Source organism: Nitrospira sp. (genome assembly GCA_024760545.1).
Taxonomy (GTDB): Bacteria; Nitrospirota; Nitrospiria; order Nitrospirales; family Nitrospiraceae; genus Nitrospira_D.
Map to the genome: position 1 here is coordinate 746,513 of CP060501.1, position 57,671 is coordinate 804,183.

Here is a 57,671-nt window from a genome sequence, read left to right on the forward strand (position 1 = left end):
TGGACGGCGTTGCGCCAGTTCTTTTCCTTCTCCTCAACGTGAGCAAAGAGGACATAGGCATCCGCATCCTTGGGGTCTATTTTCAGGACATTTCTCAGGGCGACGCGAGCCTTGGGATAGTTGGCCGCTTCAATGTACTCATTGGCACGAGCAAAGTACTTTGCCTTTCTCTCCTCGGGACCACCACAAGCAGTCCATGCGAGTACCGACAGAAGAACAATCCCGATTTTTACACACATGCCGAGAGTCCATCCCCATCTGTGCTGTATGAAAGGCGTTGTCATGGACCTAGGTTATTACGTAACCGGGTTCGCTACAACAAAATCCGAATTCCGAGTCCGAAGAGGATCCAGAGCGAAACCAGTCCCAATTGACGGACGCGATGAGAAAAGGCGTGGAGGAGCAGTTCAAAGGAAAAGAACAGCACGAGTAGCTTGGCCGCAAAGACTCCCAGATGAGATATATCTGCATTCACTTCCGGGAGCAGCGGGAAGGTGATCGCCAAGAACACCATCAGATAATCGAGCGGGGTGGTCTGAAACCGGTTCTGTTCGTTAAACCGAAGACTCAACAGCACCATGACCGCGACCACAACGAAAAATGCATTGTGGGCCATCGCGACGGCAGATACGGACGAGGATCGCGATCCCTCACAGACATAGAGCAGAAACGTCGTTCCCACATAGAGTCCGCCACGCACAAAATATGGTGCGACCTGTGTCGAAATGCCAAGCAAAACCACAACAAAGAGAGCGATCGAGAGATAGCCCACATCACTTGGCACGTTCGAGGGAATAAAGACGAGTGCGATCAAAAACAACGGAACGGCGGCAGCCAGGAACTGGATCGGCATATCCGTCAACAGCGGCCCATTCACAAAGCGCGTCACGGCGACATTCGACATGAACAATCCCTCTCGTGATGTCGGAGTGGGAAGAAGACCGCGTCCAGCCGCTATAAAAAGCAACAGCACTGAAATCGCCAGGGCGAGATAGAGCGGCAGAATCAACGTGTCGGACTGCCATCTGAGGAGATAGGCCACCCCCAGCATGCTTGCCTGGATCAAGTAGATCACGGTCACAGCCTCATAGTGAGTCAGTCCAGTCCGCAGCAACTTATGGTGGATATGCGCCCGGTCGCCGACGAATGGAGAGCGCCCTTCAGCCAATCGCTGACCTGTCACACCGAGTGTGTCTAGAAACGGCAGCCCCAATAGGAAAAGCGCGAGACTCGGACTGAATGGCCCACGTGACGAATCGGTCAACAGGATGGCGAGCACACCCATCATGAAACCTAACAGTTGACTGCCGCCATCACCCATAAATATTCGTGCCGGATACGTGTTGTACCGCAAGAAACCCAAGAGCGCCCCAAGAAAGGGAACCGTGAGCGTGAGCACCACCGAGTCATTCGCGAGAAAGGCTAGATAGGCGATTCCCGACAGCGTCAAGAACGATAAGCCGCCGGCCAGTCCGTCCAAGCCATCGGTCAGATTCACCGCATTCGAGACTCCGACAAGAAAGACAATGGTCACGAGAGCGCCGACCCATGCCGGCACTTCAACGTCAGGCAAGAAGGGAAGCGTCGTAAACCAAATGTCACCGCCGATGACAACCGCCATGGCCGCGAGTATCTGCCCCACCAGTTTGGTCCGATAACTCAGGTCGACACGATCGTCCCAGACTCCGAATGCCACTATAATCACGCACCCGACCAGAACCGAGAACGTAGTCGCATCTCTCGCACCCCACCAGGCAATTGAAGCGCAGGCCCCCACGGCAAAGGCAAGCCCGCCGACGCGTGGGATCGGGTGCTCGTGGACTTTGCGTCCTCCCGGTAGATCCATGACCTGAAATCGTTCTGCCGCCAGCCGTAAGGGAGGGATCAGTGCCATGCACAGAAGTAACGCCGTCATGGAACTGAAAAACAATTCGTTCATCATAGATACGCTCGCATGCCTTGGCTGCCGCCGGTCAATCCGGCACAAACCGGTTCAGCTCTTGGCCGATCTCAACCGCAAATGCTTGGAGACGTTGGTCGACGGCCGCCTCAGATTCACCAGGACTCACAAGCGACGCCAATCTGATCAGCGCCCCGTCGGTTCGATGGCGAATAAAGGCATCCCACAACAGATACAACTTGACCTGGTACTCGTCCGCGATCTGTCGATCGCGCTGTTTAAACCAGTAGAGGACGATCTGCTTCTGATCACCCTTCTGAATCACGGCGCGATTGACTATGACCGGCTGCCCCATCGTCGGTGACGACGGCAACTCCGTGCGTGACAAGGACGCAATCTCCCATCCCCCTCCAGGCAGACAACTTTGAGGCGAATGTGCCGATTGTCCTTTCCTTTGTGACCGATAGTAGGCGGCATAGAAATTCATCTGAGGTCCCTTGTCCGAATGGTAGTCGGCAAGGACGTAATCATCGAACCGAAGGGCATCGATATATTGCTTTTCCAGAGCGAAGCGGGCTCCTCGCCACGGACCAACCTGCATCGGGAACTCGATAAAGGGCGCCCGAGCTGGAGCAACCTCTTCCCGATCACCGAAGGCCGTCGACAGCAGAGTGAATGGCGCAAGCAGAGCAACACTGCATAGATAGGCGCGCCCTGGCGCGAATAGGAGACGGATCGGCTGGTTGAGGCTGGGCTCGTGGCCGTCAGTTTTCGCCTGATCTCTCCAGGTAAACTGTTCACGAAATGATCTCTGGGGTATCACCGCCGCGACTCGTCCTAGTAGTCTCATTTCAGCAATCAGCAGCCCAAAACTCGCCATGAAAATGACCCATCCCTCGAACAGGTGATAAAACCCTTCGGCAGCTCCTTGCCCATAGAGTTCGACCAGAACTCCGATCATGCCGATACGAAAACCATTGATGAGGATCGAGATCGGAATCGCGGAAAGCACCAGGACCACTCGCTTCCACATCTTGTCCTTGAACAGGTAGGCACAGAGCAGCGCCAGAGAAGTCAGAGGCAGCAGGTAGCGAATACCGCTACAAGCTTCGACCACTTGAAGCTGTACCGGTCCCAAGTCAATGACATTGCCTTCGCGAAACGCCATGACTCCGATCAGTTGTAGACACCCGACTCCCAAGGATGAAGACCACAGCTGAAGCTGGCTCGATAAACTCGCGTAGAAAAATACGGGCAAGGGAATCGCGGTCAAGAGATAGCCGAGTGGAAATGCGATCGCCTTCGCGCCGCTCATCCCGATGAGCGCAATCGCCAAACCAACGATCACCATCCACAAGGAGAGATGGAGGACAACATAGAGCGTGGACAACTCACCAACTACATAGAGAACAAGACCCGCTGCGATGACCGCAAGACCCCACCATGAGGATTCTCTCGGCATTTGCAAGAGACGATGTCGGGATTGCCATATTAAGAACCCACTGATCACCGGGACAAAGATTCCATGACTATAATCGTCACTGCCTAACCAGTGGTTGAACAAATAGATGAGGCTCTCCTCATACATGTAGCCCAACAACACTGCGATCAGGACTGAGGTGAAGAGAAGGACCCGCGTACTAGTCATAAGAGAGAGCCCTTCAAACAATGATTGGGAATGAGCCGAGCGAGCAACGTTTAGCCTGAAGCGGGGGGCGCAAGCTTCTATCTACGGCAATTTCTACCTATCGCTCCATCCAAGAGAAAGAACGGGCTTGATACCTCCTTGAGGTATCAAGCCCTCGCGATCACAAACACCGTCGCACTTATGCCTGCGAGCTTCGAAGATTTCGCAGACCTCCCGCACCCAAACCAACCAAGGAGACGAGACCCGCACCGAACAGAAGGACCGCCGCCGGCAACGGCACGGCCGTCAAGCTCGTGATCGATCCGAGAAAAACGGCTGGATTACCTTCTGAATCCTCAAAAAAGAGCCGCCATCTCGCTGCAGTCAGACCGCTCAAACTATATACGCCATTCAATGAACTAAAACTTGGAGGGCCTTCTAGATCCGTGCTGGTAAACAATGCCCCCCCCTTACTGTCGAGACGAAGATCCAAATTAAACGGCGAGTAGCCGGAATTCATAAAGTTGGGACCGCTAACTGCAGACGCCAATGCCCAACGATTGCCACTACCACCGCCCATAGGAATATTCTGCGAAATCGTCACAGCGTTGGCGCCAGGCGCCAAAGATGACGTGTAGTTGAACCCGCCAAAATGCAGAGAGAAGCCCGTTACTGCACCATTATAAGCGCCACTGTTTACGGCAGTGTCACTGTTGAATTGAAACGCACCGGTAACCGGGACAATCATTGTGGACATACCATCGATGCTACCGGTAAACGAATAATTCACCAGAGCAGCATGTGCCGCGTTCAAAGGAACCATCAATGAACACAGCGCAATCGCCGGCAACAGAGCTCTCCTGAGAAACAATCGCGTCATCATCGGCATAACACTACTCCTGCTAGAGGTTGGTACATTAGGGACACGTATGAATTGGCGTATTGGTGAGCAAATCCTGGGCCATCGAAGAATGTTTCTATACTCCTGATATCTCAACACGCAGGAAGGCCTTCCGGGCTCCACAATGTGTGCACTTTCCTACGAGGGCGTTCAAATATGTAGATATCACGCATATTCAAGGGGAAAAACCTTCCTCGTGACACTACCTATGTTTGGCAAAAACGTTCCTATCGATGAACGGTCCTTCAGCACACATACTTACTGCATCTATGACCTAATTTGGCGGCTTGTGCATCGTCCGTTCTTTGGGCAATACACTCATGCAGCTTGTTCATAAGAATCATCTGCGGTTTCGATAGACGGCTTGTGAGAAACAGATTCGAGAACAGACGCAAGCTTTCTGGCAAGTTCAATGCGATCGAAATGACGGAGAACGAATTTTCGCCCGTTTCTTCCCAGCTGCTGACACAATTCGGGGCGTTGAGACAGTTTCAATACACCGGCCGCCAATTCATCGGCCTGCTCGGGCTCGATGCACAGGCCGGCCTGGGCCGTTTGCAGAAGATCAGCGGTTTCTCCCTCTACCCCGAGAATAATCGGCTTTTCCATCGCGAGACTTTCAAAGATCTTCGAGGGGATGACCGTCTTGAACAAATCGGACTTTTTGAGTAACACGAGGCTGACGTCGGACAGCGCCCAGAATTCGCGCATACGCTGTTTTGGTTGCTGATCCAGCATCATGACATTGTCGAGCTCCATCTCGTCTCGCATCCGGACGAGCGCCTTCCGTTCAGCTCCGTCTCCGACCATCAAGAAGATAATGTTTGTTGTACTGCTCAATTGGCGTGCCGCGTGGAGAATCGTCTCAAGATGATGAGCCATTCCATGAGTGCCGAAATACGAAACGACAAACCGCCCCTTGATCCCAAGCTCTTGTGCAACGGAACTTGGCCCATCGAGTGGAGCATATTGGGCCAGATCGACTCCGTTCTTGACGACGACGACTTTCCCCGCCTCAATTCCCTTGCTGAGGATATAGGTCTTGAAGGAGTCCGTTACCGGCACAATCCGATCGGCTTTTCGGTATGCGAATCTCTCCGCCCATTCCAGGATCCTGATGATTGCAGGATTTTTGATGGCTCCTACGGCGACGATCGACTCCGGCCATAGGTCGCGAATCTCCAGCACCCACGGAATTCCCATCACCTTGCTAACAAAGTACCCCGCGAGCCCATTGAAGAATTGAGGAGAGGTCGAAAGGACAACATCTGCTTTCGGCAGAAAGAGAGACACAATAACCGCTGCGTACATGTACGAGATGTAATTCAACGTCCTTTTTAAGAAGCCTTCATTCGCTGTGACGAATGTCCAAACCCGAACAACTGTGATCCCGTCCTTGGTTTCTTGTTGATACAATCGATTGCGATACCCGTCATAAACCTTTCCCTGCGGATGATTGGGCGCGCAGGTCACGACCGTGACCGTATGCCCATCCTTCACCCACTGCCGACAATGTTCATATGTTCTGGTTGCAGGAGCATTCACTTCGGGAGGGAAATAATGTGACAAGAAGAGGATTCGCATGGGCTTGGGGGATCGGGTTGCCGGGATGTCGCTCTCTGGATTCGATAACTCAGTTGGAGCGGGATTTCTCCGGAACAAGAAAAGGCTATCACAAGGTTCTCCTGCCTCAAACCAAACTCAGAAAAATAGCATCCCTGCTCAATCTCCACCCGACAGGCGCTCATCGCTTCGATCGTGGCCACGACTTCCCCGTCTCGCTCTATCCTGAAACAGCCAGTCTCCGATTTGGCGATTGTGAAATCAGGATGAATATGAACAAAACTTTCCATTCGATGTGTTCCCTGACCTTCAACCTTGTCTGTAACGATCCAACTCCCCCGTCCATCACAAGCAATTCGTCTTGTATGGATGGGCTTTCCACTCAATCTCCTATATCCGTCATGACCGCCTTCGAACAAGGCCGACTCGTGTCCGGTTGCCGCGATATGAGCGCGAAGCGGCTTAGCCCGCCGTGCCACACGAAATACTCCCCATACCTCGGATTGTTCCTCTCCGTCGACCATTACCGTGTTATGAGCTCTCGTACTTCTCGCATACGCCCGTTCAAGACTCGGCTCATAGTCATACACCCCGCTATCGACAATAACCCGTCGCCCATCTATCGCTAACTCATAACTGAGCGTGTCGCTATGGGCATGCCCGGGCTGATAGTCGGGGCCGATCGGCCCACAGTCAATAATAAGCATATCGTTCCCCTGACGGCAGACGTAGTAGCCAGTCGCCGGAAATGCATGTAACGTCATATCTGCTGTCGAACTTGAGGCCTTGTACCCGATTATCCTGTCAGCATAGTCGAAAATCTGGTCAGGAGTTGGAGCGATACCGAACGCCGAATCATTGAAGAGAGGAGTATCCCCGTCTGGCATGCGGATGCCACTCAGGAAATCAAGCGCAGCAGTGACCTTGCTTGTGAATGTGTCCGTTACGTCATGTGAAATCACCGCACGTGAGTTCCGGGCAAGATTCAACACGTCGAGATAATCGACCAGACAAATGGAGTGATACATAGGGCTTCGCTCAAAATGCCCGCCATCGGGGAGAAATTGTTCATCCAATTCTTCTTGCAATATCTGTTGGCCCTTCTGAATCCATCTGTCTGCATCCGCTCCTTCGAAATATATGCCGGCGAAGAACAGCGCCACACCATTTTTGAGGTAATGATTCGCCAAGAGGTGATACTCAATGTTCTGTTCCAACCACAGCGCCTGTCGATACAGACTTTCCATCCACTCGAGCCTGAATACCTGTCCAGGGATATGATCAGGACTGGTCTTGCCAGCCTCCATGCGAGAACGGGGCGCGTCACTCGATAGGAAGAATTTTATCCAGTTCACGACCCTGAGCGAGACCGTATAGGGTTCCCACGCATCTTCAGTCCCGAGCGGATTGTGCCGGATCCAGTCCGTAACGAGAAGACGCTTATTTTCAGAAGAGCGCTGCGAATCATGCAAGTAGTCAAAATAGTGAAGGTTATAGCGCCACAGTTTTGGCATCTCCTTGGAGGCCCAATTTCCCGTTCCCGGATCAAACGGTTTCGATCTCCCAAGAAAACACAAATGTGAATCACCCTCTCTATGGGCAGAGGCAAAGACTCCAGGGAGCATCGCAATCCCTGGGCGAAGACTGACATCAACAGTCTTGCTTATTGACTGAAACCGAGGAAAGATTCGCCGCTGAAGAAGGTACCCAACCTGTGAAGGGCGGAGATGAACCAGCGTCCTGGCGTAGAAAGACAGTCGATTCATGCGAGACAACGCTTATCTCAGCGAATCCATGATGTCGAAGGTAACTTGAGTCACTTCAACAAGTTCATGCCAGGGAATCGGCGAGCATTCGCCACGGCGAATCGCGCTCACGAATGCGTCGACGCATGAGGTATTTCCTTTGTCTTGACTCCAGAGATCCATTTTTCGAAAACCGGACCACCCATAGCCGCGAAGCTTTCGGAAATTATCCAATTGCAGCACTTTACCTGCGCAAAACACTTCCAATCGCTCTTTGGGGAACGATTTATGCCCATTCCCGAAATAGTGTATGGTTCCAATTGATCCATCTCTGAACTCTAAAGTGACAGTAACGTTGTCTTCTCTGGCAGGAGCTCCTGACGATTTGCCCATTAGCATAGCCTGGACCGCAATAATCGGTGAACCTGCCAGAAAACGAAGAAGATCCACAAAATGACACCCTTCACCGATAATCCGCCCCCCTCCGATCATTCGATCCTGAGTCCAGTGTTCATCGGAAATGTGGCCGGCATTGACCGTCATGACAAACGTCTTGGGCTCCGTAATTCCGACAACCAACTCTTTCACCCGTCGAACCTGCGGAGCAAAACGACGATTGAACCCAACCATCAAGAGTGGTGGAGAATCCCGCTTCTCGATGCATTCCTCATAGAGATCAGCGACCGCTTTCAGCTCTTCCCTGGTGATGGCCAACGGCTTTTCAACAAACACATGTTTGCCAGCTTTCAGAGCTTCAGCGGTAAGCGTTGCATGACTGTCATGCCGGGTTGCGATTATGACGGTGTTGATATCGGATGATTCGATCACATTCTTACTGTCGCTCGTGATCTCCGAAAAGCCGAACTTGCGCCCTGCGTGGGCGGCAGTCACACCAGTGCTACTGGCAACAACCTTAAAAATGATCCCGGCGCGTTTAAACGCCGGCAGAAGCACTTGCGTCGCATAGTTACCGGCACCAATACAGCCCATGACCGGTGAGGTGGCTGGATGACCCACCTCGATTGACTCCTCCGAACACCTTATCGTCCTGCTCAGCAATCTCTTATGGGCAAAGACATCTGGTTTCGGATATTGCAAGACAATTCCGAGTGACGGGACTCGGCTGGAAATAATGTCATAGGCGGTTGTAGCCTGCTCAAACGGAATACGATGCGATATGAGCAAGTCTGTCTGGAGACGGCCGTCTGCCAACATATCGAGAACCGCCTCAAAATTACGTTGCTCCGTCCATCGGACGAAGCCAAGGGGATAATCGTGGCCGTGATCCTCGTATGAGCTATCGTAGCGTCCCGGCCCATAGGAGCAGGATACCTGGAACGTCAATTCCTTTTCATAGAAGTCGGCACGGGAAAGTTCTAACCCCGTCACACCGACGAGCACGATCCGTCCGCGCTTCCGGCACATGTGCGCTGCTTGATGAACAGGCTCGTTACTCTTCGTAGACGCAGTGATGATGACTGCATCCACACCTCGGCCGCGGGAGAAGGCCATGGCTGCCCCCACGGGATCGGGGTTCTGACTGAGATCAACCGTTTCCGCTCCAAGTTTCTGCGCGAGTGCGATTTTACTTCCGTCATAGTCTAACCCCAGGACCCGACACCCATGAGACCTCAACAGTTGAACCGCCATCAATCCGATCAATCCAAGTCCAGTAACCACGACAGCCTCGCCCAGGCTGGGCTGAATGAGGCGGATCCCCTGCAACCCAATCGCACCGATCACGGTGAACGAAGCAGCATCGTCGCTCACGGAGTCCGGAACTCTCGCACAGAGGTTTTTCGGGACACAGACAATTTCCGCATGCTTGCCATTCGACGCCACTCTGTCTCCAACTGAAAAGCCGGTCACTCCCTGCCCGATCTCAAGCACCATCCCCACGTTGCAATACCCCATCGGGAGCGGTTGATCCAGCTTATTCCGGACCGCCTCGAGCGTGGGCAGCACTCCGTCTGTCTTGACCTTATCCAATACCATTCGAACCTTTTCCGGTTGCTGGCGAGCTTTTTCGAACACATTTGCCTTACCGAATTCGACCAGCATGCGCTCCGTTCCCACCGAAACAAGCGAGTGAGTCGTCCTGATCAGCAGGTGGTTCTCTCTGACCTTCGGGCTCGGAATATCGGCGAGACTGGTTTCACCCGATGAAAGATTCTGCAATATTTGTTTCATTTACACCTTACTCACAACAAATCGAAGCTTTCCCGTCTTGCCGCGTTCCAGATGGGACACATGATCAACTTTGATTGTTACATCGCGGCCTACACGCTTCTGCGCTTCATCCAGAAGGCGCCGTTCGTCAGCACCGCTATAGCCTTCGCGTTTGACGATTCTAAAGACGAGCGTCTCACGATCCGGTTGATAGATTTGAGCCTCTCTGATCTGAGTCAAATCTTTGAAAATATGATCGAGCCTGCCTAACCGGGCACCCGACGGCAACACAACATAATCTTCCTTCCTGCCGTCGACGGACTCGACAACACGGCCGGTCATAGGACATGTCGGACGTTCTGCAGAAAGACGCGCAAAGTCCCCCGTGTCATAACGAAACAATGGAAAAGCTGGATTACTCCAATTGGTTCCCACAATTCTGTATACATCCGGTTGATCTTCCAGTGGGACAAATTCTACCCAAGAGAAGTCTTCGTCGACATGTAAGTGACCACTTGGACATTCTGAAATGTTCGCCACTGATTCTGCTTGACCATAGTGCTGGCGGACGGGACACCCGAAAGCCTTCTGCATGAGATCCTTTTGCTGCGGGAGCAAACTCTCAGCGCCCGTTGTCACCACGTTCGGAGCCTTGCGCAATGATTTTCCTCTTTCCAAAAGATAGCCGGCGATGAGCGCCAGTAGTGACGGGTAGCCGTGAAGCCAAGATGGTAAATACTCGTCAAGGCCGGCGAGATAGTCTTGTGCAGTCGTCGGAGATAGATGGTATCCACTGAATAGGATCTGCCGGCCTGGACGGTTGAGTCTCCAAAACGGCGGAACTGACTGTATCAAAGGAACAACCGACCGACCGCCAAAATACCCGCACCACATATTGTGGGAGATTCGGTGCCAGGCGCGATACCGCCACCATACGGCCCATCGTTCTTTTTCTGCAGCTTGAGTTTCCCAAAACACCAGTCCCGAACCTGTTGTTCCGCTGGTATGGCTTGAAAGAAGTCCGTCCATTCCGATGGTTGGATTACGAATGGTTTTCGCCTCATCCTGAACCTCTGCCTTGGTTAGGATGGGGAGTTTCTTGAGTTCCTCCTCTAAGTTCTTGGCGGAGGGGTTTACCTCGTACTGCCTGAATCGCTTTTTCCAAAATGGACACTGGAGCGCAGTCTCGACATGAGTGCGAAGACGGGATTTTGTGACCCCTTCCGCTTCTGCCAGGGAAGAGATTGGCCGTTCAATCAACGCTCCACTGATCGCCCAAAACTCTTCGTTGTATCTCCTCTTCGAAAGCCTCCAGCCTTCAATAGAACACGCAACGTTTTGAAGCGTGATCGGAAGGTGTTTGTACACATCCTCGGCATTCATGGATCGATCTATTTTGTTACGAGCGCGCAAAGCCAGATGCTATCCGCTGAGACAGGAGTCACAAAGGAAAAGTCTTCATGGCGGTACTGTTGACCACCGCCTAGCCATCGATGAACCGGTTCTAGTCGCAAGGTTTTCCACGCCAGCCGAATTGGATCGGCCCAATACCACTCGCCAAGAAATCTGTAGTCCTTGATATTCCGCGCCACAATTCCCTGCTGCATCTCAAACAGCCGGTGATTGATGAATCGTTGCCCCCAAATTTGGACGTTGGTAAACCGCTGCTCAAGCATCGCGCGAAATTCTGGGAGGTTGTACTCCTTCAGATGTGTATGATTTACGGGAGACGGCTCAACATCTAAGGAAAACACTGGACGGTTGGGCGTAGAAATCAACGCCACACCGGTGGTCCGAAGATGTCTGTAGATGGTTTCCAGCAGATGTTCAGGCCTGTTGACATGTTCGATGACTTCGCAGCATAGGACTACATCCCAGGCTTCCGATCCACAATCCAGATGCTCACTGCAGACATCGCCCTGCATAAACGATCCGTTCGGATTGGCGCGCTTCGCGTAAGCAACAGACGCTTCAGATATGTCCACCCCAAGCACCTTACCGGATCCCAGTTTGTTCTTGGCGTAGGTATAATTAAAGCCTGTTCCACACCCGAGATCTAAAATCGATTTGTTTACGAGGTCGACCGTTTCTGCGAAGAATCGTATCCGAGATATTTGTTCCTGAACCATCATCGACGGATCATCGTCTAAGTCACCCCCAGCCGCATGAGGAACTGCCCGCCCGGAACCCACACGTTCATCAAATCCCTGTCTAGAATCACTCATGTTTTCTCACAATCATATCCAGAGGCAGTCCCATCAGCGCAATTCAGCCTTCCAGTTGGCCGCCAATGCAGCGCTAATCAAGAGGTGTCGGCCTTTCACCCATAAGTCTTTGAGCCGATTGATCCGGCGCGATCGGCAGTCTTTGTAGATTGGAAGAAGAAGTTTCTTGCGGCGATGTAGCTTAAACCATTGCACATACTCCCGATGGCCCATTCCGACAAATGGAGTCAACTTCGCCACGGACCGAGAGTCTTGCAACGCTTCTGACTGCTCGAAGTCGAGCGATCGTGTCCCACGATTGTAGGAGAACCAATGGCACCTCATTTCTTGAGTGGAAGGAATCCATTCAAATGCCAGTTGCCGCAGGGCAAAATCAGGGAACCGTAAATTTCTCCCAAAGATCATCCCTTCGGGTAAAAACCAGTTCCCCAGGCCATACACGATCGGACATCCTTTGTAGAGTTCAATTCCCTGAACACAGTGGCTATGGCAACCCACCACGGCAGAGACTCCCCGATCTACAGCCATTTGGGCGATTTGGCGATGCATCGGCTGGGGATAAATTTCGAGTTCATAGTTCCAATGCATGAGTAATACGATAGGCTTGCCAGGGAAATTCTCCTTCGCCTTCTTGATCCCATCAAGGACAGAATCCAAGGCGAATGGATTCACACCGGCTCTGTCTGCAGACGCGATTCGACATCCAATGGTGTCCCACCCAAACCCGATAAACGCGACAGCCCCCTCTCGCTCTTCCAACAATACTGGACGCGACGCTTCATCCAACGAATCCCCGGCCCCACAAGTGAGGATTCCGTGTTCTCGCAGAACACGAATCGTAGCTCGAGGTGAACCATCAATGTCGACAATATGGTTATTTGCAAGGGACAGCAAACGAAAATTGTTTTCCCGAAGGTATTCAATTACGGCGTGATCGTTGTACAAGCTCGTACCTTGAGGTTCGACCGATCTATCCAGAATCGCACCCTCAAGGTTGGCGATGACGGAGCTAGTTCCAAAATAGCCAGCGGTCGATGGCAGCGATGCACGAGCCTCCCTCGGAACAGCAATGTCTCCTACAAACACCATCTCCCTACTCCTGCAGCCTCGCTGACCCCATGAAAGTGGGTCGCTGCTTCACGCCTGTCATAAACAAAGTCTCTATCTACTTCGGCCGAAATTACCGCCTCTCAATTTATGAATGCAGTTCGTATAAAGCTCGTACTTTTCTTCCTGGGTCGGCAAGGCTTGCAGAATGCCTTTCCCATGGTTCACGAGAGATTTCCAGAACACCTCATCCTTGCAGACGTCCGCAATCGCACGGGCCGCGTCACGTGCATTCATCGGCTCGAAATAGGAAGCTGCTTCCCTGCAGACTTCTCGTGCAAATGCCAGATCCGTGGTAACAATCGGCATACCCATAGCCATAGCCTCGGGGTAGTTCGCCGAGAACGTTTCCAACACAGACGGCAGAAACAGGATATGAGATGTGCGGTAGACCTCAGGTCCTCGACTGACCGGAACAGGGCCCATATTTACGATCCGATCTTCTACACCCAGCGCAGCGGCCTTTGAGAGAATCCGCTTGAGCCCAAGACTATCTTCCGGCAAGGTTATGGTAAACTCTACATACCGGTTGGGGAGTATTCCTTGAAGTTCTTTTGCCACAGCCGGAATAATCTCCAGGTTCTTGTGTCTATAGTAGGCAGATAGACACAGAACCCTGAGAGGGACTTGAGGCGACGGAATTTTCGCCGTAGCCTCAACGCGTAAGTAATGACTTGCACAATTATTGGGGACGACAACGATTCTGGATTCTGATACCCGCAATCTTCTCACCAAGCCCTCTTTTGCTGTCTCTGATTCCGTGACCCAAGCGTCAGCTTTTCTGAACATCACGGCCTTGTAGAAGATCGCTCCACACAGCCTAGCCGCGTCTATTGGGCTATGGACTGTCCGCCATGCCCATCGATCTCCGTGGGTGACCCAGCCGTCGGCAACGCCACAGAGATGCGGAACCTTGAACTCGACATAGGCCGGACCAAAAAATGTGAATACAAGATCCGGTTGAAGTTCTCTCGCCAGCGTTCGAATTGCTTGTCTGCTTCGACTGCTTCGGGCCGGTGATTCTTCAATCACTGAAACCTGTGGCCCCTCTGGCAAACGACCCGCTTCGCGCAACTCATCGCATACACTCGCGGAAATCATGTAATGCCATTGGATGTCGTCGGCCTTCCTCATGGCAGTCTCGATGAATGACACCGCTGCCTGCAACGCCCCGCCTTTGACCAACGTCGTACAATTAAGCAACACGCGCACGATCCGTTTTCCCTTCGGTTGAGGTATCCCAGGACCACAACGCCTTGAAAGACAAGATGTCAAAAGCGCCAGGGGACCATAACCACATTCCAAGCCTCACCTTGTGAATCGAAACCGCATTCTGCAAAACACCTTCGCTCCTGACGTCGTTTTCCTTAAGTCACTAGAAGTGCGGACGAGTTGCCTACATCGTGGTCGGACGTGCGTTCGTCTCGTGGCTCCAGCTGCAACCTGCACAATGTTGCCCCGCTTAGACCAAACCCCAATGTCATCACTATTGAATTGGCGAACACATCTGCCGTGTTTGACCACAGAAGAAGACAGACCATCCAGACGCAAAAAAACAGAGCACCAGACCCGACAGGCGTACCTCTTTGTGTCCTGCATAAATACCAGGCTCGAACAACTACGGTGAGGTAGGCCAGAACCATAGTCATAGCAACCAGCAGGCCTACTTCTCCGCAAAATCGGATCAGAGAGCTCTCACCCAAACCCTCCATCTTGATCCCTTCGTAGACGAGCGTACCTCCAAAGCTGCGTGAGCCAAAGGTGAAGTACCCAAGTCCTTTCCCATCGACGAGGTGGTCCTCCAGTATCGTCTGAATGGGAAGCCAAAGATTTCCCTCTAATCTGATCGGAATCGCAGTGATAACACTTGCAAAACGGTCATAAACCGCCGTGGCAATGCCCGGTTTAGCGATCCACACACCGGCGAGTCCGGCCGTAATGAGCAGCCCCGGAGCAAGAACTCTTCGAAAAAGAACACCCTGCTGTCTGGAATAAAAGACGGCGATACTGATGGATAACACGAGAAACATGAGAGCCGCCCTCTGGCCCGAAATCAGGATCACGGCCAAGTCGAACAACATCAGAACGTACGGCCAGATAGATCGTCTGATATTCGAAAACCACAGGTAGCACCATTTGAAGAGAACTAAAGTGAAAATGACCTGCCCGAACTTGCCCGTATGAGTAAAAATTGATGTGGGACGAAACATTCCTGGGATCAGAACTCCTTTATCCGTGGTCGCAAAGTCACCGACCCCCAATGCCGTTGTTCCCCACACCGCGTTGATCGGATGGCTCTTGCCAAGAATGACCTGCACGACTGCCATGATCCCGATAAGCAGAATCCACACATTAGCGCACAGAAAGATTCTCTCGTAGCCGTTCGTCACTACCGACACGTACCGAGCCGACACGAGCATGTAGATCAACGGCAGGAACGTTGCTCGCAACCCAACTCCGTAGACCCCTATGTGATTGCCGCTCACGGCATGATTGACTGCCGTTGCAGCGACAAACACGCCGCTCAGTAAGAGGAAGGCAGGCGGTATATTTCTAAGATGCAATCGACCTTGAAAACCGATAGCCACTGCCGTGGTCAGTGCTACGCCATCTCCCATCAGGAAAACGAAATCCGAATGGATCGAATACTTCCTGACGGCCTCCTGCAGAAGCGGCACGTTGAGTACGAACAGTAACCACCAATGGTTCATGTCAGACAGTTGGGAACGTCTTGGGCTATCCTTGGTTAAACTTCAATGACCAGCCGGACCATGCCTTCGCCCCGAGCACATACCGTGAGGACGCGTAGGAGTACCCGACGAGCAACGTCAATTCAGTCACAATTCTGCTGATAATGGCTCCATGCAACCCGTACTGAACGATAAGAATGTAGGCGGAAGAGACACCGATGATGGTTGACACGACTTGGCAATACAATCTGTGTTTTCTGTAGTCCCCTGACATTAAGGCGCTTTCAAAACTGCTGGAAACGAATCGGAGCACGATACACACGGACAGAAGCGAGAGGATTTCACCCGACTCTTTGTATTTCTCGCCAAAAAACAGATTCACAAGCGGCTGCCCCCATAAGTAAGTAGCTCCAGTACATGCAATGCCCAATAGGGTCATGACCGCGCAACCTAATCGGTACACCGACAGGAACTTCTGCCAGTCGCTGTAGAACCACCGATGAATTTTGGGCAAGAGAAACTTCTGATACATCGCCTGAGGCACGAGGAACGCCACCAAGAGAAACGCCGCCGCGACGGAAAATTGACCTGCAGCCGTGGGGCTTACGATACTTCCCAACAACACGATATCAACACGACCATAGAGCATGACCAATGCCGCAGTGCCTGCATACGGCCATGCGAGATTGAATAGCTCCCGATAACTGGGACTCTGGCTTGGCCTTTCACTGCGGTAAGGATTATCCGTCGTATGACCGGACAGCTGCATCTTCGAAGGAGTCAGTGAAAGTAAGCCGATCCCAGAGGCGACAATGAGTGCCAGTGAAATAGCACAATAGCCTTGGGCGACCAGATCGACGCTCGATGCGGCCGAACAATATACGGTCGCTGCGACAATCAAACGACCCAGGTGAGGCAATATTTGCCAGATGGAAAGTGCCAGATATCTTGCCTCTAGTTGCAATTTGGCTGTCAGCAGCTCCACCATCACCTGCATGACAACCATCGCCTGTAACCATCCGATGGTGTTCAATAGACGCGCATCGTCGAAGAGCCAGAGGAGTCCGATCCAGGAAAGTGCTAACACGATCGGTCCCCAGACCATCAGAAACGTCAGCGATCGCCACACCCAAGGAAAGGCCTCCCACCCCTTCTGGCCGAAGATCAGCAGCCAGACACTCGGCATGCCAAATCCGATGGCGGCGGCCATAATGACTCCGACCGAGACTGCGGTGCTGACGATGCCAAACTCCTCGACCGTGAGACTGTGTCCGAGCAGTATTTGAGTGAGAAACGCCAGGAAGCCTGAGCCTGCCAGACTGACGAAGATTGGCAACACAGTCTTGATTCCTGCCTTAATGTCTAATGGAGCCAACTGGGCCCGTCCTTTGCCACAACAATCCGCTCTGCGCACTCCGGTAATAGAGAGGACAGACGACGGCCGTTACCTTCAAAAACTTCGCGGAACAGCGAAGGTTCCTGCGCTATCTGCCGAAGACAGCCGAAGGATGTGATGCGCAATTGCAGAACGCACTTCTCCCAGATTCGAGGGAAGATCTCCTCGCAAGTCTTCCAAATATTGGAGAGCCTCGAGGGCAGAAGGGGTGTATGGTTTAGGAAGCGCTTCGAGGATATCTTCCAAGGTTGTCACGTAGCGAACATCGTCAATTCCTTCTCGAAATCCTTCCCACGCCAACGTATCAATCACACCGTCAACGGTCGGATATGTGAAGTTGTGGTCGCGATAACGGACATGATCGAAATCATTCCAGATGAATCCCATCGAATCCTGATAGGCATATGGCATGGCCCCATCATAGTCGTTTCTCCACAGTTCAAGCCCGTAATTGCGCCTGAATATCTCTGGGTTTTCCGGCCCAGTCTGCGGATTCGCGTACGAGAAGATCTTGTGACCTGCACGATGAAAATTCTCCGCCTGCGATTTCTGCAGCTTACCCGCCATCACAAGCAGGTCCAGCAGATCCCCAACCACTGGAAAGGCTTCTGCATATCCTGCAGTAAACACTTTGACTCCTTCATTCCTGGCCATTTGCCACGCTTTCCTTTGAGCGATAAGCTTTTCCCCTTTGGCTTCATCGATGCCATACAGATAGAGTTTCTCGATTCTCTGCTCACCGGCTATTTCTTTGATGACCTTCAACCGACGTCTCAGCTCAGCGAGTTGCTCGTGGGTCTGAGGATTTCCCGTACCCGTACCAAGATAAAACAGGGTTGCGGAATCCATGCCGGCTTGTTTTCTGACTTCCAATGTCTTGTTCAGCTCTGCCTTGTTCAAACGATGATACACGGTCGGATTCGTGACGCCGTGCGCAAACATATCGTTCAACTCGGCGGCAAATTGTGCTGAGTCTTTTCGTTCCGAGGAGATGCTTGGTGTATCCGAAAGGGTTCCGCGATAGTAGATACTGTATTGTATTTTGGGGAGATGAAGATCGATAGGAAGTACTTGAAGGATGAATTCCAAGCTGCCCAACGAACCTTGGTCATCAGTAAGAGTGATGCCCCCCTTATAGTTTCCTCCTTTGGCATCGGGCGGAATGTGAATCGTGATCCAGAGCTGCTTCGCTTCACCACGATGAATGCTTACTGGCTGAACATCAGCGGTGTCGTGAATTGGGAATTCGGCAACTGAAGCAACAATCCGGCTTCTTAAGGCAGCTGGCTCGCTGATTGACACAAGCCTAGTCCTTGACGAGTACTTCAACCTGAGAAAATTGGTCTTCGACTCCTCGTTTGCCTGAACCAAGCCGTCATCTTTTAGTAGAAGCTCCGGCACCAAAACTTTGGTCCTCCCCATATGAGACAAACCGATGGTATTCCACCCTCCTCCCGCCTGAAACCATACCTTCACGAACCGAAGATCAATGTGGGAACTTGAAATCATCTCGCCATCACTGACGAGATCGCTCATGGAAACCCGCAAATTGTCAATATCACGAGCCATAGGCCGAATAACGAAACTCGCAGGTTCGTATTCACCACGAGAGCCTACAATTTTTATGGTCGTAGACGGCTTTCCTGGCAGAGGAAAAGTTCTCGGGAGAATTTGTTCCCCGCTGATGGGATTCACGACATGCACGAGCAGAGGGCCCAGATTCGACGTCTCAGCATGTCCAGGCAAACTGAAGTAGAACGCTGCACCGCCTCCCAGTAAAAGCACACCTGCTATCTGGGACAGAGCTTTGAAGACACTAGCTGAAATTTGCACGTTCCACCTTTCTGTTGCCCTTGTCACTTATACAGTTCCATAGAAAGCAGTCGTATTCGTCGACTATTTCAGCAGCGTTTTGCTCGTCCATTCGTAAAAGAATGGCATCCCATTTCTCTCCCACCATTCGAGGTCAAAACAGCATACGAGTTTGCTTGGGTCAGTTCGTTCGTTCCACTGATAGCGATTCCGAGCCGATCCGTATTTCACGCAGATCGAGACAAGAGGCGCCCCGGACAGCGGTTTCCTCCAATTTAGTTAGGAAGACTGCTGTGATGATATGAGCTGTACACGCATGTGACAAACTAAAACGGTTTTATAACAGCAAGAGTTGGTCCATACGGAGGACTCAAGATCGCGTGATGAATCAGTAGATTGGGGCAATGATCGGGAACGTAGCCCGGAGCGAATGGAGGTAGGACGATACAGATGCGTTCGAATTGGAACGGACAGGGATGCGGAGCTGTTTTGCACTACGCGTCCGTATTCAATTGACGGACTATCATCAGCTCGGCGTGACTGACCAACGACAGCGCTCCAGAACATGGATGACAGTTACTCATCGCATAACACTCTCTCCAAACACTCGACGATCCGTTCGGCTGTCTTACCGTCCCATTTCGGTGGGATTGCCCCTTTCTTCCACTGTCCGGCCATCAATCGAGCCAGGGCCGGAGCAAGTTTGCTTGGATCGGTCCCGATCAGTTCGTTCGTCCCAATCGTGATGGTTTCAGGCCGCTCGGTGTTGTCACGGAGCGTCAGGCACGGCACCCCGAGTACCGTCGTTTCTTCGGTAATCCCGCCGGAATCGGTAATCACACCTTTGGCGTGCTTTACTAAGTAATTGAATTCCAGGTAGCCGAGCGGGTCGACATAGTGAAGTTGAGGTATCTTGTCGTCAAGATCTCGAAGACTTTTAGCGGTTCGTGGATGGACCGGAAATACCACGGGCAATCCTTTCGTGCCTTCAACAATGGCGCGGAGGAGAGAGACCAATTGATGCTCTCCATCAACATTGGCCGGCCGATGAAGCGTGACGACAAAATACTGTCCAGGTTCGAGGTGGAGCGATTGCCAACAGGTAGGAGGTCGCAACCGCGACAAGTGCTTGAGCAGCGTGTCGATCATGGTATTGCCGACAAAAAAGATTCGCTCATCGATCACGCCGGCACGCCGAAGATTTTCGTTGGCCGTCTCACTTGTCGTAAAAAACCAATTGGTGATGGCGTCGGTCACTACCCGGTTGATTTCTTCCGGCATCGTCCAATCGCCGGACCGAATCCCGCCTTCCACATGGGCCACCGGCACGCCAAGTTTTCGCGCCGCGATCGAGCAAGCCATGGTGGACGTCACGTCGCCGACCACGAGACAGAGGTCGCTCTTTTCCTTGAGTAGAACCTTCTCGTACGCGACCATGATACCGGCCGTTTGTTCGGCTTGAGTGCCAGAACCCACTTCTAAATTGATATCCGGTTTGGGAATTCCGAGTTCTTCGAAGAAACTGCCAGACATGGCACGATCATAATGCTGGCCTGTATGGATCAATCGATACCGCAGAGGACCACCTCGCTCCGCAGCCTCTTGTAGCGCGTCGATGATCGGCGCGATCTTCATAAAATTGGGGCGCGCTCCGGCAATGATATCGATATGCTTCACCCAACACCTCAACGACGCGAGTAGATCCCTCGCATCAGACTGGATCGTCGCCTACTCAAAGCATCCTTCAATGACTCGAGCTTCTGACAAGCCGCTGACCAGTGATGCGATCAAGGCGCTGCCCCGACTCATACAAATTTAGTTAGGAAGACGATTGTGATGGTATTGGGTCTAAGCGTACCTGGCAAACCAAAACCGTTTTTATGACAGCAAGACTCGGTCCACGGATAACAATCTGAATGGTATGACGAATCAATGAATTAAGAGATTAAGATGACAAGTCTTCCCGCATGAATGGATGAAACACCGTACAGACGCGTTCCAATTGGAACGGACAGAGAGAATATCTAGAAGTGCACTTCGCGGATCGATTCGCGGTTGGTTCGAAACCATTGGACGGTTTTCTTTAGCCCTTCGCGCAGGTTATGTCGCGATTGAAACCCGAAGAGCTGCTTGGCCCGGCTCACGTCAAGACATCTCCTGGGCTGGCCGTTCGGTTTCGAGGCATCCCACAGAATCTGACCGGTAAATCCCACCTCGGAGGCAATCAACCTAGCCAGATCGCGAATGGCAACCTCTTCTCCGGTTCCCAAATTGATGGGCAGATCGCCCTGATACTCTTCCGCAGCAAGAAGAATCCCCTCGGCCGCATCCTCAACGTACAAAAACTCTCGCGTGGGCGACCCATCTCCCCAGAGGGTAATCGACGCGTGCCCTGCATCTTTTGCCGTCGCACATTTCCGTACGAGCGCCGGAATGACGTGAGAGGTCTCCAGATCGAAGTTGTCACGCGGTCCATACAGATTGACGGGAAACAGCACGATCGAATTAAACCCATATTGTTGACGATACGCCTGCGACTGGACCAGCATCATCTTCTTTGCCAGCCCATATGGGGCATTGGTTTCTTCGGGATACCCAGTCCAGATATCATCCTCCCTGAATGGGATCGGCGCGAACTTGGGATAGGCGCAAATCGTCCCGAGTGCGACAAACTTCTTGAGCCCCCGTTGACGGCCTACCTCGATCAGCTGCGTGCCCATCATCAGATTATCGTAAAAGAACCGTCCCGGATTGGCTTGGTTTGCGCCGATTCCGCCCACACGAGCCGCCAGATGGATCACCATATCGGGCTTCGCGTCGCTGTACAGTTGCCGTACGGCATCCATCTGCACCAGATCGTAGTCCTTGCTACGCGGGACAACGACTTGCCGACAGCCTTTCACCCGCAGCTGCTCGACGACGAACGAACCGAGAAACCCGGCACCACCCGTCACCACGACACACTGATCTTCCCAAAATGAAGTTCCGGTGGTCAGAGCACACCCCCTCTAGGTTCGCTTTCTCGTCCCATCCAACTTTTCTTTTTCCGCTGCCAAATCCGCATCGACCATCATGGCGATTAACTCTTCGAACCGTACCTTGGGCTGCCAACCGAGTTGTTTTTTCGCCTTAGTCGCGTCCCCGATGAGCAGATCGACTTCGGTCGGTCGATAATATTTCTCATCGATCTTCACATGTTTCTTCCAGTCCAATTGGAGCCGGTCAAAGGCCAGCTCCAACATTTCCTTGACCGTATGGGTTTCACCCGTTGCGATGACATAGTCTTCAGGCTGTGGAGCTTGGAGCATCATCCACATGGCTTCGACATAGTCGCCGGCGTACCCCCAGTCGCGCTTCGCATCGAGGTTTCCCAGGAACAAATCGTGTTGGGTCCCAAGCTTGATGCGCGCCGCCGCTTTGGTGATTTTCCTCGTGACGAAGGTTTCACCCCGTCGCGGCGATTCATGATTGAACAGAATTCCATTGCATGCAAACAGATCGTACGCCTCCCGATAGTTCACTGTAATCCAATAAGAATAGACCTTCGCCGCCCCATACGGGCTCCTGGGATAGAAGGGAGTCGTTTCCTTCTGCGGGACCTCCAGCACCTTGCCGAACATTTCGCTGGACGACGCTTGATAAAATTTTGGTTTGAGCCCCGATTCGCGGATGGCCTCGAGAAGCCGAATCGTGCCGAGCCCCGTGATCTCTCCGGTGTACTCGGGAATATCGAAGCTCACACGGACGTGACTCTGCGCTCCGAGATTATAGATTTCATCGGGTTGGACGGTGCGCAAGATCCGATTCAGCGAACTGGCGTCGTTCAGGTCTCCGTAAATCAAGTGGAGGCGCCGGTGAGGTACATGCGGATCTTCATAAATCGGATCGATGCGGCCCGTGTTAAAGGAGCTGGAGCGGCGGATGATGCCGTACACTTCATAGTCTCTGCCGAGTAGAAACTCCGACAGATAGGATCCATCTTGGCCCGTAATCCCCGTGATCAATGCTTTTTTCACGTGTGAGGTCCCCCTGAGCCTTGAATGAGGAAGGGATTATTGCGTGCTTCCATCCGTTTGTCTACTCTACATGCGAAAGGATCGTTAACAAAAGATTCTTGCGACCACCGATACCGACCAGGTACGATGCAGAACAAGTAGCGAGAAAGGCAACACCTTGGCCGCATTACCTCCGCAACACGCGCGTCGCGTCGGAATGTTTTTCTGTATGGTTGTGTGCGGTCTGCTCATCGCGCACTCAATCAATGCCTTCGTTGCCGAGGCACTATATGTGATCCCCGAGCATCCGTCTGGCTCCGGCAGCGGTGGATTTCCAGGCTCTCCGTTGCTGGCATCCTATTCACCGACTCAGGCGGTGGACGATGTGCAGGCCAGCGGTCTGTTCGTACTCCCTCCAACACCTCAGAACGGACAAACGAATGCGACGAATTCTGATAGACGCGGTCTCTCCGGGACTCCGGTTCGCGCGTCCCTCGGATTGGCGGCAAGGATTCGCTTGATCGGTATCGTGTTCGGCGATCAGCGCGGCATCTTTGCAATCGTTGAGGAGCTGTCGTCCAAACAACAATCATTATATCGCCTCCATGATTCAATTCTCGATATGGGAGAAGTGAGCGAGATTCGTCGAAACGGACTCCTGGTCCGTCAAGGCAATGTCGAGGAGTTGTTGGAACTGGCGGTAACCGACAACCCGACCGCACCGGCCGGTTCTTCCGGCACGGTTCCTACTGCCGCCCAGGCACCGACACCCGGCGCTCCTCTGCGAAAAATCGTCGACCGCCGTGAAGTGGAACAAGCCATGAATGATCTGCCGAAACTCTTGTCGCAGGCCAGAGCCGCCCCATTCATGGTGAACGGGACTATAAACGGATTCCGCCTGGACTACGTCGCTCCGGCCAGCTTCTATGAAAAAATCGGGGTTCAGGCGGGGGACGTGCTGCAACGGGTCAATGGCGTCGATATCCGTGATCCCAGCACCATGTTGAGCTTACTGCAGCAACTCAAGAATGAGCAGATCGTCAAGCTCGACGTGGTTCGAAATAATCAACGCTCCACGATCACGTACGAGCTTCGCTGAGACCATCGTTCCTGCTTCGTGTGTGTATTGTCCTTGACCCTCGCTCCTAACGGTTCTGGGCTACGGCCACTTTCAGCCCGCATTCTCAGTGATCGACAACTCCACAAGGCAGCGCTTAACTTTACGTTAAGAATGCACGGTGTCCTTGCCAGGCCGTTGGAAGGGAGAGTATCTTTACCAATTGAGGGAAAGGCCAGGCGAAATTGTCTGAAACACTGCACAACGATCAACCCAGTCCGGGCTCCGGCCGACCACGGCTGGGACGCATTCTCGAAGAAAAGTTCAATTTATTGGAGTCGAAACTCGAGGAGGCACTGGCCTATCAACAGGACAAGGGTGGCCGATTGGGAGAAGTCCTCCTGCATCTGCGCTCACTGCGGGAGGAACAACTCTTGGAAGCACTCGCGCAGCAATTTGAGATGGCCTGGATGCCTCAGCTGGATACCACTTCTGTCGACCATGAACTGATCAAAAGAGTCCCGATCGCCTTTTGCCGGCGATACCGCGTCTTGCCGCTCCGATCTGAAGACGGGGCCATCTTGACCGCCTCGACTGACCCCCTGGAAACCGTCGCGCTGGATGACCTTCGACTGCTGCTGGGCAAACCGATTAAGCCGGTTTTGACGACGAGCGTCGTCCTCCTTGCCTGTTTAAACCGGGCCTATGACGAGATCGCCAACCCGGCCGGCGCCGAGCAAGTCATGGAAGATATCGCCGCCAGCAAGAGCCTCGACCAGCTGGCGCACGAACTTGATGAGCCGCAAGACTTGCTGGACTCGACCGATGAGGCCCCGATCATCCGGTTGGTCAACTCGGTGTTGTTTCAGGCCGTTCGGCAACGAGCGAGCGACATCCATTTCGAATCGTTCGAACGCGGACTGGTGGTCAGGTATCGCATCGACGGTGTGCTGTATCCGGTTCTTACACCACCCAAGCATTTGCAAGCCAGCATTATCGCGCGCCTGAAAATCATGGCCGGCCTCAACATCGCCGAAAAGCGCTTGCCGCAGGACGGCCGGTTCGCCATTCGCACTGCCGGGAAGGACATCGACCTCCGGGTCTCCGTGCTGCCTACCTCGCACGGCGAGCGGGTCGTCTTGCGATTACTGGAGAAGGAAAACCGCCTCTTGAACCTGTCGGAGATGGGCTTCTCGAAGGAACGTCTCGCGGTAATTCATCAGCTGATCCAACTCGCTCACGGGATCATTCTCGTCACCGGCCCCACGGGGAGCGGCAAGACCACCACCCTGTATGCCGCCCTGAGCCACATCAATGCCCCGGACAAGAACATCATCACGGTCGAAGATCCGGTGGAATACCAGCTACTCGGCGTCGGGCAAATGCAGGTGAACCCCAAGATCAATTTGTCGTTCGCGGCCGGACTGCGGTCCATCCTCCGGCAAGATCCTGATGTCATCATGATCGGCGAAATTCGCGACCGCGAAACGGCGGAGATCGCCATCCACGCATCGTTGACCGGACATCTGGTGTTCTCCACTCTGCATACAAACGACGCCGCGAGCGCGGCCACTCGGCTGATCGATATGGGGATCGAGCCTTTTCTGGTCGCGTCATCGGTCGTCGCCGTCCTGGCTCAACGACTGCTCAGAAAGATTTGCCCGGACTGCAAACACCCCTATACACCGAGCGAGGAAGAATTGAGCCGGCTCGACCTTGCGCCTGGTTCAAACATCACCCTCTATCGAGGAGTCGGATGCGCCGCCTGTTCTCAGACCGGCTATCGTGGGCGCACCGGCATCTTCGAGCTCATGGTGCTCGACGACGAAATCAGACGCCTCATCGGAAGCAAGGCTGACTCGACGGCCATCAAGCACGCGGCGATCGCCAAAGGGGTCGTGACGCTGAAGCAAGAAGGCGCTGAACGTGTCATCCAAGGCCACACCACGATGGAGGAATTCATGAGGATCACTCAACAAGAGATTGAAGTCGACTAAATGCCGCACCGAGTCTCCGACCCCCTCCCTCGGCCATTTCCAGATTGGACTGTCGGACCGCCTTCAGTGGCGTGTGACGCCTCCGGAGCCTGCTGACCATGCCCGTCTATCAATACCACGGGTACCGCAACGACGGCGGGACCGCAGCCGGAATCATCGATGCGGAGAACGTCAAGGTTGCGCGGCTGAAGCTGAGAAAAGAAGGCGTCTATCCGACGGACGTCGTCGAGCAGAGCCAGTCCACGGTTCGGTCACCGGACAAACCCCGTGCCACCACCGGGCGCACGATCGGACGGTCGTCCGTCCTGACGGCCAACGACCTGTCCTTGCTGACCAGGCAGTTTGCGACGCTCTTAGTGGCCGGGCTCCCACTCGTCGACGCCCTCGGCGTGCTCGTGGATCAAGCGGAGAAGAAATCCATCAAAGCACTCCTCGCGGACATCCGCGAGCAAATTCGCGGAGGAAAAGCCTTGAGCGCGGTCCTTGAATCCTATGACAAGGATTTTTCCGCCATCTATGTCCACATGGTACGAGCCGGCGAGGCCAGCGGCGCGCTCGATCAGATTTTATTCAGGCTTGCGGAGTTTTTGGAGAAACAACTGGCCTTGAAGAACAAAGTCACCAACGCCATCCTCTATCCTGTGCTCATGCTCATCGTCGGAATGTCGGTTCTGTTTTTCTTGGTGACCTTCGTCGTCCCGAAGATCACGGCGGTCTTTGTCAGCATGAAACAGGCGCTTCCCTGGCCGACGGTCGCCCTGATGTCGGCGAGCGGATTCCTCGCCGACTATTGGATGGTGCTGCTGACCCTGGTGGGTGCAAGCCTGTATATGACCCGGCGATTTATCCGGACCGGGCCAGGCCGAATGGTCGCAGACCGTATAATACTGAGACTCCCCTTAGTCGGAGATGTCGCGCGCATGGTATCGATTTCCAGGCTCACGAGTACGCTGGCGACGATGCTGGCGAGCGGCGTTCAATTGCTCGATGCGCTGGATGTCTCTAAACGAGTCATGAACAATCGGGTACTTGAAGCCACAGTGGAAGGGGCCCGGCAGAATATCCGCGAGGGTGAGACCATCGCGGACCCCTTGAAGCGAAGTGGAGAATTTCCCGCGCTCGTCACCCACATGATCGCCGTCGGTGAGAAAAGCGGTGAGATGGAAGAAATGTTGCGTCGTGTCAGTCAAATTTACGACGGCGAAGTCGAGCGAGTCATCACGCGGTTGACCTCGCTGATGGAACCGATCATGATTCTGGTCATGGGCGTCATAGTGTTTTTTATTGTCGTCGCGATTCTGTTGCCCATCTTTGAGATGGGTCAGATGATCCACTAAGATGGGCGATCTGCAACACGGTAGAGGGAGAGCTGGAACGAGACAAAGGGGGACTGACGATGACTGATTCGGCAATGCAGAGCCGGGACACCACACCTGTCGGCGAAGAAAACCGACTGCTTCGCGTATTCGTCTACCTGGCCCGGCGGACTTCAAGGAACTCCGCCGGTTTTACGTTCATTGAAATCATGGTGGTCGTGGCCATCTTGGCCATTCTTGCCGCCTTGGTGGTTCCGCGCATTATGGGCAGAACGGATGACGCCAAACGAACCGCGGCAAAGGTGCAGATTCGAAATATCGAGGGTGCGCTCCAGCTCTACAAGTTGGATAACGGCGTCTACCCCACGACCGAACAGGGCCTCAAGGCGCTGATCGAAAAACCGTCGGTCGGGGTTGTGCCCAAGAAGTGGAAGATCGGAGGGTACCTGCCGAAACTCCCGGAAGATCCGTGGGGCAATCCCTACAAGTATCTCAGCCCGGTCCAACGGGGAGATCAAAAGATCGACTATGAAGTCACCTCCTTGGGAACAGACGGCGAAGTCGGCGGTGAAGGTGTGAACGCCGACATCACCAATTGGAATCTGGACAAAGAATAGGCTCAATGCTCAGGCGCGATGCACCATCGAATCGAAAGCGGCAGGTTCGAGGACTCAGTTGCGCCTCACGCCCTACGCGTCGCCCATTACGTTCTTCCGGCGGCTTCACTCTCCTTGAAATGCTGATTGCCCTGTTTCTCCTGGCCGGAGTCGTCGTCATCGTTCTCCCTCGGATCAGTCTCGACGAAGATTTACGTTCCACTGGAAGAAAACTGGTCGGGATCCTACGAACCTTACAAGGTATGGCCATTACGAGTCAGACGCCCATCAAGCTCTACCTCGATCTGGATCAGGGGAAATACTGGATGATGACCGTGGAAGGAAAGGAAGAGCGCATCCCGCTTGATCCGGGTTGGAAAACACCCCGTACACTCCCTGAATCGATCCGCTTTACGGAGGTCTCCATCGGACAAGACAAGCGCTTCTCCGGAAGAGTCGCGGTGACGTTTTTTACCAGCGGGCGTATTGAACCGGTCACCATGTATCTGATGGACGGCAAGAGCAATCTCTTGGCATTGGCAGTCGATTCTTTGACCGGGGGAATTCGAGTCAGCGACGAACGACTCGATCCTCCACCCAACCGGATCATCCCCGACCGCGTAAAACTTCTATTGAAAGCCAGTGCGCAAGCCGGTGTCGGAGGGGCGCCGAGGGGGATATTACCCAATCAGTGACACGTCGCAATGGGACGGAATGTACACCACCCCAATTTCGATGAACGCGGTTTCACGTTGCTCGAAGTGCTGCTGGCAATCGCCTTATTGGCGATCGCACTTCCGATTCTCCTCGGCCTCAGAAATTTCGACCTGGATCTTCAGGGTCGAGCGACCGAACTGACTGCCGCGACCCTCTTGGCCCAAGAGAAATTAGTGGAAACTGAACTCTCTGGACAATATTCCATAGGAGAGACTGTCGGGGATTTTCCGAACCTCCCGCTCGGAGCCCAGACCACAACCCAAGCGGTCCCCAGGGCCGTCGGTTACAAATGGAAGCGTACCATCGCGCCGACCCCGCTGGAGTTGATTCGAGAGATTCGCATCAAGGTGTTTTGGCCGCGTGGCGAGCTTGAAGAAAGTGTGGAGGTGAGTACCTATGTCTTTGCCGGGCGTCTCACCTTCTAAACAGCAAAGTGGTTTTACGCTTGTCGAGGTCTTGGTTGCCATTGCCCTGCTGGGCCTCATTGGCGCCATGGTCTTTGGATCACTCATCACGACAACGCGAACCATCGATGCCGGAAGAGATCATGCGGCAAGGGAAGAAACCGTCAGAAAGCTGTTGCGCCTTATGGCAGAGGAAATCTCACTCAGTAAGCGCAATCTCGCATACCCGTGGGTCGGGATGAACGGGACATGGGAAGGGTATCCGGCCGATACACTCGCGTTCCTCGCGATGAGTCAGGAGTTGAGTACCTCAACCGCCAAAGAGACCGATCCCACAAATATGATGAGCAAGGAGAGCGAAACCGTTCGAGTCGTGTACACGCGGGAACGCGACCGGCTGATCCGCTTCGTCCGCAAAAACGTCTACACATTGACCGACACCAACGAATCGTTGGATCAGATGGAGTTGGCGGATCGTGTGCAAGCCTTCAACGTCCGGTACTACGACGACCAGAACAGGCTCTGGCTCGATGAATGGCCGACGGCCAGCAAAATGCCCAAGGCCGTACTGCTTGAAGTAACGTTTCAGGATCCCGATACCGAGCCTTGGACGGTGCGGGAATGGGTGGCGATCGGAACACCATGACCTTTAAATGGACTGACGCATGGAGAGAGATCCTGGCGTGGACCGTGGGCGGAGTCTGCATCTTGGCTGTGTGCGTGATGGCCACCTTTCCGTATGGAATGCTCCAGGCCAGGTTGGTTGCGGAGCTCAAGCGAGCCACCGGTATGGATGTCCGAGTGGCCGATTGGACCCTGGGATTGCCGCTGAGCCTGGAATGGAGGAACGTCACTCTATCGAAGCAGAACTTGGCTCCCTTCCAGATGGCCGTTCTGCAAGCCAAGCTCGGAATCATGAAGGCCTTGAGCGGCGCGCTCGGACTCGACCTAGTCGTGCAGTTGGATGAGAACTCATCGCATACCAGTCTTGCCAAGGGCACGCTCACGGCCTCGTCGTTTTCGTTCTCCGGCCCCGTCACGGCAAAGGGTCAGTTTCAGCAGGTGGATCTCTCCAAAGTCGTCCGCCGCTATGTCACTCACGGCACGCTCAACGGAGATTTCTCTCATCGGGTCGACTCCGGCTTGGGAGCCGGAACCAGGATGAAGGGCGAAGGGACATGGACCGCGGACGCAACGGACCTGGTCATCGACCAGATTCCACTCGGCAACGGCCGAACCTTGTCGCTGACGTTCAGCAAAGTCTCGGCAGGGCTGGCGTGCCGGGACCTCCTCTGCGAAGTCACCCAGTTGAAGGGCGAGGGAATCGACGGCTCGTTCTCGGGCGAAGGGAACATCACCCTTCAGCAGCCGATGCCGAACAGCCAATTGCACCTCACGGTGACGGTAATCCCAGGCCCCGGCTTTGTGGCGAAAGCCGGGACACTCGGCCTCCCCTCACCGCCTCCTGGAACCCCCATGACCGTGAAGATCGTCGGAACCTTGGCACAGGCGAGGATTGCATTGTAAAGTAGGATCCTTGTAGGACTATTCATCCGAGACTGTTATGTCAATCGTGAACGAATGTGTGGGGCTGGATATCGGGCAAACGGGCTTGAAAGCCGTCCGTTTCCGCCGCCGTCTGAGCGGACGCGAAACCGTCGACTACTTTCAACACCCCATGCCGTTTTCCCGTCCGGAAGATCTTGAACCGGCTCGACGCGTGCAGTCGCTGCGGGGATTCCTCTGGAAGAATGGACTCTATGCCACAGATCGATTGGTCACCGCGATTCCCTGCCAGGACCTCTTCGTCAGAACGCTCTCGTTTCCCTTCAAGGATTCAGCCAAGCTAGCCCAAGTCGTGCCCTTTGAAGTCGAGAATCTTGTGCCCATGCCGCTCGAAGATCTCGCGGTCGGAAGCCTGGTCTTACCGCCTGGACAGCTGGTTGAAGGGGCTTCCCGCGAGTCCAAGGGCTCGGAGGTTCTGGTCACGGCAGCGCCAAGAGACAAGGTCGACGAGCATCTCAAGTTTTTGGCCCAAGCCGATGTGGAACCGTCGGCAATCAATGTCGATGCCATGGCGCTCTTTTCCGTCACTCAATTTCTGCAGGAAGAAGGAGCCGCCGTCCCGCAAGATTTGGCCATCATCGACGTCGGAGCTTCGAAAACCACCCTCTGTCTGGTGCAGGGGGGACGTCCCGTCATGCTCCGGACGATTCTCTGGGGCGGTAACCATGTGACGCACGCCCTGGCTGTCCGGCACGCCTGCAGCTTCGCCGACGCGGAACGTCACAAGCGCACGATGGCCGTGGATCAAGTACACGGCATGTTGGAGCCTATCCTGAGAGAGCTTCGGATCACATTACAGGGCTATCAAGGAAACGACCGTAGTCGCTTGACTCACTGCTGGGTATGCGGAGGAGGGTCGAAGCTCCAGGACATCGGAGGTTACATCTCTCGTCAATTAGGACTCTATCCGGTAGGGCCGCGCCAAGGATTTGGCGCCGATACTCCGAGAGCATTTTCCATCGCATTCGGTTTGGCCATTCACCCGAAAATCATCCGACCCCGCTGGCGGTTCAAATCGTCTCCGCTAGGGCTCGCGCTTGATCTGAAAGGGGTCTCGGAAGCGGGTTCACCGGACTCCGCCATGACCAAACGAGACCGCCGGTTGGCGACGGCCGCCGGCTTGGTGATCGCCGTCTTTGCTCTCGTGGATTTCTCGATTCACTTCATGCTGCAGGATCAACGAGTGACCAGGCTGAAAACCGCCCTGCACAGCCAATATGAGCAACTCTTCGGACCAGGCGCCGCCTCCGGAGAAGAACTTGATCAAGCACAATACCGACTCGGAGTCCTCGACAAGTCACTCGGCCTTGTCGATGCTACGAACGGGAAGGCCTTGCTCACGCTCTCGACATTCGTGAAACAACTGCCGCCGGGAACGATGGTCAAGGTCCGCGAGCTGACCGTCGATGGCGCGGTTATTATCCTGGAGGGAGAGGCCACGTCTTTTGACGCGGTGGAACGCATCAAACAAACCTTCATATCGAGCCCGCGGCTGACGGACGTGTCGGTGACGGAAACGCGAGTGGGCGCGACTTCCAATCAAGTTGTGTTTCGCATGACGGTGACGGTGCAGCAACCATGATACAGAGCTTCCGGGAACGATGGCATCATATGTCACAGCGCGAGCGCGTCATCATGCTGACCGGCGGAATCGTGCTCGGACTCAGCCTGCTCTTTGTGCTGATTGTGGATCCCCTGCTGGACAAGCTCGATCGCCTCGAACGCCAGGCGGTGCGGAAACAGAAAGACCTCGCCGAGCTGACTGTGCTCGGCCAAACCTATCTTGCCAAACGAGACCGCTTGACCAAGGTCGAAAGTCGCATGCCCGGAGCCGACAGCCATTTCTCTCTCCTCACGTTTATGGAAGAAGCGGCGACCACCGCGCACGTGCGCGAGCGAATTGCCGGCATGCAGCCGCAAGTACAGTCGCTGGCGCAAGGGTATGAAGAAACAGCCGTCGATCTCCGGTTGGAAGGCGTTCAACTTCCGGAGTTACTGGCGTTACTGGTCGCCATCGATCAAGCTCCATACGACCTTCATGTTCGCCACCTGCAAATTCGCCCGAAATTCGATAATCCCGTCAATATCGACGCAACCATTCGTGTCTTGAGCTATGCCAAGAGCTGATGAACGGGGCGTCGCGCTTCTACTGGCGCTGCTGATACTGACCCTGCTGACAGCGCTCATCCTTGAATTTGACGCGGAAGCTCGCCGTGAGTACAGAGCTGCCGCCACCTTTCGCGACGACTATAAGGCCAGCATGCTGACGCGGGCCGCCGTGCAGGCAGCGCGGGCGGTGCTGCAGCAGGATCTCATGCGCGAAAAGATGACCGGTCAAAAATACGACGGCCCCACCGATATTTGGGCCATGCCGATCAAGAATTATGCGATCGGAGACGGATTCCTGACCGCGCAAATCCAAGACGAGATGGGGAAATTGAACCTGAACGACCTCGCGTCAAGTTCGGGAAGCGAGGTGGAGCAGAAAAAGAAGGTCCTCCGGGTCAAACGATTATTCGAACTGCTCAGGGTCAACCCGAACCTGGTCGATGCGCTCATCGATTGGGTCGACCAGGATGAAGTGCCCCAACCGACCGGCGCGGAGAGCCTGTACTACCAATCGCTGAGGCCGCCTTACCGATCCGCCAACAGTCCGCTGCCGGGCCTAGGAGATCTGCGGCTCATCAAGGGATTTACTCCGGACATTATCGAGCGAATCTCTCCATATGTCACCGTGTACCCGTTGGAGGGTGGCGCAGCGGTGAATCTCAACACGGCTGATCCCATCGTCATCCAAACGCTCGACCCGAGCATCAGCCAGACCGTCGCGATTGAAATCGTGCAGGGACGCCCCTACAAAACCAAGGTTGAACTCGACCGGATCGGAAACTTTCAAGAAATCGGTCGAGCGTTGAGGAACGACTACGATGTGAGGTCGGACTATTTCTCCGCGCGCCTCACCATCACCATCAACGAAACAACCAAGAGTTCCCTTGCAATCTTGAGGCGAGACGCCGGTAAAGGCGAGAGCACCGTGGAGTACTTGCGGGTGCTTTAGTGATACAGACTGAGTTTCAGGTTGCGTGTTTCTGGTTTCGCGAGGCGAGTGTTTCTCTTTTGGGTTCCCGTTTCTTGTTGGCGCAATACCACAAACTCGAAACATGAAACGGGAGTCTACTCAAGCGGCACCGTAATCATCGCCTCATTCCCCCGTTCGTTGTATGTCAAGCAAGGAAAGAACGATCGGGCCAAAAAGATCCCTCGCCCGTTCGCGCCTACGGACTCACAACCGTCCTGGGATCGCGTGAGCAGACTCCGCCACTTGAAGCCCTTTCCCTCATCGGTGATGCGGTACACCAAGTTGTTGGCACTCTTGTCGTGAAGCACATGAATGACCACCCGGCGGTCTCGGAGCCGAGATTGGGCGAGGCGGTTGGCGAGGAGTTGCTCATAGTGGCCGTTAATCAGAGCTTCCCGCTTCTCCTGATAAAAGATCTCGAGATTCCCATGTTCGATCGCGTTGAAGAGCAACTCCTGAAGGGTTCCCCGAAGATGGAGCCGTTGTATCGGAGGCAAGGTCGAGGCCGTCGTCTTGATCAACCAGGAAATGACCCCCGGAATGTGTGTGGGGTCGGAATCGACCGTCAGTCGATATTCCGACAGGCAAAGTCCAGGCAGCTCCGCCAGGTCTCCAGGCAGTAGATCCTGAGCACGCTGCAGCGCGCGGGCCAGTTCTTCCTCGACGATGGGCTTGTGGAGATAGTCGGCAGCCCCGACGCGAAGCGCCTCGACAATGATGGGTTCCGGCGCATCTCTCGCCATCACGATGACCGGACAGAGCTCATGCCGGGCCCTGATCTCTTTGACCAGTCTGAGACCGGCTGCTTCCGGAAGAAACGCGTCGGTGATAACAATGTCCGGCGAAGCCAGATCGATCGCAGTCAGAGCGGTCGCCGGATCAGACGCGGCGACGACCGAAAATCCTCTCCCCTCCAGATGTCGGACGATACGTGCCTGCGTTTCTCGACATGGATCGATGATCAAGAGCTGGTTGCGAGCATCGAGCATGCTCATGCGGCGATTCCCTCGTCGAGTACCCGGCGGAGCGCCGCCAGAAGGCGAAGAAGTTCGCGTTCCAACGCGTCGTAGTGTTCTCCGGCTTGCGTTAAATTTCCGGCTTTCGCCGCTTCTTCCAGGTCTTTGCAGGCGTGAAGGGCAGCCGGAGCGCAGAACTGGAGAATCGCTCCCTTCAAGCGGTGACTGGATCGCGCCAACCCTACGGCATTCTGGCCGCTCAGCGCCGCCTGAGCTTCGCCCAAGTCCTTCGGGCCATGCTCGACAAACAATTCCACCATCATCTGAAAGATCTCTCGATCGTGATCCACGCGGGCGAGGGCCTCGTCGAGGTTGAAGACGGGGTCAAGAGTCATGAAAGGTCTCTCTCAATTCGGAGATTTCGAGACCCATCAACGCCACATCATCGGGAAATTGTTCGTGCCCCAGCCACCCGATCGCCGTCTCGATGGTCCCCGAGACGACCTCTTCCAGAGGGCGATCGCCGAATGAACGAATCGTCTTCTCCAGACGATCTTGCCCCCACAGTTCGCCGCTCGACGACGGCACTTCATAGAGACCGTCACTCAGAAGGTACAGGCGATCACCCGGCTCAACAGGGACCTTTTCTGTGAGGTAGGTCATCGACCCATCGAAGCCAAGCGGAAAATTTGGTCGAGCCATCCGACAGATTTCACCCGACCGGCGGTGAAGAAGCGCCCCATTGTGTCCGGCTGTCGAATAAGAGAGTGTGCGAGAGCGGGTATCGAGTCTGGCAAAGATGATCGTAAAGTAGTTTCCATCCTCCGTCAGAGGAAACTGTTTATTTGCTTCTGTCAGGATGGCGCCCGGATCGTTCGATCCGACGGCATGCAGCAGGCTGTCCCTCCGCAAAAAGGTCGAAAACGACGCGGAGCGCAGAGCCGGAGAGACACCGTGCCCGGACGCATCGAGCAAATACAGCCCCAGCACGTCTTCGCTCCACGGGACGACATTGAAGAGATCACCCCCCAACGCAAGCGACGGTCGATAGGCATGCACCATGCGAACACCGTGCAAGAGCGTCCCCGCAACGGGAAGGAGTGATTCGACATAGCGTGCGGCAGACTGGAGTTCCCGTTCGATGGCCTCCTGTTTTCGCTGGATTTCTTCCGTCACATGCTCCAGCCTTCTGATCAACGTCGCCGCGCGCATCCCGGCCTGGACTCGAGCGGTAATTTCATACTTGCTTGCGGCCTTGCTGAGAAAGTCATCCGCACCGCGGGCCAGCCCTTCAGCGATTTGCTCGGGCTGATCATGACTCGTCATCATGAGAATCTGGCTCGTCAGGAGTTCCGGATCTTGACGAACCAGTTCGCAGAAGGACGGGCCATCCATTTCCGGCATCATCCAGTCCAAGATGGTCAGATCCGGCCGCTCGCGTCGAAGCATATCGAGTCCGGCCTTTCCATCGCCGGCTTCGATCACACGATAACCGAGCCGTTTGAGCCGAGCCGCCAATGCGATGCGCGCAACAGGCTCGTCGTCCACAACCAGAACGGTTTGCTCTTTCCCACCTTCTGAATGGCGGAGCATAGTCACGGGTAATGGAGTCGGCATTGGGTGATGCTCTAATGAGAGAGACGTTGCGCGTCAGGAGGAACGGCCACGCGTGCCGTCAGACAATTCCACGAGCGATCTAGGCTGCGCGTTGGTGTCCGGCCAATGCGTCTTGCTCGTTGTCGTAGACAGGAATCAACTTCTGAATATTCGCCAGGCTCATGATCTCCCGCACATAGCTTTGAGGCTTCAACATACTCACTTTCGCCTGACTCAACTTGAAGTTCTGCGAGACGAGGGCCAATAATCCGAGGCCGGAGCTGTCCACGAATCGGACCTCGGCCATGTTCAAGATCAAATGCCGACAGCCTTTTTGCCGGATGGTTTCCACGGCCGTCTTGAATTGTTCGCGATTGGCATAGGTGAGATCGCCCGTCATCTCGAGAATGACACCGTTCGGCACGGGGCGCTCTTTCGTCTGCATCGACATGGGATCCTCCTTCATTCGGATGAGTCCGGACCAGGTTACTTGTTTCGATCAAGCGGCGCGAGCATCAACCGCAGCCTGCTCGCTGGGAAATACTGCGATCATCCGGTCTATATTCGCCATCTCCAAAATCTGCTTCACCGTACCTTGCGGGTCCACGAGGCTGATGCTTCGGTTGTCCGCCGTGAGCTGCTGAGACGTCAACGCCAGGAGACCCACTGCGGCACTATCCATGTAGGTCACCTCGTGCAGATTGACGATGAGATGCCTGCCTCCGGACTCCCTGAAATGCGTCACCGCAGAGGAGAAATCCTTGCGATTACGGTACGTGAAGACGTCGTCGATGTCTATCAATGTCGCGTTGTGTGTGATCCGTTGAGTGATCGCCATAGCGACTCCGGGGTCAACCGCGGCTCACGTGGGTAAGGATGGCGCCGGCAATGTCATCCAGCGGTAGAACCTTGTCGACGGCGCCCGCTTTGATCGCCTCTTTCGGCATACCGAATACGACGCAACTCGCTTCATCTTGTGCAATCGTAAACGCGCCGGCCTGCTTCATCGTCAACATTTCCTTGGCGCCGTCGCCTCCCATTCCGGTCAAGATCACCCCAATCGCGTTGGCGCCGGCATAGCGCGCTACCGATGCAAACATCACATCGACCGACGGGCGATGACGATTGACCGGTGGCTCTTGGTTGATGCGCGCCGTGTACCGGGCCCCGCTCCTGACCAACGTCATGTGATAATTTCCTGGGGCGATCAACGCATGTCCAGGCAATACACTGTCTCCATCTTGAGCTTCCTTTACGGAGATCCGGCAGAGGCTGTTTAACCGATCAGCCCATGTCTTCGTAAAGCGTTCCGGCATGTGCTGCGTGATCAGGATGGGGGGTGTATGAGGCGGAAGCATTTCCAACACTTGCTTCACCGCCTCTGTTCCGCCGGTCGATGAGCCGATGGCAATGATGGTGTCGGTCGTCTTGATCATCGCGGAAGAAGAATTATATACCGTCTCTCGCCATTCACTTCTTGTCGCAGATCCTTCCGCTCCTCGATTCGGCGTTGAAGCCCGGATGCGGGCTACCGCGGCCGCTTTAACCTTGGCGATCAGATCTTGCGCGAGCTCCTCCATGCCTTCTCGAAGGTCGATCTTGGGCTTCGTAATGAAATCCACGGCGCCGAGCTCCAGTGCACGCAACGTCGTTTGACAGCCGGCTTCCGTCAGAGAGCTGACCATCACCACCGGCATCGGATGCCCACGCATCAACTTCTCCAAGAACGTCAGGCCGTCCATTTTTGGCATTTCTACATCGAGCGTCAGCACGTCAGGACTCAAGGCCTTAATCTTTTCTCGCGCGATATAGGGGTCAGGCGCGGCCCCGATCACTTCAATTTCCGGATCCTTCGATAAGAGAGTCGCCAGGACTTGCCGAATCAGCGCTGAATCGTCGATCGTCAAGACGCGAATCTTCTTCATCCGTACCTCGTGATTCGTGAAGCATCTCGCTCCATCCCTGCAAGCGACGGGATCTAAACCATGCCTCACGATCGATCAGAACAGTGTCACGTCCTCCGCCGGCTGTTGCTCACGTTGCTGGATGCGTGTGGCGTATTCATTTTCGCGTTCGAAGATCGTTCGATTTTTGATCCGCTCGAGTTTTTTCAAGAGCACACGCCCCGATTCGGTGAAGTAATACACCTTTCTTGGGAAGACATCCCCCAAATCGGTTTTCAACACGGTCAGACCTTCGCTCTTCAGGTACTGAATCACCCATTTCGCGTTCTTGTCTCCCACGTCGATGTGTCCGTCGTAAATTCTCCCCGCCCCAAACAGTTTGATCTCCAAGCGACTTTTGATCCCGCCGCGTTTGAGGATTTCATTGATGAGAGACTCCATGGCAAAGGAGCCATAACGAGTCGATTCCCCCCAAGAGTCATGGGCATTCTCTTTCGGTTCCGGGAGCATGAAATGGTTCATCCCGCCCACTCTGACGATCGGATCCCGGATACACGCTGAGATGCATGAGCCGAGCACGGTATAGACGACCATCGGTTCACGGCTGACAAAGAATTCTCCAGGAAGAATCGATGCGATTTCGTGAGGGAAGCGCCTGTCACGCATCCGTCGGATATGGGAAAATTGATCGGCTTCAGGCTGTGACATGCGCGGTCATCGCTCTCTTTGATAAATTGTCGGCTCCAAGGCTTTGAAGGCATGCTTGACCCATTGAAGGCTTTCAGAGTGTCCAATGAACAAATATCCGCCCGGTTTCAGGTACCGGTAAAATTTATTGACGAGTGTTTCTTGGGTCGGACGGTCGAAATAGATCATGACGTTTCGACAGAAAATCAAATCCAGCGGGTTCTTGATGGGGAAATCATCATCCATCAAATTGAGTCGCCGAAAGCGGATCATGGAAGCCAAGTGCGGCTTGACCTTATAGCAACCCTTGCTCTCGCCGCACCCGCGAAGAAAATGCCGCCTCAGCATGGTCGGAGGCACGTCTCGAAATCGGTCTTCGTCGTAAACACCCGCTGATGCCTTGGCCAGAACGCGTGTCGACAGGTCGGACGCCAGAATCTTGAAATCCCATTCCAGCGGGTTATGAACGCCCTCAAAGAGCGTCATCGCGATCGTGTAAGGTTCTTCCCCGGTCGAGCAGGCAGACGACCAAATACGGATACGTTTCTGCGGCATCAACTCCGGCAGAATGACGTCACGGAGAAAGTCAAAGTGTTTGGGCTCGCGGAAGAAATCGGTCTTGTTGGTTGAAATTAAATCCAGCATCCGAGTGAACTCTTCCTGCGTCGGATCCACCGTCACCTTGTCGTAATACTGCGAAAAGGTCTCGAGCCCGAGCTCCCGCAGGCGTTTAGCTAACCTGGACTCCAGCAAACTTTGCTTTTGCTCGTTGAGCGAGATTCCGCTCTCGTCATAAATAAGTGTCCGGAAATGTTCAAATTCCTTGGCTGTGATTTTGTAATCCACTTGGTATGCCCCTGACTGGACCTGAAATTCAGGCTGATGAGCTGTTACGCAACCAGCCTCCGCAGCCTCGCATTGGCTGGCCCCGGCTGCCCCGTCGAATCGTATCTCGCAGCCGGCGTGATGTCCCGCGCTCCACTGAACATTGGACATCCGGCCTGCCGTAACCCAATCACTTCATCATCCATACTCTGAGGAGATGACCGCCTCTTTAAAACTCCTCAAACTCGTCTGCCTTGTCGCGACGGTCCCTGCCGCTGCCCGATGTCAGAGCGACCGGCTGATGCTCTTCGGCTGATCGGGCAGAGGTCGCCGGCCTCTTCGTCGTCTTCAGATTGTATGTGCTCACCGCCGGCTTGGCCGGTTGTTTGCCGGCCACCGCGCTCTTCGTCGCCTCTACTGCGCGCCTGTTTTCAGACTGCTGGACCTTGAATACCTCCACTTGCCGCATCAACTCTTTGGCCTGTTCCTTCATCGACTGGCTGGCAGAGGCGGTTTCCTCGACCAGAGCGGCATTCTGCTGGGTGCCCTCGTCCATCTGCATAATCGCCTTGTTCACCTGATCGATACCGCTGGCTTGCTCCTGTGACGCCGCGCTGATCTCGGCGATGATGTCGGTGACGCGCTTGACGGACCCGACGATCTCCTCAAGCGTCTTCCCGGACTGATTGACCAATTCGGTGCCGTCCGTAACGCGTTGGATGGACTCATTGATCAAGCCCTTGATCTCTTTGGCAGCGGTCGCGGAGCGCTGGGCTAAATTCCGCACCTCGGCTGCCACCACCGCGAACCCTCGCCCATGTTCCCCCGCTCGAGCCGCTTCCACGGCGGCATTCAATGCCAACAGATTCGTCTGGAAGGCGATTTCGTCGATAACGGTGATGATATCGGCGATTTTTTTGCTGCTCTTGTTGATCTCTCCCATCGCATCGACCGCCCTGGTGGTAACCGCTCCTCCCTTGTTGGCGATATCTCGCGCCGCGATGGCCAACTGATTCGCTTGCTTGGAGTTATCGGCGTTCTGTTTGACGGTGGACGTCATTTCTTCCATTGATGCGGAAGTTTCCTCCAAGGCCCCGGCCTGCTCGCTGGTCCGTTGCGCGAGATCATCACTGCCCTTGCTGATTTCTTCCGCTCCGGCTGTGACGGCTTCGACCGCGTCGCGCACAAGCGACACCGTTTGAGTCAATTGCGTGATCGCCGTATTGAGGCTCATCTTCATCTGGTCGAACTCGCCTTGATACGCGCCCGTCATTTGCTTGGTCAGGTCGCCGGAGGCGAGCGCCGTCAAGACGATCTGCGCTTCGTGCAGCGGCTTAGAGACGGCATCGAGCAGCTGGTTAAAGCTGGACACGAGATCCTTCGCTGACCCTTGGAACCGTCCGGTATTGATTCGATCCGAGAGATTCCCTGTGGCGGCGGCGCCGATAAGTTTTTCCACCTCGTTCTGCGCCTGCTTTTGGCCGGTGATGTCGGCGGCGAACATGACAACCTTTGACACTTTTCCATCGCCGTCCAACATCGGGTTGTAGGAGGCCTGAATCCAAATTTCCTTGCTTCCCTTCCCAACCCGGCGATAGACACCGGCATCGAACTCCCCACGGTTGAGTTTGGCCCAAAAAGCCTGATATTCGGTCGACGCGGCATACGCGGGCTCGGCGAACATCCGATGATGATGGCCTTTGATTTCGTCGAGGGTGTAGCCCAAACAGCTGAGGAAGTTCTGGTTGGCTGTGATAATGGTGCCGTCTGTATTCAATTCAATCACGGCTTCCGCTCGATCCAGTGCGGCCATCTTGTATTTGGACTCGAGCGACTCCTTCACATTCGATTCGATCTGTTCCCCCATCCGGTTGAATGCTTCGGCGAGGCCGCCGATATCGTCCTTGGTCGTGATGCTTGATCGTGCCGTCAGGTTGCCCGCTCCCAGCGCTTGCGCCGCCTTCAAAATATCGCTCAATCCTCCGGCTACTGAGCGCGAGATGAGCCAACCTAAGAACATTCCTAAGAGCAGGCCGGCACCCATGATGATGATATTGGTGGTATGAAGAGTAGAGGCCATTTCTAAACTGGTGTCGAACGTTTCCTTGGCTTGGACTTCGTTCTCGTGAGTCAGGCCGTTGATCGCTTCCAGAATACCGGCAAGTTTCTGGGCCAACTCGGTCCGCTGGATCTCAGCCGCACCATCTTTGCTGAAGTTCGAGCTCAGCTGCATGACTTTTGTGCGGATCTCTTTATATTCAGCCCAGCTGGTTTTGAAACGCTCATAGATCCCACGTTCCGATTCCGCGACGATAAGCGGCTGATACTCTGTTACAAAGCGATCGACATCTTCGTCGAGCTTGCCGATTTCCTGGGTCCATTTGGCCATCGTCGTCGAGTCATACGCGAGAATGTGCCAGGCCACGAGCGCGCTCATCCGTTCAGCCTGCCCATGCAGATCTCCAAGCAGCTTGAGCGAGGTCAGATTCACCTTGTAAATTACGTTCATTCGCTGATTCAGCTTGTCGATGCCGGTGATCGACAGCACTCCGACCGCTACCAAAAGCAGCCCCACGAGCCCGAAGCTGATCAGCAGCTTGGATCTGGTCTTAAGATTCCGCAGGGTATTCACGATACTCCTCCTTTATGGCGTCCACTCGTATGAGAGCAGCACCGGGCTAATCGCGATCCATTCCACGTGTTTCTTCCCCACCACACATCCACCTTTTCTGGCTCCATCCTCACTTCACGGTGCAAACGCACGCGTCATCCTTCGCCTTGTGATGCAGTTCCGGCCATCGATAACTAAGCAGCAGCCGAGCCGCCGTTCTCCGGCAACTCTCCGTCCATCAGCAACCGGTCGATATCCAGCAAAGCCACGAGTTTATCGCCGGACTTCCCGATGCCGCTGATAAAGGTCACATCGACTTTGGCCCCAAATTTTGGGGGAGATTGAATCTCTTTCGCGTCGATGTTCAGGACGTCGGAAACTGAATCGACGACGAGCCCCATGACCTTGTCACGCACCACGACGACGATAATGACTGTGAAGGGTGTGTACTCGATTGTCGGCAAGCTGAATTTGGTGCGAAGCTCGACGATGGGAACGATGGTCCCGCGCAGATTAAGGACGCCCTTGATATGGGCCGGAGTGTTGGGGATCTTGGTGACAGCGGTATACCCCTTGATCTCTTGCACGCGCAGAATATCGACGCCGTAGAATTCGTCACCCAGATTGAACGTCAAAAACTGACTGCCGTCCGTGGTCAGCCCGATCCGCTGATTGAGCTCTTTGGTCGCGCTTTCTGTCGTCGATGCTGCCATCGGCCCTCCTTTACGACGAATCGTCCTGTCGAGCTATTCAAGCTCCTCGTTGATATGCCTCACTATTCGGGATGGTCTCACGCTGCCACCGCTTCGCCTCTGCGGGCGATTTCCAGCATTCCCCGCACGTCCAGAATAAAGCCCACCGTGCCGTCTCCGAGAATGGTGGCGCCGGCAATTCCTTCGACCTTGTGGAAGTTTTGCTCCATGCTCTTGATGACGACCTGCTGCTGGCCAATAATTTCATCCACCATCACTGCCACTCGCTCGCCCTCCGTCTCCAGGATGAGCAGAATGCTCTTCGCCGGATCCGTATACTCCGGTTGTAGATTGAATACCTCGTACAGACGCACCATCGACAGAAAGGTGCCGCGGACATTGATCAGCTCCCCTTTGCCGACGACGGTTTTCACCGCTTCTCGCTTCGGCTGAATGGACTCCAGAATCGAGAGCAGCGGCACGATGTATGTTTCTCGCCCGATCCGGACGGTCATGCCTTCGATGATCGCCAGGGTGAGGGGCAGTTTCAAGGTGAAGGTCGTCCCCTTTCCCGCCATGGTCTTGATGCTGATCGTGCCTCCCAGAGCATCGATGTTCCGCTTCACGACATCCATCCCGACCCCTCGCCCGGATACGTCCGTCACTTTCTCCGCGGTCGAGAACCCGGGTTTGAAAATGAGCAGCCAGATCTGATCGTCCGTCAGCTTGTCGTTCTCCCCGATCAGCCCTTGTTTGATCGCCTTCGCGACGATCTTCTCACGGCTCAGGCCACGCCCGTCGTCTTCCACCGTGATGCAGATGTTTCCGCCCTCATGAAATGCATTCAGCTTGATCGTGCCGGTTTCGTGCTTGTTGCTGTCGAGGCGTTCCTCCGGCAGCTCCACGCCATGGTCGGCTGAGTTCCTGACGAGATGCGTCAGAGGATCGCCGATGGATTCGATGACGGTTTTGTCCAATTCGGTTTCTTCACCCGATAAAACCAACTGAATTTTCTTCCCCATCTTCGCCGATAGATCGCGCACCAGCCGAGGGAAGCGGCTGAATGCCGTTCCGATTGGAAGCATGCGGATCCCCATGACACGCTCTTGAATCTCGCGGGTGTTCCTCTCCAGCTCCACCATTCGCTCAAGCAGCACCGGCAGCTGCCGCATCTCGAACCGTGCTCCCAGATCACTCAACATCGACTGGGTGATCACGAGTTCACCCACCAAATTGATGAGCTTGTCGATCTTGGCTGTATCCACACGAATGGACGTCGTGTCGGTTTTCTTGGCTTGAGCCGTGGATTCCTGTTGCCGCTGTTTTTGCAGCGCCTGCTCGACCTGCTGTGGCGTAGCGGCGTGTTGTTCGATGAGGATCTGGCCGACCCGCTTTTGCTGTGCCAGCGCGCTGTCCAACGTTTCGCGGGACACCACGCCGCTCTCGACCAGAATCTCTCCGAGGGGCTTCGGCTCTCCGTCTTCGACGCGTTGCTCGTCGTTCGTACCTCGTGAAGCGTTCCAATCCGAGGACGAAATACGTTTCACGGATGACGATTCACGTTCTTCAATCGTCAGCTTGCTGTCTTCCCGGACAAACTCGAATACCGCCTCAACGACTTTTCGGTCCTTGGCGGTAGCGAGCTGCATCTTCCACGTCAAGTAGCACTTCTCCGGGTCCACCTCATCCAAATCCGGTAACCTGGAGGCATCCACCTCTACTTGCAATAATGTGCCGAGATCCTGTAGCTCTTTGAAGACTTGCAGCGGGTCGAGGCCGCGCTGAAACATCCATTCTGGCGGGGTCCAGTCAATAGCAAAGAGATGCGACCCGTCAGCCGATGGCGAAGACGACGGCTTCTCTGATTCTCCTGTGGAACCGTCCGACGGAGTTTTTAACACACTGGCAGCGGTCAATTCCGTCGTGAGCCGTTGGGCCGCCTCGTTGTCCACCGACACACCGGTTTTGACGGCATCGATCAACGTCTTGAGACAGTCTATGGACCGGAGCAACAGATCGGCAATCGCCGGTGACACGGCCTTCTGCCCATTTCTGAGCAGATCGAGCAGCGTCTCCATCTTATGGGTAAACTGTGCGACGGCGTTGAAACCGAACATGCCGCTCGTGCCCTTAATGGAGTGGGCGGAGCGAAAGATCTTGTTTAGCAGGTCTAAGTCTTCAGGATGCCGTTCCAGTTGCAACAATCCCTCTTCGACCACCGCGAGATGTTCGGCGGCTTCTTCAAAGAACGCATCCTGAAATTGCGCGAAATCGCTGCTCATCTTGAATCCTGTCGTTCGTGAGGCTCGCCTCGACTCAGCGAGACGAGCGTCGTTCGTGAAGCGCTTGATTGATCCGATTCGGACACTTCACGCTTCACGAGATACATGTGACCCATCATGCCGGCAGCACCTTGGCGATGGTTTTTAGCAACAGTTCAGGATTAAACGGCTTCACGATCCATCCAGTGGCCCCGGCTTCTTTCCCCGCCTGCTTCTTCTCCACCGCAGACTCGGTGGTCAGCATAAGAATGGGGGTAAACTTGAACGCCGCCAGCTTGCGCAGTTCCTTGATGAGCGTAATGCCGTCCATCTCCGGCATATTGAGATCGGTGACGACGATGTCCATCTTCGGACCGGCTGCGACCTTGTTGACGGCATCCTTCCCGTGTTCGGCCTCGACGACCGTGAACCCGGCGTTGGTAAGCGTGAACGCCACCATTTGGCGCATGGTGGGTGAATCATCGACAACGAGGGCTGTCTTGCTCATGCTGATCCTCCACCGTCATGTGCCTGTCTTTTTTGAGGCCTTCCTGCTGGTTTCATGGGTGACTCGCCTAGAACAGCGTGACGGAATCGGGCTCCTTCACCGGCATGTCGACCGGCACCGGCTCTTGATAGTCGGGCGTCAACGCTGCCGTGTGAAGACGGCGTTCTTCTTCCATCGTGTAGTGTTGCTCAAGCTGTTCCAGCGCGGCGATTTCCTGCTTCGCGCTGTCGTCATCCGGTCCTCGCATCAGCGCCTGAAGATGTCGGCTCCATTGATCCAACGCTTGCCCGACATGTTCCAGCTTTTGTCGCGTGATATCTTGAAACTGCATCGCCATCACGATTTTTGACACACAGGCCGACCTCTCGTGCGGCGAAGCCTCCACTTCTGGAGATGCCAGCAGGTGGAGATTCAGCACTAAGTCCATCGTAGCCCGCTCGGTTTCGTCGGTGACGGCCGTCATCTGAGCTTTCAACACCGGTATCAAGCGCACGGCGCACGCCGCAAATGCCTCCCACGCCTGTCGATGCTCGTGGAGCTTGGCTACGTCGCCCATCTCGCCGCTGCCGGCTGAACATTCAACATTGTCGGTCATCGTCTTCTGTCCAATCGTAAACCCGGCGTCGAACTATTCGCTGAGCGGTTCGGAAAATCCGAGTTGAGTCAATCTTGCTTGCAGATCTCGGGAAAGACCCGTGACAAACATCCGGCCCCGTTTCCGCGCGGCCCATAGCAACTGGATGATTGCGGTATCTGCCCGTGAGACTTTCCCAAGATCGAGTGAAACCAGCCCATCGTTCTGAAATAGTTTGAGCAAGTCCGCCTTGAACTCCGCCGCCTCGAAAATGGTGAGATCGCCGTCTGGAGCCAGGTGCCTGCCGTTCGGCTCTTCCGCCCGGTGTGCCTTAGATGCAATCGGTTCCTCCGTCATCGTGATCTCTCTCCCCTGTAGTCACTAAGACATATTGTCGGCTGCTTCTGATCAAGACTTGAGAGTCCACCTGCCGTAAAAACCCCGAGATGCGCTAAGGTGTCCGGCCATTGCCGGACGTCTCCGGAGGCGGCTGCAAGGAGTTCAGCGGCCCATCATCCGATGGCCCGGATTGATCCGTCTCATTTCCCGTCTGGAGAAGAGGCGCGGGAGGCGGCTGCTCAAGAATGACGACCTCTACTCGACGATTCTTAGCCCGCTGTTCAGGATCCAGATTGGCTGTCACAGGCCTGGTGTCGGCATGCCCCACCGCAGCGAGATGATCCGATTGGACTCCATAGAGCTCGGACAGAACCCTGACGACCATCACAGCCCGGGTGGATGACAGTTCCCAATTGGAAGGAAATTGCGCTGTCCGAATCGGCACATTATCCGTATGTCCTTCAACGCGGGCATGTCGGTTCAATTCCAGAATGGCCCCGCTCAATCCTTCAAGAAATGGAAGAGCTTCTGCTCGTATCGTCGCTTCCCCACTGTTAAAAAGCAGTTTATCTGGGATCGTAATGACGATGTCTCCATTAACGGTCTGGACGACGGTGACGAACGCCGCCAAGTCTTTCAGTTGCTTATCCTTGATACCTTGGAACACTTGGCGGATATGTCGAATCGTGACTTCCTTGGCGTCCGTTGGATTCCTCCCCTGCTGCACCAGCCTTGCCTCACCGACGCCGAATACCCGGTTCGCACCCGAACGATTGGCGAGCGGATTCAGCGCAGCCTTGATCGATTCGCTGACGGTTCGGTACTTTCCTTCATTGATCGAAGAAATCGAGTACATGACGACGAAGAACGCAAACAACAAGGTGATGAAGTCGGCATACGAGACCAGCCAACGCTCGTGGTTTTCATGCTCCTCGTGCTTGTGCTTCGCCATTTATTACCGCACCGCGTGAAGCGTGACTCGCGAAGCGTCGTCATAGTTTCCGCTCATGACGTCGACAAGATACGAACCACGCTTCACGAAGGACCTCATTTCTTCGTTTCCTTTGTCCGCTCATTGTGCGGCAGAAAACCTTCCAGCTTTTCCTGTAGCAGTCGAGGGTTTTCCCCTTGGGCAAGTCCGACAAGTCCCATGATGACCAAATTACGGGAGCCTGCCTCCTCCTTCAGCTTGAGCTTGATCTTGTTCGCAATGGGTAAGAAGAAGAGGTTGGCGGCTCCCACACCATAGACCGTGGCGACGAAGGCCACCGCGATACCACTGCCGAGCTTTGAGGGGTCGGCCAAATTTTCCATCACGTGAATCAGTCCGAGGACGGCGCCAAGAATCCCGACGGTCGGCGAATACCCTCCTGCGGCTTCCCACACTTTGGCCGCCAAGATGCCTTGCTCCTCATGCTGCTCCACCTCGATCTCGAGGATCTCATGCACGGCTTTCGGGTCGGTTCCATCGACAATGAGTTGAATCCCCTTTTTCATGAACGCATCATGGATGTCTTTCAGCTTTCCCTCGAGCGCGAGCAGACCTTGTTTTCGTGAGACGTTCGCGAGGTCGATGATGAGTTTGATGTTCCCCTTGTTGTCGACGCGGGGACCGGCGAAGGCGAGAGACAGACTACCGGCTGCCTTGACGATGACCGGCAAGGGACTCTGCACGCAAATGGCGCCGACTGTGCCGCCGATCACAATGATAAAGGCGGTCAACTGCATGATCGAACCCAGATGGCCGCCTTCGAGCGCCTGGCCTCCGACGATGGAGCCGATTGCAATCACCACTCCAAGAATTGTCGCAATATCCATTGCGTGAGCGCCTCATTTGAACCCGAATTGAGCCAAGATATCGTCGGCGACTTTTTGCTTCATGGCCGTCGTTTTGGAGTCCTCGAGTTGTTTGAGCAAGTGGCCGGCCGTTCCGGTGGAAGTGACTTGTTCGCCGTTTTGTTGGAGCCCGAAGACGACGACCAGTTCCATCAGCTTGTTCTGCACCTCATCAAGGATGGTCACAAGCTTCTTGACTCGTTGAGCGACAAGATCTTGAAAGGAGAGAGCGGTCATGATTTCCGTCAAGTGCTTGGCGTCCTGCGCGATCACGATGCTCACCTTCTCCAGACGTTCTGCGAGCTTCACGCAATCGATTGCCTGTAGCGTGTCGACGACGGAACAGAGATCCTTCGCCACTCGGTCGCGATTGTCTTGGATCATCTCGGTCAGACGCATGACCTCGAGGGTTCCGGTCTCCGTCATCCGATTGAGCTCGCTGAGATGTGATGAGGCCGCCGGCAATTGCGCGCTGCTGGCCACGATCTGAGGACCGGCGTGCGAAATCGTCGTCATCGCCTTCTCGACAAAGCGAGCCAGTTCACCGAGTTCTCCGTACAACTTGTGTCCCTGGTTCTCCACACGACCTCCATCCCCGACGGCTCGGATGCCCTTTGGTCGCCCGAATCTATTTGAAGATCTTCGCGATCTTTTCCTGCAGTGTCTCAGCCGTAAAGGGTTTGACGATGTAATTGCTCACTCCCGCCTGCACGGCCTCAACCAAGTTGCTTTGCTGAGCCTCGGCCGTCACCATCAGCACAGGCGTGGCCTTGAGCTTCTCGTCCGCACGGATCGCGCGAAGCATGTCGATACCCGTCATGACCGGCATGTTCCAATCCGAGACGACGAATCCATACGTGTCTGCCCGCAACTTTTGCAGAGCTTCCTGTCCGTTTTCTGCCTCTTCTAAATTGGCAAACCCAAGCTGCTTCAAAATGTTCTTGACGATTCTCCTCATCGTCACCATGTCATCGACGACGAGGATCTTCATGTTCGGATCGGCTGGCATAACGCCTCCTTTGTCTCATACGGCGGTCACAGCGGTAGTGGCCCATGGTCCGGCGATCACGCGACGATTCGGTCTTCCAGCGACCTCGCAACGCCTCGCCACATATCGGCACATTCGCCACACGACCTGACCCCCGGAAAGCTCGGTGGGTCATCGATTTCACTAGGCCTGCAGGAGATAGTCGACTTGCGTGGAGAAATGTGCGTTCCAGCGATGACAGTGCCGGCAGGATCATGCCCACCGCTCATGTCCTGAGTACCCTCTGGAACGTGAGAGCGAAGGAATGGTCGTTCTGCCGATGAACCTGACAGCACCTCATAGAGCCACTAGCCTTGCCTGGATCGGCTGTGCATCCACTCATGAATGTCACGGCGCAGGAATCGCCAATGTTTACCGATCTTGGACGCCGGCAGTTCACCGACCCGTGCGAGTTTGTAGACGGTGGATTTCGGCACCCGTAGAAACCGCGCCACTTCCATGACGGTTAAGATTTCTCCGTCCCGGGCGGGACTTCCTTCCAGCTGGCTCGTCGTTGCTGCTGATACGTCATTATTCATGCCGACTGTGGTATCGGCGTAGCGGTTCGGAAACTTGAGCGCCCTGCCATGATCGGCTTTCCATCATGCCGTCACCTTCCTCTGGCCGCACCGGGATGGGCCGCGTCTATTCAGGATTCTCAGCCGGTTACCGAAGAAGGTGTGGTATTCACCCCGAACGAATAGGAACTGAACTCAATGGCACGCATCATCTCCGTCGCGTCCGGCAAAGGAGGGGTTGGCAAAAGTGTGGTCGCAGCCAACCTGGCTCTGGTCTTAGCGCAAAAAGGCAGGCAGGTGGTCCTCGCCGACCTCGACATTGGAGGCGCCGACGCCCATGTGCTGCTGGGCCTCCCCAACCCTGCGCGTACCCTCACTGACTTTCTCAACCGTCGAGTCGAACAGCTGGACGCACTAGCTCAACAGCTTCCCATTCACCCATCGTTGCGCATTATTCCAGGGACAGGCGACACCCTTGCGACTGCCAATATGTCCTATTCACAAAAGCGGCGTCTTATTCGAAACTTCCAAGATATCCACGCCGACGTGATCGTCGTCGATATTGGGGCGGGAACGAGCTACCATACGCTGGATTTTTTTCTGATGGCCGACCATCACCTCGCCGTGGCTACGCCGGACCCCACCTCCGTCCTGGACCTCTATCGCTTCATCAAACTGGCCGCAATCCGTCGAGTCTTGTCGATGTTCTTGACGCGCGATGTCATGGCAGAAGGACTGGCGAACCGGGATTACAGCAGCGTGGAGGAAGTATTGGACGTTGCGGGCAAGACCGATGAATCCGGCCGGTCGATTGCGGAGGCTACCTTGAGCGTGTTTCAACCGGCTCTCATCCTCAATCGTGTTACCGGGCGTGCTCGCGTCAATGTGCCGCAGCTCAAGAAGCTGCTCAAAGAATATGTGGGAGGTGACTTGACATTATTAGGCGAGATTCCCGAGGACTCCGCAATGGAGCAAGCGGTACGAGCGTACGTCCCGGTGGTTCAGCATGCGCCATCATCTCCGGCTGCCGTCGCGCTCACGAAAACCGCCGAAGCGCTGGCACAGTTGCTGCGCGGCTCCTTGCCGCAAGCAGCTTGATTCGGTTGAACGGCCTGAATGTTCCTGGCGGTGTTTCCTGTCAATCGTCATTCGTGATCTTCACATGCGGAGCCGTTCTTCCAGCGCGCGTACACTGGACACTTGCACGGCGTTTGCGCCTTCTCATCATCGAAGCCCTTGCACGATCACCGCATACCATCCGAGGCCGTCGTATTCCTGATAGCCGAGCGTTTTGGCATACGCGACCACGTCGTGTTTGTCGTTCACGTAATGGCCTCGTTCACGTCCTTGATGTTGGAGCGCGAAGGGCAACAGTATTCCTTGATCATCGGATGCCGCGATCACCCGCAGCTTGTTGTCCAGCAGGATCACGCGGGTACGTTTCCATGCAGCTTCGGATATCGCCGGTTCTTTTTGAACAATAATTCTGGCTTGCTCTTCCCAATCAAACACCACTCCTAGAACACCGATGATCTTTCCGTTCGGCTTCCCCTCCTTCCGAACGGCGGCGGCATACACCGCGACCAGTTTGTCGCCGTGGAGTGAGTCATGACCGATGTCGTCGACCACGTACTGGTCGCCGTTCGTCGTCGCCATGGCTTTCTGAAACCACGCGCATCTGGTCGCATCGGCCCTGGTGACCTTGGGAAACTTCTCCGGGTGCGAGCAGGCCATGATCTTTCCGTCGATTCCGACCAAGACAAGGTTGAGATAGACCGAATAATATCGATTGATCAGCCCGAGTCGTTCGGCTGCATGATGGAGAGCAGTTCCATCGGCAGCTTCGAGACCGTTGACCAAGGCTTCATCCATCGCCCACCACCGAACGTCGGCGGTGCGTTCGTACAGATTGCGTACGATCAACTGCACCAGTGTCTGTGCCATCTCTGAAAGGCGATCGTGTTCTTTATCCATGAATCGCCGATTCAATTCGCTCGTTTCCTCCCGTATTGAGCTCAATGCTTTGGAAGCGTCGGCGGCTTGCGTGGCCAGGTTTTTCACCTCTGTCGCAACCACGGCAAATCCTCTGCCTGCATCACCGGCTCTCGCCGCTTCTATGGTCGCGTTCAGCGAAAGAATGGTGATCTCGCTTGTGATTCTTGCGTTCACAAGCCGATGGTCGTCGATCCGATTCTCAATGTTGCCGATGATCTCTTTAATATTGAGCTGGTTCATGAACGTTCCCTGGGTTTGTCTCCGCTCGTGCGGTGCCGCCTGGATCCCTCCGTGAGGCCCGCGGTTTCCATGAACTCTTTTTCTCCTAGCCGGGATGTGCACGACGTGCACGCAAGCGTTCCGCCTGTGTGTGGAGGATGTGGCGGATGAGGTGCTCCTGACCGTCCACGCTGATCTCAACAAACTCTGTGGCCAAATCCCAGCCCTGTCCCTGAGGATTCAGCGTCGATCGGATAACTTGCGCGACAGCATGCACGGGAGTAAAGGGAGGCAGGATCATCTTGACCGATAATCGGTCTCCGGCGGCGAATTCACGGGAGGACACGAAGCCCACTCCTCCTCCGCTCAGATTGACATCCATCAGCCTCGCCATCGCGACACTGGACGGCGCGATCGTCGCGAGAGAGTTGAGGATGACTCCGAGGAGATAGTCGACCTTCATCATCCAAGGCAACACCGGTGAGTCCATCAACGATTCGCCGGATCGAGCCAAAAGATCCGCTGTCGGTTTCGTCACTGCCGCCGTGATCGTGTCCGGGGTGGCGCCCCCCTCATCGACACCGGTTGCAATCACCGGCTCGTCCACCAGGCGGTATTCCATGAGCACCCGATCCTCGATTCTGATCCATTCACGCCGTTCGTCTACGGCGTGCTTGGGTTTGGGTGATGAGGGGACGGTCGGTGGTGCCATGGTCATCTTGCTTTCAGGCATTATGCCGCAAGACTCAGCGAGGCCACGCATGCCAAAGCTGGCGGTTTCGGCGTATGGAGGACGACACAGTTCCGACCCTGAGCTTTGGCATGATTCAGCGCAGAGTCAGCGGCACCCATCCAATCCGCACAAGACGCAACGGCGATGTCGGGAATGGCAGCCAAACCTATGCTGGCAGTGGTACGGACTTGTCCCGCCTCGACTGCAAACAGGTGTTGCTCGATGCGCGCTCGCAACCGTTCCGCTAGGACACGAGTCTGCCCCCGATCAGTATGCGGAAGGATGACTGCGAATGTGTTGCCCTCGTATCGACCGACAACATCAATATCACGTACCGTGTTTCGTATCACCTCGGCAGCCGTCCGGAGCACATGATCTCCGGCTGCGTGCCCAAGACGCTCGTTCACGGTCTTGAAATAATCCAGATCCAATAACAAAAGACAGGCCGGAACTCCGTAGCGAAGCCCGACTTTCAATTCCCGTGTCAACGCCCCCTCAAACGCATGTCTGTTGAGTATTTCCGTCAGCGGATCACGCATGGCGATATCCTGTGTGCGATGATTCGCGTCGAGATTCTGCAAAGAAAGCGCGAGCGCGGTACCGACAGTATCGAGTAATTGCCGTTCCTGCTGGGTGAGGGGTTCTACGCCCCTCTTACGAACGAGGAAAAGACCCGCTTCCTGCCCAATAGCCAAACTACTTTCATGGCTGTTCGCCGGCGCCTCGATCGGCTGCGGTCGTTGAGACCCTGAACGTGGTACGAGACGAAGATGCCGCGCGTGCGCGCGCTGATGCGGAGTCGACGGACGAGTACTCTCGGCAGGCAGGCGACCGAGGCGGCGAAGCAAATAGCGCCGTGCGCGCGCTTCAGGTTCCAGATCTTGGGTATCACACCAGACCCATACTTGTCTGCGGTTTGATCTGGCGATCCCGATCATATCCGTATCGACCAAGGTCCGTAACCCGCGGGTCAGCGTTTTGCCGATCCCATTCTCATCACGCGATGCCGCCAGTTCTTCGGTAAGTTGGTGCAGCGCCGAAAGCTGTCGGCCGTACGATTGCGGTGCACCGCGATCATGTGCCGGTTCCTGTGTGACCCGGGGCCGTTCGCCGGATAGATGCCTCACCTCGCGGATGGCACGCTGGTACGTCACACCACGCGCTATCGACTCCGTCACTCTGGCCGCAGTGCACGGCCAGGTCAGATAGTCAAACGCACCATCCCGTAACAGCCTGGCAGTTCGATCTGAGCCGATGGGTCCGCCGAGCAGAATGATACAGAGGTTGTGTCGCGCCTGGACCATGCGGGCGAGAGACTTACGTGCATCGGCAAAACGGGCGCCGATCTGATAGATCACGAGTGTACGGTCATCTGAGGTATCTCGGTCGAGCGAAAAGTCCTTATGCCCATATGATTGGACCGTCACGCCCGGGCCGAGTTTTTTCCAGATGGACGCTCGAAGGATGATCGGAGCGGCGACAAGTAGAACCGTTGTTGAGGAGGCCGACTCTGGGCGAAGGGAGGAGGCACCGCCCTCCGAGACTTGTGGGCTGGACAAACGGACAAGGTTGTGAAGCATTTTCACATCGATGGCCATTGCCCGTTCCTGATTCCGGCTATGCTTCAACCGACACGGTCTTGGGCGTTGAAGCAGCCGCACCAAGTCGCTGACGCAGTCCGTGCAATCGCCGCCTGGTCGCCGCGACCTCGCCCAAGAGCGACGCCATCACGGCTTGAACGATATGCGCGCGGTGACGGACTTGTTCATCGAGTTTCAGGAGATCACCGGCATCCCCCATCGGACTCTGCATTGCCTCCAAAAGCACGCCGCGATCTCGGTAACATTGAACCACGGCATCCCATCGTCCGAGTTCTGCCGCCTCAACCGCAGACTTGGTCAGTCTCAAGATGTCCGCCTGACATTCACGTCTTGTTGAGATTGTCATACCCCTGCCATTCGAGCTGGTTGTGCCGCGATTTCACGCCAGCCCTCTCGTAACGTGGTCAAGCACCGCAGTGGGCCATCAAGGTGGTGTGCCTTGTTGCGGGCGTTCGCCGCGACCAGTTCATTGAGCATGTAGTCGTAAAGCCTGTGCAACGAATGCGCGATCTCGCCGCCCTGCTCGAAATCGAGGACGCTGTTGAGCTCTCCAATAATGGAAATGGCTCGACCCAAAAACCGCGCTTTTTCTTTCGTGTCGTTCGACTCGATCCCCGCCCGAGCCAGTTCGATCGATTGGATGGCCGCGTCATAGAGCAGCACGACGATCTGAACTCTCGACGAGGTCATCACCTGGGTCTGCTGATACTGTCTCACATTTTGAGTAAGCATAGGTCCCTTCCCTGGACGATTTAGTTTCCTCCTGTCAACGCGGAATTGCTCTGGAGGAAACTAAGCTGACTTTGCTGTTGTTTAAGCAGCCCATCGAGCGCAGCGTACTGTTGACGGAGCCGCTCTTCATACTGCGCAAGGACATCCTCTTTCCGCGTAATCTCGTCGGTCAGATCCGAGATCTGGTTGGTAAGGCCCTTCTTCCGCAGTGTCAACGCGCCGGACTCGATGTCATCGAGCGAATCCACCGACACGTTCAGGAGCTGCGCGATCCCGACGCTGTCGGTTTGATTCACAAACAGATCCTTGACGGCTGTGTAATTTGAACTGAGCGCCGCACTCAGCTTGGCCTCGTCGACGGTCAGTGTGCCGTCGCGCTCCGTTTTAAAGCCGATCTCACCCACTGAGGTGTAGGTGGTCAATCCCGGCACGACAGAGGAGAGTGCGGTCCTCAATTGGCTGAGCACGGTCCGTACGGTTGGCTCGTTGAAAAAGATCCCGCCCTTCTTGGTGGTGACGTCATACGTGTTCCGCTCGTTGATGAACTTGACCACCTCATTGTAGGCCGTCGCCAGATCTTTGATATTGGTCTGGACGGCCGCTACATCCCGTGAGACATTGACCGCGACGGTACTCGAGCCTGTCGTCTTGGCCAGCGTCAATGTTACACCGGCAATGGCATCGGTAATGGTGTTGCTGCTCCGCTGAAACGTCAGCGGATTCAGATTGGGGTCTCCCACGCTGATAACGGCGTCTTGCGCCGCCTGCAAGGTATCGGTTCCTCCGGTTCCGCTAGCGTTCAGGAAATCGAGGTCGGTGTCGTCCGCCACAATCGTCACGCCGCTACTGGCGCCTGTACTGGCGGCCGTTAACACCAGCCGGTAGGCGGGAGAGGACTCGCTGCCCGCGTTGACGACCGACGCTGTGACACCGGCACCGAGGTCGTTGATGGCGGTTTTAAGATCCTCAATCGTCGCGGTGGCGCCCAGGTTGACGGTTTGATTGCTGCCACTGCCGACACGAAACGTAAAGGTCCCGGAGGCACCACTCACAATATCGGTTGTGGTCGACGCGACCGCTTTCGCGGCCTTATTCGTCACCTGATGCGACTGCGCCAGTTGTGTGACCTTGACGGTATAGCTTCCCTGAACGGCCGTGGACGCGCCCGTGGCTGTGAGTACGGTCGAGTCGCTCGCCGACACGCTGGAGCGGTCGAAATTGGAAACCAGACGCATTTTATCGGCCGCGCTTTGTAAGGCAATCAACTTTGTGCTCAGCGTGGCGTAATCAGTTGATTTCGAATTGAGGTCGGCCTTCTTGGTGGTGAGCCGATCGACGGGTGTGTGCGCCGCCTTGACGAGTTGGTCGACGACCTGACCGAAATCCAGTCCGTTCCCAAGGCCGCCAAAACTTATCGCCGCCATTCCATAACCCTCGCGACTGAGCTAGGCTTCCTCACTCAGCAACAACCCTTTCGGGCTCGACAGGTACTTGTCCAATTTCAACAGCTCTTCGGGGGGAATCTGGCGAATCACCTCGCCGGAATTTTGCTCGACCACTTTCACGACTACTCGCTCGGTCTCATCGTCCACTTTGATTTGGAGTCGCGGATCCCCCAAAACCAGCATCTCGTTGACCTTCGCCGCAGCCCGATCGACCACGGCGCGATCAGCGGCTTGCTGGGACGTCGACTTATTGTCCGGGGCGCTTGCCTTCGTGCCCGGCTTTAGCCCTGCGGCAGGCGAGACCTCTTCCTCGCGAACCCGCCCAACGCGTGGATCTGCCTTTGGTGTAACGCTGTGTATCATGGCAGCCTCCCTACGATCCAACGATCGCCGCACCCTCTCGTTCATCCGAGAGGGTGCGACGCCGATGGCTTATTACTTACCGAAGTAGCGCCAACGCCTGCTGCGGCAATGAATTCGCCTGCGCAAGTATGGCGATACCTGTTTGCACGAGGACCTGGTTCTTGGTGAACTGAGAAGTCTCATAGGCAATGTCCGCATCGCGGATCCGGGATTCGGCCGCGGTGAGGTTCTCGCTGGAGATCTCCAGATTCGCGATCGTGGCTTCGAACCGATTCTGGAGTGATCCATATTCGGCGCGAGCGGTGGCCACGGCGCTGATGGCGCTGTCGATGTTGCTCAACGCGCTCTGCGCATTGGCCGATGTGGACACGTTCACGCTGCTGATGC

The 57,671-nt window shown here is 55.0% G+C and carries 56 protein-coding genes (2 of these 56 running past the window's edge); 12 read left to right on the top strand and 44 right to left on the bottom strand.

Features of this window, described 5'->3' with window-relative positions; all coding sequences use genetic code 11:
- From H8K03_03610 to gmd, 17 genes are all read right to left on the bottom strand, one after another.
- A protein-coding gene (locus H8K03_03610) for a tetratricopeptide repeat protein (GenBank protein UVT21014.1) crosses the window boundary here: on the bottom strand, positions 1-239 show its 5' end (the start). Its footprint begins 2,146 nt before the window's first position; 239 of the gene's 2,385 nt are visible here — the first part of the coding sequence; its start codon is at positions 237-239; the stop codon falls past the left edge of the window.
- A gap of 74 nt (positions 240-313) precedes the next feature.
- Complete coding sequence (locus tag H8K03_03615; GenBank protein ID UVT21015.1) at positions 314-1,942, bottom strand: undecaprenyl/decaprenyl-phosphate alpha-N-acetylglucosaminyl 1-phosphate transferase; 1,629 nt, start codon at positions 1,940-1,942, stop codon at positions 314-316.
- A 31-nt stretch (positions 1,943-1,973) separates the two neighbouring features.
- Positions 1,974-3,548: a VPLPA-CTERM-specific exosortase XrtD gene (gene xrtD / locus H8K03_03620; protein ID UVT21016.1), complete on the bottom strand. Its 1,575-nt coding sequence runs from the start codon at positions 3,546-3,548 to the stop codon at positions 1,974-1,976.
- A gap of 178 nt (positions 3,549-3,726) precedes the next feature.
- Positions 3,727-4,416 carry a hypothetical protein gene (locus H8K03_03625; GenBank protein UVT21017.1) on the bottom strand — a complete coding sequence of 230 codons (690 nt, stop codon included), beginning with the start codon at positions 4,414-4,416 and terminating at the stop codon, positions 3,727-3,729.
- Between the two features lie 330 nt (positions 4,417-4,746).
- Entirely contained in the window at positions 4,747-6,012 is a 1,266-nt protein-coding gene (locus H8K03_03630) for a glycosyltransferase family 4 protein (GenBank protein ID UVT21018.1), read from the bottom strand.
- Positions 5,970-7,505, bottom strand: a complete 1,536-nt coding sequence (locus tag H8K03_03635) for an alginate lyase family protein (protein ID UVT21019.1) — start codon at positions 7,503-7,505, stop codon at positions 5,970-5,972. The genes H8K03_03630 and H8K03_03635 overlap by 43 nt, the downstream gene beginning before the upstream one ends.
- A 264-nt stretch (positions 7,506-7,769) precedes the next feature.
- Entirely contained in the window at positions 7,770-9,926 is a 2,157-nt protein-coding gene (locus H8K03_03640; GenBank protein ID UVT21020.1) for a bi-domain-containing oxidoreductase, read from the bottom strand.
- Positions 9,927-11,288 carry a phenylacetate--CoA ligase family protein gene (locus H8K03_03645; protein UVT21021.1) on the bottom strand — a complete coding sequence of 454 codons (1,362 nt, stop codon included), beginning with the start codon at positions 11,286-11,288 and terminating at the stop codon, positions 9,927-9,929. It lies immediately after the preceding gene.
- A gap of 8 nt (positions 11,289-11,296) precedes the next feature.
- Positions 11,297-12,130: a class I SAM-dependent methyltransferase gene (locus H8K03_03650; GenBank protein ID UVT21022.1), complete on the bottom strand. Its 834-nt coding sequence runs from the start codon at positions 12,128-12,130 to the stop codon at positions 11,297-11,299.
- 33 nt (positions 12,131-12,163) lie between these two features.
- On the bottom strand, positions 12,164-13,219 hold the full coding sequence (locus H8K03_03655) for a CapA family protein (GenBank protein ID UVT21023.1): 1,056 nt from the start codon (positions 13,217-13,219) through the stop codon (positions 12,164-12,166).
- A 72-nt stretch (positions 13,220-13,291) separates the two neighbouring features.
- The gene (locus tag H8K03_03660; GenBank protein ID UVT21024.1) at positions 13,292-14,449 is read right to left on the bottom strand and encodes a glycosyltransferase; all 1,158 of its coding nucleotides are present in this window, start codon (positions 14,447-14,449) and stop codon (positions 13,292-13,294) included.
- 155 nt (positions 14,450-14,604) lie between these two features.
- Positions 14,605-15,948 (bottom strand): hypothetical protein, encoded by a 1,344-nt coding sequence (locus H8K03_03665; GenBank protein ID UVT21025.1) that lies wholly within the window; start codon positions 15,946-15,948, stop codon positions 14,605-14,607.
- Positions 15,949-15,973: 25 nt separating this feature from the next.
- A complete protein-coding gene (locus H8K03_03670; GenBank protein ID UVT21026.1) occupies positions 15,974-17,302 on the bottom strand; it encodes an oligosaccharide flippase family protein in 1,329 nt (442 codons plus the stop codon).
- A gap of 75 nt (positions 17,303-17,377) precedes the next feature.
- Positions 17,378-18,859 (bottom strand): hypothetical protein, encoded by a 1,482-nt coding sequence (locus tag H8K03_03675; GenBank protein ID UVT21027.1) that lies wholly within the window; start codon positions 18,857-18,859, stop codon positions 17,378-17,380.
- Positions 18,860-19,711: 852 nt separating this feature from the next.
- The gene (gene wecB / locus H8K03_03680) at positions 19,712-20,812 is read right to left on the bottom strand and encodes a UDP-N-acetylglucosamine 2-epimerase (non-hydrolyzing) (GenBank protein ID UVT21028.1); all 1,101 of its coding nucleotides are present in this window, start codon (positions 20,810-20,812) and stop codon (positions 19,712-19,714) included.
- 347 nt (positions 20,813-21,159) lie between these two features.
- The gene (locus H8K03_03685; GenBank protein ID UVT22365.1) at positions 21,160-22,131 is read right to left on the bottom strand and encodes a GDP-L-fucose synthase; all 972 of its coding nucleotides are present in this window, start codon (positions 22,129-22,131) and stop codon (positions 21,160-21,162) included.
- Between the two features lie 12 nt (positions 22,132-22,143).
- A complete protein-coding gene (gene gmd / locus H8K03_03690) occupies positions 22,144-23,151 on the bottom strand; it encodes a GDP-mannose 4,6-dehydratase (GenBank protein ID UVT21029.1) in 1,008 nt (335 codons plus the stop codon).
- 208 nt (positions 23,152-23,359) lie between these two features.
- Here gmd and H8K03_03695 point away from each other — a divergent pair, with 208 nt between their 5' ends.
- The 11 genes from H8K03_03695 (at position 23,360) to gspK (ending at position 33,841) form a co-directional block, all read left to right on the top strand.
- Positions 23,360-24,229, top strand: a complete 870-nt coding sequence (locus H8K03_03695) for a PDZ domain-containing protein (GenBank protein ID UVT21030.1) — start codon at positions 23,360-23,362, stop codon at positions 24,227-24,229.
- A gap of 314 nt (positions 24,230-24,543) precedes the next feature.
- Positions 24,544-26,184 carry a type II secretion system ATPase GspE gene (gene gspE / locus H8K03_03700; GenBank protein ID UVT22366.1) on the top strand — a complete coding sequence of 547 codons (1,641 nt, stop codon included), beginning with the start codon at positions 24,544-24,546 and terminating at the stop codon, positions 26,182-26,184.
- A 98-nt stretch (positions 26,185-26,282) separates the two neighbouring features.
- Entirely contained in the window at positions 26,283-27,521 is a 1,239-nt protein-coding gene (gspF, locus tag H8K03_03705; protein ID UVT21031.1) for a type II secretion system inner membrane protein GspF, read from the top strand.
- Positions 27,522-27,595: 74 nt separating this feature from the next.
- Positions 27,596-28,117, top strand: coding sequence for a type II secretion system major pseudopilin GspG (gene gspG, locus H8K03_03710; protein ID UVT22367.1), 522 nt, complete (start codon positions 27,596-27,598; stop codon positions 28,115-28,117).
- 5 nt (positions 28,118-28,122) lie between these two features.
- Positions 28,123-28,791, top strand: a complete 669-nt coding sequence (locus tag H8K03_03715) for a prepilin-type N-terminal cleavage/methylation domain-containing protein (GenBank protein UVT21032.1) — start codon at positions 28,123-28,125, stop codon at positions 28,789-28,791.
- Positions 28,792-28,800: 9 nt separating this feature from the next.
- Positions 28,801-29,238, top strand: coding sequence for a prepilin-type N-terminal cleavage/methylation domain-containing protein (locus H8K03_03720; protein UVT21033.1), 438 nt, complete (start codon positions 28,801-28,803; stop codon positions 29,236-29,238).
- Positions 29,210-29,863: a prepilin-type N-terminal cleavage/methylation domain-containing protein gene (locus H8K03_03725; GenBank protein UVT21034.1), complete on the top strand. Its 654-nt coding sequence runs from the start codon at positions 29,210-29,212 to the stop codon at positions 29,861-29,863. Before H8K03_03720 ends, H8K03_03725 begins: the two co-directional genes overlap by 29 nt.
- The gene (gspN, locus tag H8K03_03730; protein ID UVT21035.1) at positions 29,839-30,744 is read left to right on the top strand and encodes a type II secretion system protein GspN; all 906 of its coding nucleotides are present in this window, start codon (positions 29,839-29,841) and stop codon (positions 30,742-30,744) included. Before H8K03_03725 ends, gspN begins: the two co-directional genes overlap by 25 nt.
- Positions 30,745-30,781: 37 nt before the next feature.
- The gene (gene pilM / locus H8K03_03735) at positions 30,782-32,365 is read left to right on the top strand and encodes a pilus assembly protein PilM (protein UVT21036.1); all 1,584 of its coding nucleotides are present in this window, start codon (positions 30,782-30,784) and stop codon (positions 32,363-32,365) included.
- A 29-nt stretch (positions 32,366-32,394) separates the two neighbouring features.
- Positions 32,395-32,910, top strand: coding sequence for a type II secretion system protein M (locus tag H8K03_03740; GenBank protein ID UVT21037.1), 516 nt, complete (start codon positions 32,395-32,397; stop codon positions 32,908-32,910).
- Positions 32,897-33,841 carry a type II secretion system minor pseudopilin GspK gene (gspK, locus tag H8K03_03745; GenBank protein ID UVT21038.1) on the top strand — a complete coding sequence of 315 codons (945 nt, stop codon included), beginning with the start codon at positions 32,897-32,899 and terminating at the stop codon, positions 33,839-33,841. The genes H8K03_03740 and gspK overlap by 14 nt, the downstream gene beginning before the upstream one ends.
- 116 nt (positions 33,842-33,957) lie before the next feature.
- On the opposite strand, the gene H8K03_03750 is transcribed toward gspK, so the two are convergent.
- From H8K03_03750 to H8K03_03840, 19 genes are all read right to left on the bottom strand, one after another.
- Positions 33,958-34,857, bottom strand: coding sequence for a response regulator (locus tag H8K03_03750; GenBank protein ID UVT21039.1), 900 nt, complete (start codon positions 34,855-34,857; stop codon positions 33,958-33,960).
- Positions 34,854-35,213, bottom strand: a complete 360-nt coding sequence (locus H8K03_03755) for an Hpt domain-containing protein (GenBank protein ID UVT21040.1) — start codon at positions 35,211-35,213, stop codon at positions 34,854-34,856. The genes H8K03_03750 and H8K03_03755 overlap by 4 nt, the downstream gene beginning before the upstream one ends.
- Positions 35,203-36,435: a SpoIIE family protein phosphatase gene (locus H8K03_03760; protein ID UVT21041.1), complete on the bottom strand. Its 1,233-nt coding sequence runs from the start codon at positions 36,433-36,435 to the stop codon at positions 35,203-35,205. The genes H8K03_03755 and H8K03_03760 overlap by 11 nt, the downstream gene beginning before the upstream one ends.
- A 79-nt stretch (positions 36,436-36,514) precedes the next feature.
- Positions 36,515-36,865 carry an STAS domain-containing protein gene (locus H8K03_03765; GenBank protein ID UVT21042.1) on the bottom strand — a complete coding sequence of 117 codons (351 nt, stop codon included), beginning with the start codon at positions 36,863-36,865 and terminating at the stop codon, positions 36,515-36,517.
- 48 nt (positions 36,866-36,913) lie between these two features.
- A complete protein-coding gene (locus H8K03_03770; protein UVT21043.1) occupies positions 36,914-37,252 on the bottom strand; it encodes an STAS domain-containing protein in 339 nt (112 codons plus the stop codon).
- Positions 37,253-37,265: 13 nt separating this feature from the next.
- Entirely contained in the window at positions 37,266-38,339 is a 1,074-nt protein-coding gene (locus tag H8K03_03775) for a chemotaxis response regulator protein-glutamate methylesterase (protein UVT21044.1), read from the bottom strand.
- 75 nt (positions 38,340-38,414) lie between these two features.
- Positions 38,415-39,026, bottom strand: coding sequence for a chemoreceptor glutamine deamidase CheD (gene cheD / locus H8K03_03780; protein UVT21045.1), 612 nt, complete (start codon positions 39,024-39,026; stop codon positions 38,415-38,417).
- Positions 39,027-39,032: 6 nt separating this feature from the next.
- Positions 39,033-40,001, bottom strand: a complete 969-nt coding sequence (locus H8K03_03785) for a protein-glutamate O-methyltransferase CheR (protein ID UVT21046.1) — start codon at positions 39,999-40,001, stop codon at positions 39,033-39,035.
- A 58-nt stretch (positions 40,002-40,059) separates the two neighbouring features.
- Entirely contained in the window at positions 40,060-42,462 is a 2,403-nt protein-coding gene (locus H8K03_03790) for an MCP four helix bundle domain-containing protein (GenBank protein ID UVT21047.1), read from the bottom strand.
- 173 nt (positions 42,463-42,635) lie between these two features.
- Positions 42,636-43,154: a chemotaxis protein CheW gene (locus tag H8K03_03795; protein UVT21048.1), complete on the bottom strand. Its 519-nt coding sequence runs from the start codon at positions 43,152-43,154 to the stop codon at positions 42,636-42,638.
- A 77-nt stretch (positions 43,155-43,231) separates the two neighbouring features.
- Positions 43,232-45,415, bottom strand: a complete 2,184-nt coding sequence (locus H8K03_03800) for a chemotaxis protein CheA (protein ID UVT21049.1) — start codon at positions 45,413-45,415, stop codon at positions 43,232-43,234.
- A 115-nt stretch (positions 45,416-45,530) separates the two neighbouring features.
- Positions 45,531-45,902, bottom strand: coding sequence for a response regulator (locus tag H8K03_03805; protein UVT21050.1), 372 nt, complete (start codon positions 45,900-45,902; stop codon positions 45,531-45,533).
- A 67-nt stretch (positions 45,903-45,969) separates the two neighbouring features.
- Positions 45,970-46,497 (bottom strand): hypothetical protein, encoded by a 528-nt coding sequence (locus H8K03_03810; protein UVT21051.1) that lies wholly within the window; start codon positions 46,495-46,497, stop codon positions 45,970-45,972.
- 33 nt (positions 46,498-46,530) lie between these two features.
- Positions 46,531-46,833 carry an STAS domain-containing protein gene (locus H8K03_03815; protein UVT21052.1) on the bottom strand — a complete coding sequence of 101 codons (303 nt, stop codon included), beginning with the start codon at positions 46,831-46,833 and terminating at the stop codon, positions 46,531-46,533.
- Positions 46,834-46,927: 94 nt separating this feature from the next.
- The gene (locus H8K03_03820) at positions 46,928-47,767 is read right to left on the bottom strand and encodes an OmpA family protein (GenBank protein ID UVT21053.1); all 840 of its coding nucleotides are present in this window, start codon (positions 47,765-47,767) and stop codon (positions 46,928-46,930) included.
- 95 nt (positions 47,768-47,862) lie between these two features.
- Positions 47,863-48,633 carry a flagellar motor protein gene (locus H8K03_03825; GenBank protein UVT21054.1) on the bottom strand — a complete coding sequence of 257 codons (771 nt, stop codon included), beginning with the start codon at positions 48,631-48,633 and terminating at the stop codon, positions 47,863-47,865.
- Positions 48,634-48,645: 12 nt separating this feature from the next.
- A complete protein-coding gene (locus H8K03_03830) occupies positions 48,646-49,233 on the bottom strand; it encodes a protein phosphatase CheZ (protein UVT21055.1) in 588 nt (195 codons plus the stop codon).
- Between the two features lie 46 nt (positions 49,234-49,279).
- Positions 49,280-49,660, bottom strand: a complete 381-nt coding sequence (locus H8K03_03835; protein UVT21056.1) for a chemotaxis response regulator CheY — start codon at positions 49,658-49,660, stop codon at positions 49,280-49,282.
- Positions 49,661-49,986: 326 nt separating this feature from the next.
- Positions 49,987-50,217 carry a helix-turn-helix domain-containing protein gene (locus tag H8K03_03840; GenBank protein UVT21057.1) on the bottom strand — a complete coding sequence of 77 codons (231 nt, stop codon included), beginning with the start codon at positions 50,215-50,217 and terminating at the stop codon, positions 49,987-49,989.
- Between the two features lie 177 nt (positions 50,218-50,394).
- Here H8K03_03840 and H8K03_03845 point away from each other — a divergent pair, with 177 nt between their 5' ends.
- Positions 50,395-51,294, top strand: a complete 900-nt coding sequence (locus H8K03_03845; GenBank protein ID UVT21058.1) for a P-loop NTPase — start codon at positions 50,395-50,397, stop codon at positions 51,292-51,294.
- A gap of 126 nt (positions 51,295-51,420) precedes the next feature.
- Here the strand turns inward: H8K03_03845 and H8K03_03850 are convergent, their stop codons facing one another.
- The 8 genes from H8K03_03850 to H8K03_03885 form a co-directional block, all read right to left on the bottom strand.
- The gene (locus H8K03_03850; GenBank protein ID UVT21059.1) at positions 51,421-52,431 is read right to left on the bottom strand and encodes a methyl-accepting chemotaxis sensory transducer; all 1,011 of its coding nucleotides are present in this window, start codon (positions 52,429-52,431) and stop codon (positions 51,421-51,423) included.
- Between the two features lie 85 nt (positions 52,432-52,516).
- Complete coding sequence (locus tag H8K03_03855; protein UVT21060.1) at positions 52,517-53,122, bottom strand: PilZ domain-containing protein; 606 nt, start codon at positions 53,120-53,122, stop codon at positions 52,517-52,519.
- 20 nt (positions 53,123-53,142) lie between these two features.
- Positions 53,143-54,741: a diguanylate cyclase gene (locus tag H8K03_03860; protein ID UVT21061.1), complete on the bottom strand. Its 1,599-nt coding sequence runs from the start codon at positions 54,739-54,741 to the stop codon at positions 53,143-53,145.
- Between the two features lie 19 nt (positions 54,742-54,760).
- On the bottom strand, positions 54,761-55,090 hold the full coding sequence (locus H8K03_03865; GenBank protein UVT21062.1) for a hypothetical protein: 330 nt from the start codon (positions 55,088-55,090) through the stop codon (positions 54,761-54,763).
- Positions 55,087-55,476 carry a flagellar export chaperone FliS gene (gene fliS / locus H8K03_03870; protein ID UVT21063.1) on the bottom strand — a complete coding sequence of 130 codons (390 nt, stop codon included), beginning with the start codon at positions 55,474-55,476 and terminating at the stop codon, positions 55,087-55,089. The genes H8K03_03865 and fliS overlap by 4 nt, the downstream gene beginning before the upstream one ends.
- Before the next feature lie 20 nt (positions 55,477-55,496).
- A complete protein-coding gene (fliD, locus tag H8K03_03875; GenBank protein UVT21064.1) occupies positions 55,497-56,900 on the bottom strand; it encodes a flagellar filament capping protein FliD in 1,404 nt (467 codons plus the stop codon).
- Between the two features lie 21 nt (positions 56,901-56,921).
- Entirely contained in the window at positions 56,922-57,284 is a 363-nt protein-coding gene (locus H8K03_03880) for a flagellar protein FlaG (GenBank protein UVT21065.1), read from the bottom strand.
- A 76-nt stretch (positions 57,285-57,360) separates the two neighbouring features.
- A protein-coding gene (locus H8K03_03885) for a flagellin FliC (protein UVT21066.1) crosses the window boundary here: on the bottom strand, positions 57,361-57,671 show its 3' end. The gene runs 514 nt beyond the window's last position; 311 of the gene's 825 nt are visible here — the last part of the coding sequence; its start codon lies beyond the right edge, outside the window; the stop codon is at positions 57,361-57,363.

Coding starts and splice junctions, on each gene's coding strand:
- H8K03_03615 (UVT21015.1), bottom strand. CDS start 1,942: ATGATGAACGAATTGTTTTTCAGTTCCATGACGGCGTTACTTCTGTGC.
- xrtD (UVT21016.1), bottom strand. CDS start 3,548: ATGACTAGTACGCGGGTCCTTCTCTTCACCTCAGTCCTGATCGCAGTG.
- H8K03_03625 (UVT21017.1), bottom strand. CDS start 4,416: ATGCCGATGATGACGCGATTGTTTCTCAGGAGAGCTCTGTTGCCGGCG.
- H8K03_03630 (UVT21018.1), bottom strand. CDS start 6,012: ATGCGAATCCTCTTCTTGTCACATTATTTCCCTCCCGAAGTGAATGCT.
- H8K03_03635 (UVT21019.1), bottom strand. CDS start 7,505: ATGCCAAAACTGTGGCGCTATAACCTTCACTATTTTGACTACTTGCAT.
- H8K03_03640 (UVT21020.1), bottom strand. CDS start 9,926: ATGAAACAAATATTGCAGAATCTTTCATCGGGTGAAACCAGTCTCGCC.
- H8K03_03645 (UVT21021.1), bottom strand. CDS start 11,288: ATGAATGCCGAGGATGTGTACAAACACCTTCCGATCACGCTTCAAAAC.
- H8K03_03650 (UVT21022.1), bottom strand. CDS start 12,130: ATGAGTGATTCTAGACAGGGATTTGATGAACGTGTGGGTTCCGGGCGG.
- H8K03_03655 (UVT21023.1), bottom strand. CDS start 13,219: ATGGTGTTTGTAGGAGACATTGCTGTTCCGAGGGAGGCTCGTGCATCG.
- H8K03_03665 (UVT21025.1), bottom strand. CDS start 15,948: ATGAACCATTGGTGGTTACTGTTCGTACTCAACGTGCCGCTTCTGCAG.
- H8K03_03675 (UVT21027.1), bottom strand. CDS start 18,859: ATGAGCGATCTCGTCAGTGATGGCGAGATGATTTCAAGTTCCCACATT.
- H8K03_03695 (UVT21030.1), top strand. CDS start 23,360: ATGGTTGTGTGCGGTCTGCTCATCGCGCACTCAATCAATGCCTTCGTT.
- gspF (UVT21031.1), top strand. CDS start 26,283: ATGCCCGTCTATCAATACCACGGGTACCGCAACGACGGCGGGACCGCA.
- gspG (UVT22367.1), top strand. CDS start 27,596: ATGCAGAGCCGGGACACCACACCTGTCGGCGAAGAAAACCGACTGCTT.
- H8K03_03715 (UVT21032.1), top strand. CDS start 28,123: ATGCTCAGGCGCGATGCACCATCGAATCGAAAGCGGCAGGTTCGAGGA.
- H8K03_03720 (UVT21033.1), top strand. CDS start 28,801: ATGGGACGGAATGTACACCACCCCAATTTCGATGAACGCGGTTTCACG.
- H8K03_03725 (UVT21034.1), top strand. CDS start 29,210: ATGTCTTTGCCGGGCGTCTCACCTTCTAAACAGCAAAGTGGTTTTACG.
- gspN (UVT21035.1), top strand. CDS start 29,839: ATGGGTGGCGATCGGAACACCATGACCTTTAAATGGACTGACGCATGG.
- pilM (UVT21036.1), top strand. CDS start 30,782: ATGTCAATCGTGAACGAATGTGTGGGGCTGGATATCGGGCAAACGGGC.
- H8K03_03740 (UVT21037.1), top strand. CDS start 32,395: ATGTCACAGCGCGAGCGCGTCATCATGCTGACCGGCGGAATCGTGCTC.
- gspK (UVT21038.1), top strand. CDS start 32,897: ATGCCAAGAGCTGATGAACGGGGCGTCGCGCTTCTACTGGCGCTGCTG.
- H8K03_03750 (UVT21039.1), bottom strand. CDS start 34,857: ATGAGCATGCTCGATGCTCGCAACCAGCTCTTGATCATCGATCCATGT.
- H8K03_03755 (UVT21040.1), bottom strand. CDS start 35,213: ATGACTCTTGACCCCGTCTTCAACCTCGACGAGGCCCTCGCCCGCGTG.
- H8K03_03760 (UVT21041.1), bottom strand. CDS start 36,435: ATGCCGACTCCATTACCCGTGACTATGCTCCGCCATTCAGAAGGTGGG.
- H8K03_03765 (UVT21042.1), bottom strand. CDS start 36,865: ATGTCGATGCAGACGAAAGAGCGCCCCGTGCCGAACGGTGTCATTCTC.
- H8K03_03770 (UVT21043.1), bottom strand. CDS start 37,252: ATGGCGATCACTCAACGGATCACACACAACGCGACATTGATAGACATC.
- H8K03_03775 (UVT21044.1), bottom strand. CDS start 38,339: ATGAAGAAGATTCGCGTCTTGACGATCGACGATTCAGCGCTGATTCGG.
- cheD (UVT21045.1), bottom strand. CDS start 39,026: ATGTCACAGCCTGAAGCCGATCAATTTTCCCATATCCGACGGATGCGT.
- H8K03_03785 (UVT21046.1), bottom strand. CDS start 40,001: ATGTCCAATGTTCAGTGGAGCGCGGGACATCACGCCGGCTGCGAGATA.
- H8K03_03795 (UVT21048.1), bottom strand. CDS start 43,154: ATGGCAGCATCGACGACAGAAAGCGCGACCAAAGAGCTCAATCAGCGG.
- H8K03_03800 (UVT21049.1), bottom strand. CDS start 45,415: ATGAGCAGCGATTTCGCGCAATTTCAGGATGCGTTCTTTGAAGAAGCC.
- H8K03_03805 (UVT21050.1), bottom strand. CDS start 45,902: ATGAGCAAGACAGCCCTCGTTGTCGATGATTCACCCACCATGCGCCAA.
- H8K03_03810 (UVT21051.1), bottom strand. CDS start 46,497: ATGACCGACAATGTTGAATGTTCAGCCGGCAGCGGCGAGATGGGCGAC.
- H8K03_03815 (UVT21052.1), bottom strand. CDS start 46,833: ATGACGGAGGAACCGATTGCATCTAAGGCACACCGGGCGGAAGAGCCG.
- H8K03_03820 (UVT21053.1), bottom strand. CDS start 47,767: ATGGCGAAGCACAAGCACGAGGAGCATGAAAACCACGAGCGTTGGCTG.
- H8K03_03825 (UVT21054.1), bottom strand. CDS start 48,633: ATGGATATTGCGACAATTCTTGGAGTGGTGATTGCAATCGGCTCCATC.
- H8K03_03835 (UVT21056.1), bottom strand. CDS start 49,660: ATGCCAGCCGATCCGAACATGAAGATCCTCGTCGTCGATGACATGGTG.
- H8K03_03840 (UVT21057.1), bottom strand. CDS start 50,217: ATGAATAATGACGTATCAGCAGCAACGACGAGCCAGCTGGAAGGAAGT.
- H8K03_03845 (UVT21058.1), top strand. CDS start 50,395: ATGGCACGCATCATCTCCGTCGCGTCCGGCAAAGGAGGGGTTGGCAAA.
- H8K03_03850 (UVT21059.1), bottom strand. CDS start 52,431: ATGAACCAGCTCAATATTAAAGAGATCATCGGCAACATTGAGAATCGG.
- H8K03_03855 (UVT21060.1), bottom strand. CDS start 53,122: ATGGCACCACCGACCGTCCCCTCATCACCCAAACCCAAGCACGCCGTA.
- H8K03_03860 (UVT21061.1), bottom strand. CDS start 54,741: ATGGCCATCGATGTGAAAATGCTTCACAACCTTGTCCGTTTGTCCAGC.
- H8K03_03865 (UVT21062.1), bottom strand. CDS start 55,090: ATGACAATCTCAACAAGACGTGAATGTCAGGCGGACATCTTGAGACTG.
- fliS (UVT21063.1), bottom strand. CDS start 55,476: ATGCTTACTCAAAATGTGAGACAGTATCAGCAGACCCAGGTGATGACC.
- fliD (UVT21064.1), bottom strand. CDS start 56,900: ATGGCGGCGATAAGTTTTGGCGGCCTTGGGAACGGACTGGATTTCGGT.
- H8K03_03880 (UVT21065.1), bottom strand. CDS start 57,284: ATGATACACAGCGTTACACCAAAGGCAGATCCACGCGTTGGGCGGGTT.